This is a genomic window from Komagataeibacter saccharivorans (assembly GCF_004348195.1).
GTDB lineage: Bacteria > Pseudomonadota > Alphaproteobacteria > Acetobacterales > Acetobacteraceae > Komagataeibacter > Komagataeibacter saccharivorans.
On the sequence record NZ_CP036404.1, the window covers coordinates 2,095,575 to 2,152,648 of the forward strand.

Below are 57,074 nucleotides of genomic sequence, written 5' to 3' on the forward strand. Positions count from 1 at the left end.
GGGCTGGATCATGTCCAGCTTTCCTTTCAGGACATTGATACGGCCAATGCCGAACATGTCGGCGGCATGAAGGGCGCGCAGGCCCGCAAGCTGGAAGCCGCCCGGCTGATCGCGGCCGATGGCATGCCCCTGACGCTGAATTTCGTCATTTACCGCGAAAATGCCGCGCGCGTGCCGCAGATGCTCGATGCCGCCGTGGAGATGGGCGCGCGCCGTGTCGAGATCGCCCATACCCAGTATTATGGCTGGGGCCTGGCCAATCGGGACGCCCTCATGCCCACGCCTGCCCAGCTTGAACTGACAACGCAGGCGGTGGAAGCCGCGCGGGTAAAATATGCGGGCCGCCTGACGATTGATTACGTCACGCCGGATTATTATGCCGACCGGCCCAAACCGTGCATGGGGGGATGGGGGCGGCGTTTCATCAACATCTCGCCTTCTGGTCGCGTGCTGCCGTGTCATGCGGCGGAAACGATCCCCAATGTCACCTTCCCTGATGTGCGGCACGATACGCTGGCATGGATCTGGCGTGAATCCCCGCTGTTTACCATGTTCCGTGGCACGGACTGGATGCCGCAGCCCTGTCGTAGCTGTGACCAGCGCGAAAAGGACTGGGGTGGCTGCCGCTGTCAGGCGCTGGCGCTGGCGGGGGATGCGGCCGCGACCGACCCGGTCTGCAGCCGTGCGCCGGATCACGACCGGATCGTGAAGGTGCTGGAAACCCTGCCCGCCGAACCGCCGCCATTCCGGTACCGGCGCTATACCCGCGCTACGGATGAGGTCGGCTGATCTCGGCTTTCGTCTCCACACGTGGCAGGCAGATTACGAAACGTGCCCCCAGCACGTGCCCTTCGGCGTCCATGCGGTTTTCGGCGCTGATGGTGCCACGCAGGGCTTCGATGATCTGCCTGCTGATCGACAGGCCCAGTCCCGAATGCTGGCCGAAATTCTCGCTGCTGGGCCGTTCGGAATAAAAACGGTCGAAAATGCTGTCCAGCTTGGCCTGCGGGATGCCCGGCCCGTCATCACTGACCGCGATTTCAATCATGCCGCCTGACGGGACGGCGCTGAGCAGGATCTTGCCATCGGGCGGCGAGAAGGAAATGGCGTTGCCGATCAGGTTGCGCAGCACCTGTACCAGCCGGTCTTCCACCGCCAGAACGGTCAGTCTCTGGCCCACGCTGTCACCGCTGCTGGCCACTGCCATATAGGGCTGTCCGGGCTGGCGTGTCGCCTGGTGTATTTCCGCAAGGACGGACAGAAGCGGCACGATCGCCACGGGTTCGGCGCGGGCGCGGGACAGTTCGGCATCCACGCGGCTGGCATCCGAAATATCGGTAATCAGCCGGTCAAGGCGGCGCACGTCGTCATTGATGATCGACATGAGGCGGCGCTGGCGTTCGGGGTCCTCGATCCGCAGCAGGCTTTCGATGGCCGACCGGATGGAGGAAAGGGGATTCTTGATCTCATGGCTGACATCGGCGGCAAAACGCTCGATCGCGTCCATCCGCGCCCATAGCGCGCTGGCGCTGTCCTGCAGGGCGCGGGCGACCTCCCCGATCTCGTCACGGCGGGCAAGCAGCCGGTCGGGCACCATGTCGGTCCGGTTGGCGGATTCACGCATGGTATGGGCCGATGCCGCCAGCCGCAGCAGCGGACGTGCGATGGTCAGCGACAGATACCATGACAGCAGGATGGTCAGCGCCAGCGCCATGAGGAACAGCGACAGGATGGAAGAGCGCACCGCGAACAGGGAGCGGTCCACGTCCCGCGCCTCACGCGTAAGCTGGATGATGCCGACGGTGGTGCGTCCGTCATGCATCACCGGCTCGGCAACCGTGACCATAAGCTGGTGGTTGGCGTTGCGGCGGATATAGGGCGGGATTTCCATGATCCGCGTGCCATCGGGCTGCGTGACAGGCTGGATGGAAGGATCGGAATCGGGGGTGTCCAGCGTCATGATCCGCTCACCCGACAGGGTGGGCAACTGCGCCAGAAGCCAGTTGTAAAGCCGTTCGCCCATGTTGAGCGATGGGGGGTGGAAGGGGGGGTGTTCATCCTCCTCCACGCCGGGTGGCGGGGGCCTGCCATTTTCGGCATGGCGGTCGGCCTGTTCTACCCTGCTGTCGGCCACCACGTGCCCGTCGGGCGCGAACAGGCGGGCATGGGCGCTCGGGCTGGGTTCGGTCAGGCGCACCAGCAGCGGGCGGGCCAGCGCGGGTTCCAGCGTTACATCGCGGTGCGAGACGATGATGGCGCTCTGCCCCAGTGCCCCGGCATAGATGCGCGCCTGTTCACGCAGCGCCGAGACCTCCGCTTCCAGCAGGCTGTTCTGGAACTGCGTCAGGTACAGCAGGGTCAGCGCCAGCAGGCCCAGCGGCAGGGTGTTGACCAGCAGGATGCGCCGCATGAGCGGTGACACCAGCCGGGTGCGGTATTCCATGAACTCCGCAACCGCATTGCCGCCTTTCGTGCCCCGGCGGCGCGGGATCAGGCGGCGCAGGCGCGCGGGCAACGGCAGGGAGGATAGGACAGGATGCGGCATCCGGCTGGATCATTCTTCCTTGTAGCGGTAGCCAATGCCGTACAGCGTCTCGATCTGGTTGAACTCCTCGTCCACCTGCCGGAATTTCTTGCGCACGCGCTTGATGTGGCTGTCGATGGTCCGGTCATCGACATAAATGTTCTCGCCATACGCGGCGTCAATGAGCTGGTCGCGCGACTTGACCAGGCCGGGGCGCGCCGCAAGGGCCTTGACCAGCAGGAATTCCGTAACCGTAAGCTGGATGTCACGGCCATGCCACAGGCACTGGTGGCGGGTTTCATCCAGTGACAGCGCACCGCGCACCATGGTGCCGGTGGGGCTTATGCCGGCGGCCTCGCTGCGGCTGACTTCATTGCGGCGCAGCAGCGCGCGGATGCGTTCAAGCAGCAGGCGCTGGGAAAATGGCTTGGTGATGTAGTCATCCGCCCCCAGCCGCAGGCCCATGAGCTGGTCCACCTCCTCATCCTTCGATGACAGGAAGATCACCGGTAGCTGCGAGCGCGTGCGCAGGCGCTGGAGCAGTTCCATCCCGTCCATGCGGGGCATCTTGATATCCAGCACCGCAAGGTCCGCCGGTCGGGACAACAGCCCATGCAGCGCGCTTTCGCCATCGGTGTAGGTCTGGACGATGAAGCCTTCCGCCTCCAGCGTCATCTGTACGGAAGTCAGGATGTTCCTGTCATCGTCAACCAGCACGATTGTCTGTTTCGTTGGCTCCATGGGGGCTCTCTTTTTGCTTGGCTGCCTGTCCGGGCATGGCCGTGGGCATCTTGCCCGACAGGCGCGGGCAGCATAGCGTTATATGTATCCGCATGTCATGAGGGGATGCGGGTATCCTGTTTCACTGGAATGTCACCCACATTCCGGCTGCCCGCCCGGGGCAGGGACGTTACGCAAAAACGGCATGTCTGCCGCCGTGTAACGCCTTGTCCATCGGCCAGTCGTTACCTACTTGTAAGAGCATGAGCGAGAACACAGATCCCAACCCCTTTGCCGATGCCGCACCCGGCGACGGCACCCACGCCCCCGCACCGGATGAACAGGCTGCGCACGCCGAGACATCCGCGCAGCCCGAGGGTGCATCCAACCCGCGCATAGCGGAACTGGAGGCCGAGGTCTCCGCAATGCGTGACAAGTGGATGCGCGCGGAAGCGGAGATGCAGAACGTGCGCACCCGCGCCAAGCGCGAAGTGGAAGACGCCCGGCAGTACGCCGTGCAGAAATTCGCCAAGGACGTGGTCGAGGCGGCCGAGAACCTGAAGCGCGCGGTGGCCAGCCTGCCCCAGCCCACCGAAGGCGAGGACAGCATCCTGACCAGCATGCGTGAAGGTATCGAAAGCACCGAACGGTCGTTTATCGGCATTCTGGAACGCAATGGCATCAAGGCGGAAGACGCGAAGGGCAAGCCCTTTGACGCCAACCTGCATCAGGCCATGGCGGAACAGCACAGCGACGAACACCCGCAGGGCACGGTGATGGAAGCCTGGACACCGGCATGGACGCTGCATGGGCGTCTGCTCCGGCCCGCCATGGTTGTCGTGTCGAAGGGACCGGCGCAGGCGGGGTGAAATCCCTGTCCGCGCGTGCTTCCTTCCCCTTGAAAGCCGCGCGCGGGATGCCTACATCGGATTGTAACACCGGTGAACGGGCGGATGTGGAAAAGACAGTCCCCTGTTGTGCCGGACGATATGAAAGAAAGGGTCTGTCCCGATGCTTCGGGTCCGGACAGGCCGCTGAAAAGGAGAGTATCTGAATGAGCAAGGTTATCGGTATCGACCTTGGTACGACCAATTCCTGCGTTGCCGTACGCGAAGGCGACGAAACGCGGGTGATCGAGAACAGCGAAGGCGCACGCACGACCCCGTCGATGGTCGCCTTCACCGACAGCGGTGAAATGCTGGTCGGTCAGGCCGCGAAGCGTCAGGCCGTCACCAACCCGTCCAACACGCTGTATGCGGTCAAGCGCCTGATCGGGCGCCGTTATGATGACCCGACCGTGGCCAAGGACAAGGGGCTGGTTCCCTACGAAATCGTCAAGGGCGACAATGGCGATGCGTGGGTCGAGGCACAGGGCAAGAAATACGCCCCCGCCCAGATTTCCGCTTTCATCCTTGGCAAGATGAAGGAAACCGCCGAATCGTATCTTGGTGAGGCCGTCAAGCAGGCCGTCATCACGGTTCCGGCCTACTTCAATGACGCCCAGCGTCAGGCCACGAAGGACGCGGGCCGTATCGCCGGTCTGGAAGTGCTGCGTATCATCAACGAGCCGACCGCTGCCGCGCTGGCCTATGGCCTGCAGAAGAAGAACAGCGGCACCATCGCGGTCTATGACCTTGGTGGCGGCACGTTCGACGTTTCCGTCCTCGAGATTTCCGATGGCGTGATCGAGGTGAAATCCACCAACGGTGACACCTTCCTCGGCGGTGAAGACTTTGACGCCCGCATCATCAGCTACCTCGCCGATGAGTTCAAGCGCGATCAGGGCATCGACCTGCGTCAGGACAAGCTGGCCCTGCAGCGCCTGAAGGAGGCGGCAGAAAAGGCGAAGATCGAACTTTCCTCCTCCAAGGAAACCGAGATCAACCTGCCGTTCATCACCGCTGACGCGTCCGGCCCGAAGCACCTTGTGCTGAAGCTGACCCGCGCCAAGCTGGAAAGCCTGGTTGACGACCTGATCCAGCGCACGCTGGAACCCTGCCGTGCGGCCATGAAGGACGCAGCCGTGTCCGCGGCCGAAATCGATGAGGTCATCCTCGTCGGCGGCATGACCCGTATGCCCAAGGTGATCGAGGCCGTTAAGCAGTTCTTCGGCAAGGACCCCGCCCGCAACGTGAACCCCGATGAAGTCGTCGCCATTGGCGCGGCCGTTCAGGGCGCGGTGCTGCAGGGTGACGTGAAGGACGTGCTGCTTCTGGACGTGACGCCGCTGTCGCTGGGTATCGAGACGCTGGGTGGCGTGTTCACCCGCCTGATCGACCGCAACACGACCATCCCGACCAAGAAGAGCCAGACCTTCTCGACCGCGGAAGACAACCAGAACGCCGTGACCATCAAGGTCTATCAGGGCGAACGTGAAATGGCGGCTGACAACAAGCTGCTGGGCAACTTCGACCTGACCGGCATCGCCCCCGCCCCGCGTGGCGTGCCGCAGATCGAGGTGACGTTCGACATCGACGCCAACGGTATCGTGTCCGTCTCGGCCAAGGACAAGGCGACCAACAAGGAACAGCAGATCAAGATCCAGGCTTCCGGTGGTCTGTCCGAGTCCGAAATTGACAAGATGGTGAAGGATGCCGAGGCCAACGCCACGGCGGACAAGGCCAAGAAGGAACAGGTCGAGGCCCGTAACCAGGCTGAAGGTCTGACCCATCAGGTCGAGAAGTCGCTGAGCGAAGCTGGCGACAAGGTTCCGGCGGCTGACAGGACCGAAGCGGAAGAGGCGATTGCCGAAGTCCGCAAGGCGCTTGAAGGCACGGACAGCGAAGCCCTGAAGAAGGCGACCGATCGCCTGACGCAGGCCGCCATGAAGGTTGGCGAAGCTGTCTACAAGGCTGGCGAGGGCGAGCCTGCACCGGGTGCTGCACCCGGCGGCGCGCCGAAGGACGAAAAAGTAGTCGACGCCGACTTCGAAGACGTGGACGACTCCAAGAAGTCCTGATTGACGCTGGGCGTCATACAGGCTCCGAAATGGCGGGGCGGACCTTCGGGTCCGTCCCACCCTTTCACCAGATGGCGCCCGTGCTTCTGTGAAGACGGGCGCTTTTCATATTCCGCATAACGACATGATCCGGAACGCGAGGATGACGCCGCGATAAGTCGGGCGGCCGCGTTTGCTAGAGGACCCCCATGGCCACCAAGATAGATTATTACGCAGTCCTTGAAATTTCGCGCGATGCCAGTGGTGACGAGATCAAGCGCGCGTATCGCAAGCTGGCCATGCAGTATCACCCCGACCGCAATCAGGGCGACGCGGAAGCGGAAAACAAGTTCAAGGAAATCAACGAAGCCTATGATGTCCTGAAGGACGATCAGAAGCGCGCCGCCTATGACCGCTTCGGCCACGCCGCCTTCGAGGGTGGCGGGCCGGGACATGGTCCCGGTGGCTTCGATTTCGGCGGTGGCGGACTGGGTGACATCTTCGAACAGATGTTCGGGGACATGATGGGCAACCGTCGTGACAGCCGCCGTTCGGGCGCCGACCTTCAGGTGCAGGTCACGATCACCTTTGCCGAGGCGTTTACCGGCGTCAAAAAGAAGATCACCGTCCCCACCCGCGTCATCTGCGAAAGCTGTGATGGTTCCGGCTCCGCCGACAAGGACCAGCAGCCCGAAACCTGCCCCTCCTGTCACGGGGCGGGCAAGGTGCGTGCGCAGCAGGGCTTCTTCTTCGTCGAACGCCCCTGCCCCACCTGCCATGGTTCGGGCCGCCTGATCCGCAATCCGTGCAAGGAATGTCATGGTTCCGGCACGGTGGAAAAGAACCGCAGCATCGAAGTCGCCATTCCCGCGGGCGTGGAAGACGGCACGCGCATCCGTATTTCCGGCGCGGGCGAAGCGGGCGGCAAGGGTGTTCCGGCGGGCGATCTGTATGTGCATGTCGCGGTGGAATCCCACCCGATCTTCCAGCGCGATGGCGCCAATATCTACTGCCGCGTGCCCGTGCGCATGGGACAGGCCGCCCTTGGGACCGAGATCGAGGTGCCGGTGGTTGATGGATCGCGCACCAAGGTCAAGATCCCGGCGGGTACGCAGACGGGCGAACAGTTCCGCCTGCGTGGCAAGGGCTTCTCGGTCCTGCGGTCTTCCGCGCGTGGTGACATGTATATTCAGGTCGTGGTGGAAACGCCCCGGCACCTGAGCAAACGCCAACGTGAACTGCTGGAGGAATTCGAGGACGACGCCGCAGGCCACGCCAAGGGCAGTCCCGAAAGCACCGGCTTTTTCAGCAAGGTGAAGGACTTTTTTGAAGGCAAGCTCTGACCCGGTCCGTCAGCCTTTGGCTGACATGACAGGGCGACAGTTGAAATTGCTGATTATTCAGGTGTAGGGTCGGACCACTATTCATGGTGAATCCCCCCAACTCGCACCATGAGTAGAGTCAGGCGGCGCGATCCCCCGGTCGCGCCGCCATTTTCATGTCGGCACTGGTGGAGAGAAACAGCATGAACGCGCAGCCATTGCGTATCGGGATCGCGGGCCTGAACGGGCGTGTCGGGCGTCTTCTGGCGGAAGAAGTGCCTGCGGGTGGCGCGGTTCTGGCGGGTGGCACAACGCGTGACGGCACGCCGGTCGCCGGTCTGGACTGCCCTGTTCATGCCCATATTGCCGATCTGGCGCGTGAGTGCGATGTGGTGATCGATTTCACCCATGCCAGCACGGTTGCTGCGCATGCCACGGCTCTGGCTGAAACGGGTACTGCATGGGTGCTGGGCACTACCGGCCTGTCGCCCGCGCAGCAGCAGGCTGTTGATGCGGCGGCACGTCAGATTGGCGTGGTGCAGGCGGCCAATTTCTCGCCCGGTGTAACACTCGTCACCCGTCTTGCGCGCCAGATGGGGGCAGCACTGCCGGGCAGCGATTACGACGCTGAAATACTGGAAATGCATCATCGCCAGAAGGTTGACGCCCCGTCCGGCACGGCGCTGGCCATGGGGCGCGCCGTAGCCGATGGGCGCGGTATCCGGCTGGAAGATCATATCGAAAGCGGTCGTGACGGCCATACCGGCCCGCGCGCCGATGACGCGATCGGTTTTGCCGCCCTGCGCGGCGGCCAGATTGTGGGTGAGCATTCGGTCATCTTCACCTCCGGCCATGAACAGATCGTCCTGACCCACCGTTCCTTCGACCGCAGGGTCTATGCAACGGGTGCGGTGTGGGCGGCAAAATGGCTCCGGGGGCGTCCTGCCGGTCTTTATGATATGGAAGATGTGCTGGACCTGAACGCAGGGTCCTGAAGGCGTGGCCGACTGGGGGCGGGATGGTGGTATTCAGGGAAATGGCTTGACGCTCGTTTCCGTTTACGCCAAACGCATGCGATCATTCGCCGGTTGATCCATAAGGCGTTATTCCTACTCCACATAAGGCAGACAGGACCATCATGCGTAATAAAGGCGATTTTCTGTTTACATCGGAATCGGTATCCGAAGGGCATCCCGACAAAGTCGCCGACCGGATCAGCGACACTGTTCTTGACGCGTTTCTGACAGCAGACGGTGAATCGCGGGTTGCGTGTGAGACACTGGTCACAACCAACCGCATCGTTCTGGCGGGTGAGGTTCGTGGTCCGTCTTCGGTCACGGCTGACCAGCTTATTCAGGGCGCGCGCGACGCGGTGAAGGATATCGGCTACGATCAGGCCGGTTTCTCATGGCGCAACGCCGAGGTCGAATACTACCTGCACGCACAGTCCGCCGACATCGCCGTGGGCGTCGACAGCGCCGGTGACAAGGACGAAGGCGCAGGCGATCAGGGCATCATGTTCGGTTTCGCCACGCGTGAGACCGAAAGCCTCATGCCCGCGCCGCTGTTCTATGCGCATGACATCCTGCACCGCGTGCGTGACCTGCGTAAGGCGGGCGACCCGCGTGCGGCGGCCCTGCAGCCCGATGCCAAGAGCCAGGTCACCCTGCGCTATGTCGACGGCAAGCCCGTGGGCGCCACCTCCGTCGTGATTTCGACCCAGCACGTTGAAGGGGCCAGCCAGGCCACCATCCGTGAGGAACTGGGCAGCATCGTGCGTGATGTCCTGCCGGAAGGCTGGATGCCGCCGGAAAGCGAATTCTACGTCAACCCGACCGGCATTTTCGTCATCGGTGGTCCCGATGGTGACTGCGGCCTGACGGGACGCAAGATCATTGTCGACACCTACGGTGGCGCGGCCCCGCATGGCGGCGGCGCATTCTCCGGCAAGGACCCGACGAAGGTTGACCGTTCGGCTGCCTATGCCTGCCGCTATCTGGCAAAGAACGTCGTGGCTGCCGGTCTGGCCGACCGCTGCACGCTGCAGCTTTCCTACGCCATCGGCGTGTCGCACCCGCTGTCCGTCTATGTCGATCTTGATGGCACCGGCAAGGACGTGGATGAGGAAAAGCTGGGCAACGTGCTGCGTGAAGTCATGGACCTGACGCCGCGCGGCATCCGCAAGCACCTGCGCCTGAACCGCCCGATCTACACGCAGACCTCGGCCTATGGCCATTTCGGTCGCACGCCCGACGCGGCGAAGGACGATTTCACGTGGGAGCAGACCGATCTGGTCGACGCCCTGCGCGGCGCGTTCAACCGCTAAGGTCGCATTCGGGGCGGGGCATCACGCCCTGCCCGCTTCGGTTGCATTATGCGACCGGGGCCTATCGGGGGCCTGCCATGACTGCTTTTACAAGCGGGTCGCGGCGGCCCCTGTTGCGTTTCATCACCGCCCCGTGGGGGTAATCATGTCGTGCGGTCCGTCCGTTACGGCAGCAGGAGCAGGATTTTCGGACCTATGACCGCCTCCGTGGATGTAAAGGCATCTCCAGACCGGCTTTACGGGCGCCATCGCGGCCATCCGCTGCGCGCGCGCCAGCAGCGGCTTGTGGACCAGACCCTGCCACGGCTGCGTTTTGCGGAATCCGCCATTGCGGACCCGGCAACGGGCTTCGGGCGCGGGCCGGAACAGATATGGCTGGAAGTCGGCTTTGGTGGTGGCGAACATTCGCTGGCCCAGCATGCAGCCAATCCCGATGTAGGTTACATCGCCTGCGAGGTGTTCGAGAACGGACTGTGTTCCCTGCTCTCCCGCGTGGTGCCCGAAGGGGGGGAGGAAACCGCCCCCGTGCCGGACACGCTGCGCATATGGGATGAGGACGCCCGTATCCTGCTGCAACGCCTGCCCGATGCGTCGATTGACCGCATGTTCCTGATGTTTCCAGATCCATGGCCCAAATCCCGCCATGCCAAGCGGCGTTTCATCCACCCCGAGACCGTGAAGATGGCCGCGCGCATCCTGCGTCCCGGTGCGGTCTGGCGGGTGGCGAGCGATGATCCCACCTATCAAGCATGGGTGGAGGAAGTCATGGGCGCGCAGGACCTGTTCGAGACCGCGCCACCCGTAAAGCAGCGCCCCGAGGGCTGGCCGCCCACGCGATATGAAGCCAAGGCGCTGCAGGCGGGTCGCCAGCCGTTCTACTGGACGTTCGTGCGCCGCTGATTACGACAGCGCGGTACCTGTCAGCCGTTCCGCCACCGCCCATAGCCGCCGTGCGATGGCAAGGTCGCGGGCGGCAGGCGGGATGATCGCTTCGGCTACATGGCCACGGCGTTCGCCCCAGCCATCAGGGCCATAATAGCCGCCATCGCGGGCTTCGGCGGCCATGGCGGCGAATTCAATGGGCAGCGCGCCGTCGGCAGCGGACTGTCCCATCAGCCGGAAGGCCCAGATCGCGCCAAGGCGCGTCAGGCGTTCCTGTAATCCCTGCTTCGTACCCAGCCGGCTTGCGGCGATATCGGTCATGGACCAGCCCGGATGGGCGGCGATGGAATGCAGCGGCCAGTTATGTGTCCGGGCCTGACGGTCCAGTTCCAGCGCGAATATCAGGTCGGCCAGCTTGCTCTGGTTATACGCGCGGAACGGGGCGTAGCGACGGCGGGCCTGCAGGTCATCAAATACGATCCTGCCCGACAGGGCGGCAAGGCTGGCGACGGTCACAATCCGCCCGCCCTGCGGGGCCGCACAGAGCAGCGTACGCAGCCGCGCTGTCAGCGCGAAGGGGCCAAGAAAATTGGTGCCGAACTGGAGTTCGAAGCCATCGGCGGTTTCCAGCCGGCGCGGGGTGCCCATCACCCCGGCATTGTTGACCAGTATGTCCAGCCTGTCCGTTTCCTGCGCCAGATCGTGGGCGAAGCTGGCGATGGAGTCCAGGCTGGCCATGTCCACAAGCCGGAAGGACGCATCCGCCCCCGGCAGTTCAGTCTGCATCCGCGCAAGGGCGGCGAACCCCTTTTCGGGGTTGCGCCCCGCCAGCATGACCCGTGCCCCACGCGATGCAAGACCAAGGGCGGTCTGGTAGCCAAGGCCGCCGGTCGCCCCCGTGACAAGGGCAAGATGCCCGTCCAGGCGTGGCGCCTGTTTGACGGTCCAGTGTCTGGTCATTTTTCAGTCTGCTCCCCGGATTGGTTCATTTCCCGTTCCGCAGCCGCTTCGGCCTCGGCCGCAAGGCGGGCTTCATGGCGGCGCAGGAAGATGACGGAACATAACAGCATGATCCCCCCACCGATTGCGACCGCTATTCCCACCGGCCCGGAAATGCGTGAAATGCTATGGCCAAGGTAATAGGCGGCATAGGCATACCCCCCGGCCCAGAATATGCCACCGATCGCATTGAACAGCAGGAAACTGGGCCACGGCATTTCATTGGCGCCCGCCAGCAGGGCCACGAACATGCGCAGGAAGGCGATGAAGCGCCCGAAAGCCACGATAACCCCGCCATACCGCTTGAACAGGAAACGCCCGGTCTGCAGGCGGCGCGGGGTCAGGCCGATGCGGGTACCCTTGCGTTCCAGCAGCGGATGGCCCAGCCACCTGCCGATCAGGTAGCCGAAATTGTCGCCCATGATCGCGCCGATGATACCCGCCACCGCCACCCATGCGATGTCGAGCCGGTGCGTCGCCGCACAGTAGATCCCGGCGGAAATAAGCAGGGTTTCCGCCGGAAGGGGTGCCCCCATGCTTTCCAGCATGACGATGACGCCAATCACGCCATATCCGTAATGCTGGAAAAGATGTTCAAGATGCTGAAGCAGCGGACTACCTGTCAGAAAGAAAAAGATTATGTAGGTTACGGACCCAGCCCGTGGAAGCACGGTTTGCGCAATCCCGATCCCATTGTCACGCACAAATGGCAGGAGCAGAAACATGACCCAGTCCAGCACCAGCGGCAAGGCAGGCCCTGAAACCCGTCCGTATGGCACGTGGCCTTCCCCCGTCAGTGCGGCCCTTGTGGCGGGGAAGACGGTCTCCCTGTCCGATGTGCGGGTCGATGGCCGGGACATCTACTGGATCGAAGGTCGCCCGGCGGAAGGGGGCCGCAGGGTGCTGGTGCGTGCCCGGGCGGGACAGGTGGCGGATGTCACGCCGCCACCCTTCGATGTTGGCAGCCGCGTGCATGAATATGGCGGCGGCGCCTATACGGTACGGCGCGGGCGCATTGCCTTCAGCAACCGCCGCGATGGCAGCCTGTGGCTGATGGAGGCGGACACGCCACGCTGCCTGTCGCGCGGTGAGGGGCTGCGTTATGCCGACCTGACGTTCAGTCCCGATGGCCGTTTCCTGTTCTGCGTGCGTGAAGATCACCGCGTGACGGAAGGCGAACCCGCCGCCGCCCTTGTGGTACTGGACTGTAACGCGGCAGGTGATCCCGCGTTCAATGGCGGGACGCCGCTGGTGATGGGGCCGGATTTCGTGTCCTCTCCCCGTCCTTCCCCCGATGGCCGGTATCTTGCATGGATCGAGTGGGATCATCCCGCCATGCCATGGGATGCCACGCGCCTGCGTGTCGCCAGCCTGTTGCAGGAAGGTGATGATCCGCCACGCCTTGCCGCGCCGTGGACCCTGGCCGGGGGTGATGGAACGGCGGAATCCGTTATCGAACCCTGCTGGGATGCGGCGGGGCGGCTGCTGGCGCTGTCTGACCGTACCGGATGGTGGAACCTGTATGGTTTCGACACCACGTCCGGGGTGGCGACGGCACTGGCCCCGATGGAAGCGGAAATCGGCCAGCCGCACTGGATTTTTGGCCTGCGCAGCTATGTGCCCCTGACCGATGGCTGCATTCTGGCGATGGTTGTCAGCGGGGGTGAGGCACGGATCGTGTCCATTCATGATGGCAATGTGACACCGCTGGATCTTGGTGCGCCTTCCGGCTGTCCCGCCCCGCTGGAAGGGGGCGGGTTTGCATGGCTCGATGCGCCATCTGACCGGGCGGCGGCGGTGGTCTGTGGCCAGCCCGACCAGCCCCCCCGGATATTGCGGCGGGCCGCCGACCTGCCGCTGGACACAGCCGATATCGCCCTGCCCCGCACCATCCGCTTTCCCCTGCCCGATGGCGACGGGCCTGGACATGCGTTTTTCTATGCCCCCGCCAATGCCCGTCATGACGGGCCAGTGGGGGAAAAACCGCCGCTGGTGGTCCTTGCCCATGGTGGGCCGACGGGGCGGGCCAGCACGGCGTTTTCGTTCAAGGTACAGTGGTGGACCAGCCGTGGCTTCGCCGTGGTTGATGTCAATTATGGTGGTTCGACCGGTTTCGGGCGCGCCTATCGGCAGCGGCTGGAACGCCAGTGGGGCGTGGTCGATGTGGATGACTGTATCGCCGCATGCGAATATCTGGCCCAGAACGGGCAGGTCGATCCGGCGCGTATCGTCATACGCGGCAGCAGCGCGGGTGGTCTGACGGTATTGCTGGCGCTGGCGCGATCGGACCTGTTTGCTGCGGGCACCAGCCTGTATGGCGTGACCGACCTGCGTGCGCTGGCGCAGGATACCCACAAGTTTGAATCACGTTATCTGGATACGCTGGTTGGCCCCTTCCCTGCGGATGAAGCGACCTATCTTGCCCGGTCGCCCCTTACGCAGGTCGCGCGCATTCATGCGCCGGTCCTGTTCCTACAGGGACTGGAAGACAGGGTGGTGCCGCCCGCGCAGGCGCGGTCCATGGTCGCGGCCTTGCGTGGCGATGGCGTGCCCTGTGCGCTGTATGAATTTGAAGGCGAAGGCCATGGCTTCCGTCAGGAAGCGACCATCTGCAGGGCGTGGGAACTGGAACTGGCGTTCTACCAGCAGGTGCTGAGATTACCGGTAGCCCCTGCCCTTGCGGTCGATCTGGTGCCGCCCTTGCAGGGCGGGTGATCCCCTGCGGCACGTATCCCGGTGGCGGGCCGGTCGTCTGTTCCCATAAGGAACGGGTGGTCCCCATGATACGGGGGCGGTGCATCCATGACCGGATATGCCGCCCGCCGCATGGTGGTCAGTCGTCGTCGGTTTCTTCCGCGATGGCGGTGTTGCCCCGCGTCGGGCGGAAGCGACCCTGACGCAGTGCTTCCTCGATATCTTCCAGCGATGCACCACGCGTTTCGGGCACCATGAAGAAGACAAACAGCACCGAAAGCAGGTTGACCCCGGCATAGAACCACATGGTGCCACCCAGCGTGATCTTGGTAACCAGCGTCAGCGCCGTGCTGGTCACCAGCAGGTCACTGCCCCACAGCATGGCGGCATGCAGGCTGGTGGCGTTGCCGCGCATGGACAGCGGGAACATCTCGGCCCCCAGCAGCCAGCCGACAACCTGTATGCCGCCCGCGTTGAACACCATGAACAGCAGCATGAAGGCAATGATCAGCCAGCTACCCATGCTGCCCGGCTGCGGGTGCATGAGGAACATGATGCCAAGGCCGATCAGGCTCAGCACGCTGCCCGGCCCCATGACCAGCACAAGGCGGCGGCGGCCGATCCGGTCAACGATGTTGGAACCCAGTATGGTCATGACCAGATAGATGATGGAAATGCCGATGCTGGCCATAAGGGCGGATGAACTGCCAAACCCCGCATCCGACAGGAAGGTCGGGGCATAATAGATCATCATTTCCAGGCCGCCCGCCTGCGTGAAGAACGCCACGCCAAGGGCCGCGACCAGCGCGGGGCGCACCCATGGCTGCATGATGCCGCGCCAGCCAATGTCACGGGGGTCGGTTTCCTCGTTCGCATTGGCGTGGATGTGGCGGATTTCACGGCGGATCTCGCGCTTGGTGGTGCGGATGCGCTGCAACTGCTCCAGTGCGGAATCAAGGCTTTCATGTTCGGCCGCCCAGCGCGGGCTTTTGGGCAGGAAGAACATGGAGATGAACACGATGGCGGCGGGAATGGCCGCAATGGCCACCATGGGCCGCCAGCCCCACGCGTCACGCGCGGTAAAACCAATGATATTGGCGGCGAAAATGCCGATACCGATCGCGATGTTGAACATCGTCACCATGTGGCCGCGCTGGTGCGCGGGTGCCAGTTCCGAGATGTACATGGGCACCACCTGCGTGGACCCGCCCACCGCAAGCCCCAGGAACACACGCGCGGCGATAAGCATGTAGACATCCGGCGCGAAGGCGCAGGCCATGGCCCCCAGCACGAACACCGCCGTCACGATCATGACGGACATGCGGCGGCCGAAGCGTTCGGACAGCCAGCCCGTCATGAGCGAACCGATCACCGCGCCCGCCAGAATGGCGGAGGCCACCATCTCCTGATAGAAACTGCTCAGGTGGAATTCGCGGGTGATGAGCAGCAGCGCGCCCGATACGATGCCGGTGTCGTAACCATAGAGGCCGCCGCAGATGGCGGCCACGATGGCTGCGAGCCATAAAGTCTTGCGGGCATTGGGCGAGATTTCGATCTGCGACAGATCGGGTAACGGTTCGGTGGTCTGCTGTTCAAGTGGGGCTGGCGGGGCTTGGTCATTCATACGGGTGCCTTCTCCTTCCTGTTGTAAATGCTTCGGTTCCGATCTGGTTCCCTGCATGGGGTCGCCCCGCCCTAGCGGGGCGGGGTGTGCAGGGCGGCTTTCGTGCTGGCGATCCGGTCCAGGGTCGCATGCAGGCGGGACCAGTCATCCATGGCGGCGATGGGCTGCCAGATGGCTTCCACCGTTTCAACGGCCATCATGGCCGGCGCCGCATTGCCAAAATATGAATGCGACAGGTCGATGCCCGCCGCGGGCTCATGCTGCATGATCCGGTCATGCACCGGCCGGAAACTGTCCTGTGCATAAAAGTCTCCACGCGGCCCTTCTGTCGCGCGTTTCTGGCTTTCGGGGCCACCATACCAGTCAAAAAACGGAAGTTCAAATCCAATCTGGCTTTCATCCATGAAAGAGAACAGATATTCCCGCAGTTCCATGGAGGATTTTCTTGAACTCTCTTTCAGTCCCAATCTTTTAAGGACTGTAATATCAAGGAATCTTTCATACCGTTCCCAGAACTTGTCAAAAATACTTTGTATCTTCTCAAGCGTGGAAAAAGGCAGCAGGCACTCCCCCAGCCGCGCCACGTTCCACGTCATCGCCTCTGGCTGTCGGCCATATGAATACAGGCCGGAATGATCGAAATAGGCGGCGGTAAAACGGGGATCAAAACTGGGCAGGAACCGCCAGGGACCGTAATCGAAGCTTTCCCCGGTAATATTGATGTTATCGGTATTGAGCACGCCATGGACAAAGCCCGCCGCCATCCACTGGGCCGTCATTTCCGCCATGCGCAGGGTTGCAGCATCATACAGGGCCGCAGCAGGGTCGGCAGCGCCGGTCAGTTGGGGGTAATAGGTCTCGATCACATAGGCCACCAGCCGTTCCATGCTGGCCCGGTCATCCTGCGCCATCAGGCGCTGGAAGGTGCCGATGCGGATATGGGAATGGCTGAGCCGGGCCAGCACGCATGACCGCGTGGGCGAAGGTTCATCGCCACGATGAAGCTGTTCGCCGGTTTCAATCACGCTGAGCGTGCGGGAAGTCCGCACCCCCAGCGCATCCAGATGCTCACTGGCCAGGATTTCCCGCATGCCGCCTTTCAGCGTCAGGCGGCCATCGCCGCCGCGTGACCAGGGCGTGGTGCCGCTGCCCTTGGTGCCGATATCGAGCAGGCGGCCATCCACCGCATCCATAAGCTGCGCGAACAGGAAGCCGCGCCCGTCCCCCAGATCGGGATTGTAGGAACGGAACTGGTGCCCGTGATAGCGCAGCGCCAGCGGGTGCGGCAGCGAACCGGGCAGCGGGTCGAAATATCCGAAATGGCGCGTCCACTCCGTATCATCGAGCGTATCGAGACCGATGCGCGGTGATACGTCGTCATTGCGGTAGCGCAGGATATGGGCCGGGAAGTCGGCGGCCTTCACCACATCGTAGAATTCATCGCCCAGCCGGCTGTGATGGGTGGCGGGTGCGTATCTGTCTGAAAACGGCATTTCTATATACTTTATGTGTGATAATAAATTATTACGTAACCGCATCACAAAGCGGCAGGTCGAGCGAAACGGGCGCCCTGCCCTGCATGCAGTCGGTCACTTCGCGGGTGGATACGGCGGCGGGATTGTCGGGTGTCCAGCGTGGGGCATTGTCCTTGTCAATCAGGCGCGCACGCACGCCTTCGGCAAAGTCGGGACGGCGCAGGAGGTGGTAGATCAGGTGGAATTCCTGCTCCAGCACGCTGTCCAGATCGGGCAGCCTGCGTGCGGCATGATACGCCGCAAAGGTGACATACAGCGAAAAGGGACTGGCGCGGTTCAGCGCCATCAGGTCCGCCTGCGCCCACTCCGCCGGGTGCGCGTGCAGCCTGCGCATGATTTGTGGCACGTCCGGCGCATCATAGACCGCTGCGATATCCGCAATATCCGGCCCGGATGGTAGGGCCGGACAGGGGGGCAGACTGTCCACTACCCTGCCCGCGGGCTGGTGGATGAGCGCGTCAGCCAGCGTATCGAGCATGCTAGAATGGGCCTGACGGTCCGCAAACCCGGCATCAAGGGCGGCGGTGGCGTTCATGTATCCGCCCGTCAGCGCAAGGCGCAACCCGCTCAGGCCCGGCGCGCGCGACAGCAGGTATGATCCGCCCGCATCAGGTGTCAGCGCAATGCCGGTTTCAGGCATGGCGAGGCACGACCGTTCGGTCACGATCCGGTAGCGGGCATGACCGCCCAGCCCGATCCCGCCACCCATGGCGATACCGTCCATGAAGGATACGACCGGCTTCGGATACCCCGCCAGAAGGGATGCCAGCCGGTAGGTACGGCGGAATGGCTCGGCTGCCGCCATGGGACCATCGGTTTCAAGGCGGCGGAGGATGGCGCGGATATCCCCGCCCGCGCAGAAGGCCCTGGGGCTGGTGCTGTCCAGCAGTACGGTTGTGATGGCGGGATCATGCCGCCACGCCTGCAGGCGGGCGGTGATGTGGGTGAGCATGTCGATGTTGAGGGCATTGAGTGCGCCCGGCCGGTTGAGCGTGATGCGCCCCAGTCCGCCCGTGTGGCGTATGTGGATCAGTTCAGGGTCCATACCATGGCTCCTTATGCGGTTTGCGGTATTCAACCGGCCCAGAATGCGCTACCCCGGCTACCGTCCGGCGTCACGGCTGCGTGCGGACCGACAGGCATGCAACAGCGACTGAGGCAGAGTATCATGGGAGTTGACGCCCTTACCTTCCGTAACGCCATGGCGCGGCTGGGCGCGGCGGTAAATGTTGTCACTACCGGAACACTGGATGATCCGGCGGGTTTTACGGCTTCCGCCGTCTGTTCGGTAACGGATACGCCACCGACAGTACTGGCCTGCCTGAACCGCAATTCGCGCGTGCGGGATCGCTTCCGCGTGGATGCGGCCATGTGCATCAACGTGCTCGCGGCCGAACAGATGGACATATCGGGCGTATTCGCCAGCCCGCTTGAGCAGGCCGAACGTTTCCGTTCCGGTCACTGGACCACGCTTACGACCGGTGCGCCCGTGCTGGAGGAAGCGATCCTGTCGCTCGACTGCCGGATTGAACGCATTGTGGAGGTTGGCACCCACAGCGTCATGTTCGGTGCAGTGGAAAGCGTGCGCACCAGCGGCCCGCGTGGCGGACTGGTCTATTTCAACCGTACCTACCACATGCTGCCCCACGCGACGGAAGAATAGCCACCGCGCCGCGCGTTAAGGAAAAATCCAGTCTTTTGCCCCATGAAAGGTCCGATGGACCGAAACGGGAGCACGGACACGATGGACAGGACGCCAGACAGGACAACCATGCGCGCGGGGCGGGTTCCTGTCTTGACGCTGCGCAGGCTGATCTGGATACATGCTGGGCTTGCCCTTTTCGTGGTACTGATCGCCATGTGGGTGGATTACCTGCCGGACTGATTCCCGCTCCTGTACAGGCGTGCGGGCGGATATGCCGGCAACCGGACACAGGAGCATCGGCAGTGGCCCGCACGAAACAGATGGCCCGGACTGCGTCCCCGGCGGGGATGGAAGCACTGCTCGATCAGGCGGCTTCCCTGTGTCAGGCGCGCTCCGTACGGCTGACGGACATACGCAGGCTGGCGCTGGGGCTGGTGCTGGCGTCCGACCGACCGCTGGGGGCCTATGAACTGCTGGAACAGATCCGTATCAGCCGGGGCAGGCCGGTCGCCCCGCCCACGGTGTACCGGGCGCTGGATTTCCTGCTGGAACAGGGGCTGATCCACAAGATCGAACGTCTTTCCGCCTTTGTCGGCTGCCGGCATATGCTTGAATCCGGCCATGCCTGTCACGGGCATGTGCATGCGGCGCAGTTCCTGATCTGCAGCCAGTGCGGGCGTGTTACGGAACTGGATGATCCCCATATCGTCAGGGCGCTGCTTGAAGTGACGCGCGCGCGCGGTTTTTCGGTCCGGCAGACCACGATCGAGGCCGAAGGGATATGCGCCGCCTGCGCCTGAACGGGCGGCGGCGGTTTACCGGCATGGATGGGGCAGGGGCATGGCGCAACGGCGAAAAGGCGGGATGGCTGAACTGCCGTTTGCGCCCATGCCGCGCAAACGCCGGCAGCGCAGGCCCCCTCCGTCCCTTCCGGCTTCCCCAACCATAGGTCCGTCCATACCCCAGTCCGACCTGTTCACCGGTGCCCGTACCGCCACACGGCACGTGCTGACCTATCTTGATACGGTCAGCCTCGGGCTGGGGATCGTGAACATGCGCAGCCTGCGTGGCGATGACGGGCCGGATGGCTATCTGTACCATGTGACGACCCGGACGGAGCTGGCAACGATACAGGCCCGGGGCACGGTCCTGTTCTCGGCCCGCGCGCCGCTGGTGCTGACGGAACGCAATGGCGTGCCCGCATGGCTTGCGGACATGATGGACATCACGGAACCCGATGGCGGGCAGGGGGATGTGCCGGTCATTTTTCGCGTGAAACGCTTTGCCATCGATGGCCTGGTGGAAAATGATCCTGACCGGACACGGCGCTATGGTGTATCGTTCTATCTCCTGACCGGCGTGGCCGGGCAGGACTGAACATAATTTCCGGCAACAATAAAAATCATTACAGGACCGGCCCCCATGGGAAATCCATCCGAGACAACTGGATCTGATTCCACGCGACTGCGTACCCTTATTATCGGCTGCCTCGCCGCGCTGGCGGGGCTTATGGCGGGACTGGATATCGGCGTCATATCTGGTGCGCTGGACCTGCTGGCGCGGACTTTCCACGCCTCTACCCTGCAGCAGGAATGGATTGTCAGTTCCATGATGGCAGGCGCCGCCATAGGCTCGCTGTGCGGCGGGTGGATGTCGCACCAGATCGGGCGCAAGCATGCGCTGCTGGTCGGTGCGCTGGTATTCGTGGCGGGATCGCTGGCCTGCGCGCTGGCATGGTCGATTCCGTCCATGATCGTGGGGCGGCTGGTCATGGGGCTGGCCATCGGGGTGGCGGCCTTTACCGCGCCCCTCTACCTGTCCGAGATCGCAAGCGAGCAGGCGCGTGGCGCCATGATCTCGACCTACCAGCTCATGATCACCGCTGGCATTTTCATAGCCTTTCTCAGCAACACCATGTTCAGCTATTCCGGCAACTGGCGCGGCATGTTCGCGGTTGCCGCCGTGCCCGGCGTGCTGTTCCTGATCGGTGTGCTGTTCCTGCCCTACAGCCCGCGCTGGCTCATGATGCGGGGCCGCCGCAGCGAAGCGCTACAGGTGCTTGAGGACCTGCGTGACGACCATAGCGTCGCCATGCAGGAAATACAGAATATCAGCCGCCAGCTTCAGATGAAGCAGCGTGGCTGGAGCCTGCTGCGCCATAACGGCAATTTCCGCCGCTCCATCTTTCTGGGCATGGCGTTGCAGGTCATGCAGCAGCTCGCCGGGGTGAACGTGGTCATGTACTACGCGCCCAAGATCTTCGCGCTGGCAGGTTATGTAGGGCCTGCGCAGCTATGGTGTACGGCCATGGTGGGGCTGGTGAACATGCTGGCCACGTTCATCGCCATTGGCCTGGTCGATCGCTGGGGGCGCAAGCCGATCCTGTATACCGGCTTCATTATCATGGCGATCGGGATGGGTTTCCTCGGGCTCATGCTGAACCGTCCCGTTCTGGGGCAGACGGAACAGATCATCTCGGTCTTCATGCTGCTGATCTACATTTCCGGCTTCGCCATGTCCGCCGGGCCGTTGATGTGGGTCCTGTGTTCGGAGGTGCAGCCACTGCAGGGACGTGACCTTGGCATTTCCATTTCCACCCTGACGAACTGGGTCGCCAACATGATCGTGGGGGCCAGCTTCCTGTCGCTGCTGCAATGGATGGGCAATGGCCCGACCTTCTGGCTGTTTGCCGGGCTCAACCTGTTTTTCGTGCTGGTGACATGGCGCTTCGTTCCCGAAACACGCGACATGTCGCTTGAAAAGATCGAACAGCGCCTGATGGCGGGTCTGCCGCTGCGTGAAATCGGGCAGGGCGATCCGCTGCCCGACTCCCGGTAATATCTGTCCGGCAGCCTGCATCGCAGGCTGCCGGGGTGCCTGTCAGCCTGCCTGCCAGCCATCCTGCTGCAGGGCGACACCCGCCAGATACAGGCTGCCGCATATGATGACGCGCGCGGGTGGTGCGTCCGGCGGTGCGGTACGGGTCAGGCTGGCCAGTGCTTCGCGCAATGTGGGGCCTGCCGTCGCCTTGCCGTTCGATGCCGCGATGATGTCGGCCACAGGCTGCGCCAGATGCTGGTCTTTTTCCGCCACGGCCTGCACGCTGGCCGCGCGGGTCAGGAGCGGAGCAAGAAAGCCGGTCGCATCCTTGGTCTGTTTCATGCCAATGACCAGATGGGTGGGCCGGTCAGGCCACGCATCCATCACCTGTGCCAGCACTTCGCCCGCGCCGGGGTTATGCCCACCATCCAGCCACAGTTCCCAGCCTGTCGGCAGCATGGCGGCAAGCTGGCCGTCCAGTCGCTGCATGCGCGCAGGCCAGCGCGCATGCGCAATGCCGCCCCATGCCTGCTGCGGCAGGGGCAGGTCACTGGCGCGCAGGGTCGCCAGCGCCAGTCCTGCATTGTCGATCTGGTGGGCGCCACGCAGGCCGGGCAGGGGCAGGTCCAGCGTGCCGTGCGCATCGCGGTAGAGCAGGCCGGACCCATCCGCAGTGGCTTCCACGGACCATTCATGGTCGCGCCGCCAGAGCGGGGCTGCGTTTTCACGGGCCGTGCTGATCAGGACATCCATGACTTCGGAGGGCTGGCGGCCCGTGGCGACAGGCACGCCGGGTTTGATGATTCCCGCCTTTTCGCCCGCGATGGCGGCGAGCGTGTCGCCCAGAAACGCCTCATGATCCATGGAGATGGCGGTAATCGCGCATGCTGCGGGCTGCCGCAGCACGTTGGTGGCGTCACAACGCCCGCCCAGTCCCACTTCCACAATGGTCAGGTCCGCCGGGTGGCGCGCGCACAGCACGAAGCCTGCTGCCGTCAGGACCTCGAACACCGTAATCGGCGCACCGTCATTGACCCGTTCTATCTCTTCCAGAACCGCGGTCAGTTCGCTTTCGCCTACGATTTCACCCGCGATGCGGAAGCGTTCGGTCACATGGACCAGATGGGGCGATGTCAGGACATGGACCCGCCATCCGCCCGCTTCGGCAATGGCGCGCATGAGGGCGCAGGTGCTGCCCTTGCCATTGGTGCCGGCCACATGGACCACCGGCGGCAGGTGCCGCTCCGGATGGCCGAGGCGCGCCAGCAGCGTTTCCAGCCGTGTCAGGGACAGGTCGATCAGGGCCGGATACAGGCGGTTCAGCCGTTCGAGTATCTGCCCCGCCCGACCGACGAATTCGGGCCCGAGGGTCCGTGCGCTCATGCTGGTATCCTGCCCGGGTTCAGGCGGCGGGACGGGCGATATGGCGGAAGTTGAGCTGCCCGATCAACTGCGCCAGAACGGTCCGCAGGTCGGCGCGCTTCACCACCATGTCGAGCATGCCGTGATCAAGCAGGTATTCCGCGCGCTGGAAGCCTTCGGGCAGCTTTTCGCGCACGGTATCCTCGATCACGCGCTGGCCCGCGAAGCCGATCAGCGCATTGGGTTCGGCAATCTGGACATCGCCCAGCATGGCGAAGGATGCGGAAACGCCGCCCGTGGTCGGGTTGGTCAGCACCACCAGATAGGGCAGGCCCGCTTCCTTGAGCATTTCCACCGCGACCGTGGTACGCGGCATCTGCATGAGGCTGATCATGCCTTCCTGCATGCGTGCGCCGCCCGATGCAGTAAAGACGATCAGGGGGGACTGCTGGAGGATGGCCAGACGGGCTGCGGCAAGAAAGGCCTCTCCCAATGCTGCACCCATCGTCCCGGCGATGAACTCGAACGCCATCACGGCCACGACCGCGTTCTGGCCGCCGATCAGGCCATGAGCGACCACCATGGATTCATCAAGGTGGGATTTGGCGCGCTCATCCTTCAGGCGGTCCGTATAACGCTTGCGATCACGGAAGGAGAGGGGGTCCACAGGCACCTTGGGCAGTTCGATACGGGTATATTCGCCGTTATCGAATGTCCATTCCAGCCGTTCGGCCACGCTGGCGCGCATGTGGTGGCCACAGTGCGGGCACACGTTCAGCGCCTTGTGCAGGTCCTTGGTCAGGATCATCTGCTCGCACGATTCGCAGTTGGTCCACAGGTTGTCCGGCACTTCCCGCTTGAGCAGGCCACGGATCTTGGGACGGACGTATTCGGTCAGCCAGCTCATATTGCCTCTCCCTCAGATAGTCTGGGCGCCTGTTCAATACAGGCAGATGAACGATTGGGCCAGATTGTCATTTATTTCCGCACGTCATGCACCGCATCCGCCAGCGCGCGCAACTGTTCCAGTACCGCGGGCACGGTGCGGCTGGTGGCCTGTCCTGCCGCGTCCAGCGTGCCTTCAAGCGTGTTGAGCAGGGCGGAGGCCACAACGGCGGCATCCGCCACGCGCACGGCGTTTGCCGCAAGTTCGGGTGTGCGGATGCCAAAGCCGATGGCGATGGGCAGGTCGGTCGCCCGGCGCAGGCGGGGCAGGGCCTGCGCCAGTTCATCGGTGCTGGCGGTGCGCGTGCCGGTCACGCCGGTAATGCTGACGTAATAGACGAAGCCGGATGCGCCGCTGAACACGACGGGCAGGCGCTCATCGGGCGTGGTGGGGGCGACCAGCCGGATGATGTCCAGCCCGGCCTGTGCCGCGGGCGCGCCGAGCAGGTCGGCTTCTTCCGGCGGCAGGTCAACCACGATCAGCCCGTCCACGCCCGCCTTCTTCGCATCCACGCAAAAGCGTTCCGGCCCGTAAGCCTCGATCGGGTTGGCATAGCCCATCAGGATGATCGGGGTTTCGTCATCATCCGCGCGGAAGGCCGCGATCATTTCCAGCACGCGCTTCATGGTGGAGCCACCCTTCAGCCCGCGCAGGGCGGCCTTCTGGATGGTCGGGCCATCGGCAGACGGATCGGAGAAGGGAACGCCAACCTCGATCAGGTCGGCGCCCGCCGCGGGCATGCCGCGCAGGATGGCCAGCGCGGTATCGTAATCCGGATCACAGGCTTCCACATACGGGATCAGGGCGCCACGGCCCTGCTGGCGCAGGGTGGCGAAGCGGCGGGCGATGCGGCTCACAGTTTCACTCCCAGATGTTCGGCAACGGTGAAGATGTCCTTGTCCCCCCGCCCGGAAATGTTGACCACGAGGATTTTGTCCTTCGCCATATCTGGCGCGATCTTGGCGGCGTAGGCGATGGCATGTGCACTTTCCAGTGCCGGGATGATGCCCTCGGTACGGGTACAGAGCTGGAAGGCGTCCAGCGCCTCCTGATCGGTGGCGCCCACGTAATCCGCGCGTCCGATGTCATTGAGCCATGAATGTTCGGGGCCGACACCGGGGTAATCCAGTCCGGCGCTGATGGAATGGGCTTCCGTGATCTGGCCGTCCCCATCCTGCAGCAGATAGGTGCGGTTGCCATGCAGCACGCCCGGCTTGCCCCGTTCGATGGATGCGGCAGTACGCCCGCTGTCCAGGCCGCAGCCCGCGGCTTCCACGCCGATCAGCCTGACGTCGGGATCATCAAGGAAGGGATGGAAAATCCCCATGGCGTTGGAACCGCCCCCGATGGCCGCAACGATTGCATCGGGCAGGCGGCCTTCGGCGGCCATGATCTGTTCTTTGGTTTCCACGCCGATGATGGACTGGAAATCACGCACCATCTGCGGATAGGGGTGCGGCCCCGCGACCGTGCCGACAAGGAAATAGGTATCATGCACGTTGGTCACCCAGTCGCGCATGGCCTCGTTCATCGCATCCTTCAGCGTGCCCGCACCGGCAGTGACGGGCACGACCTCGGCCCCCAGCAGGCGCATGCGGAAGACATTGGGCTTCTGCCGCTCGACATCGGTGGCGCCCATGTAGATCGCGCATTTCATGCCGAACAGTGCGCATACGGTGGCGGTGGCCACACCATGCTGGCCTGCGCCGGTTTCGGCTACGATGCGGGTGCGGCCCATGCGGCGGGCCAGCAGGATCTGCCCCATGACGTTGTTGAGCTTGTGGGAACCGGTGTGGTTCAGTTCCTCGCGCTTCATGTAGATTTTCGCGCCGCCCAGTGCGTCGGTCATGCGGCGGGCGAACCACAGCGGGCTGGGACGGCCTACGTAATCTTTCAGGTAGTAATCCAGTTCGCGCCGGAATTCGGGGTCCGCCTGCGCGGCCGTGTAGGCGGCGTCCAGTTCCAGCAGCAGCGGCATCAGGGTTTCGGCGACGAAACGACCGCCAAAAATTCCAAAACGCCCGCGGCCGTCGGGACCGCTGCGCAGGCTGTTGGCGCCTGCCTGTGTATCTGTTGCGCTCAACTTCGCTACTCCGCAGGAAATTAGGTGCGTGGCTCTGTAGTCTTGAATGCAGCCGTCCCGGGCCGCGTATCTGGCGGTTCTGGACCGGATGGCGACAAAATACCAGCCCCCACGGCGTGCGTGCGACATGTCATGATTTGACATGTTTGCTGCCGCATGATGGATGGACACCGTCGGAACCTAAGAAAGACAGCCCATGTTTCTAGCGCATCGCCCCGGCAGCCCGGCCCAGACCGTGACCACGCCAGCCGACGGGACGGGAGCCGCGTGGCTGGACCTGCTCAATCCCACCGAGGAGGAGGAAGCCCTTGCCGCCCAGGTGACCGGCCTGCGCATTCCCACCCGCGCCCAGCTTGACGAGATCGAGAGTTCATCGCGCCTGTTCATGGAAGGGGACGCCGTCTATCTGTCGACCCCGCTGGTGCGCAAGACGCCCGATGACTTTTTTGTTTCCCCCGTGGGTTTCGTGCTCATGAAGGACCGGCTGCTGACCATCCGCTATACCGGGTTCAGCGCGTTTGACGTGGTGGCCCGGCAGGTGGCGAACCAGAGCACGGCGCTGGGCGCAAACGAGGCGGGCATACTGCTGCTGGAAGCGATCGTTGACCGGCTGGCGGATATTCTGGAGCATCTGGGCCAGGCGCTCGATGGCATGTCGCGCGATGTGTTCCAGTCCGAGGAACCGGGGCAGGCGCAGGCGGGCACCCTGCTGCGCAACATGCTGCGCCGGGTGGGCCGGTCGGGGGATCTGGGATCGTCCGTGCGTGACAGCCTGCTGGGGCTGGAGCGTATTTCGATCTTTCTGGGCGAGAACAAGCGCCATGACCTGTCCGACCGGTTGCAGGCGCGGCTGGGCACGGTGGAACGCGATATCCGTTCCCTGAATGATTTCGTGTCACAGACCGCCAACAAGGTGCAGTTCCTGCTGGATGCGACGCTGGGTTTCATCAGCATCGAGCAGAATAACGGCATGAAGATACTGACCGTGGTCAGCTTCATCGGTGTCGCCCCGACACTGGTGGCTGGTATTTACGGCATGAATTTTCATGACATACCGGAACTGAACTGGAAATACGGTTACTGGTATTCGCTGGGACTGATGGCGGCGACCGTCATACTGCCCCTGTTGTGGTTCTGGCGGCGTGGCTGGCTGGGGAAACAGTAATATCAAGTAATGGTGGCAACGCGGATGCCGGAATGTGTGCCGATTCGGCTGTTCCGGTAGTATAAACCCGGCATCTGCCATTCCGCTACTGGTGGCAGGGTCTTCCATGTCCCGCCACGTCGGGTTGCCATGGTGCCTGAAATTGCATCAGGTCATTGAAAAGTAACGTTTTGTCAGGGGATGGTAGCCGGATGCCATTTCCCTTTCGTCACGGGCTGCCCCCGCGGGGCCATTCGTGCCGTATGCAGGCTGGACTTGACGGGAAGGGAACCATGGGCTTATGATCGGGTTGTTCCACACGGCATATCCTGCCTGTCCGGAATCCCCGCCTTAATCAGTCAAGCAGCATCAACCGTTTCGTCAGAATATGGTCAAGGCTCAGCGCCCGGCGCGTCCCTTGTCAACTGATCGCTGGCTTCTGTTTTCCCTTCGTGAACTGCCCACTTATAGGCATATCCTGCATGCAACTCGCCGAACTCAAGGCCAAATCCCCAGCAGACCTTCTGGCTTATGCTGAAAGTCTGAACATTGAAAACGCATCATCTCTTCGCAAGCAGGAGCTGATGTTCACGATCCTCAAGACGCTGGCCGACAACGATCAGGCCATCTATGGGGACGGCACGCTTGAAATCCTGTCTGACGGATTTGGTTTCCTCCGCTCGCCAGAGGCCAATTACCTGCCCGGACCGGATGATATCTACATTTCCCCCAGCCAGGTCCGGCGTTTCGGCCTGCGCACCGGTGATACGGTTGAAGGCCAGATCCGCGCGCCGCGTGATGGGGAGCGGTATTTCGCCCTGCTCAAGGTCAATGCGATCAATTTCGAACCGCCCGAGGCGGTGCGCCAGCGGATCAATTTCGATAACCTGACGCCACTTTATCCCGAACGCCGCCTGCAGATGGAAGTCGAGAACTCGACTGTAGGCGGTGCGGCTGAGCCCCCCGTCAATGGCAAGGGGAAGGGCAAGACCCCGAACCGCGATTTCACGTCCCGCGTGATCGATCTGGTCTCCCCCATCGGCATGGGTCAGCGCGCGCTGATCGTCGCCCCGCCGCGTACCGGTAAAACCGTGATGCTGCAGAGCATCGCGTCCTCCATCGCCGCGAACCATCCCGAAGTCTTCCTGATCGTGCTGCTGATTGACGAGCGGCCGGAAGAAGTGACGGACATGGCGCGTTCCGTGCGGGGCGAAGTCGTTTCCTCCACCTTTGACGAACCTGCGACCCGGCATGTGCAGGTGACGGAAATGGTGCTGGAAAAGGCCAAGCGTCTGGTCGAGCACAAGCGCGATGTCGTGATCCTGCTGGATTCGATCACGCGTCTGGCCCGCGCGTACAACACCGTTGTGCCTTCATCGGGCAAGGTGCTGACGGGTGGTGTGGATGCCAATGCGCTCCAGCGTCCCAAGCGCTTCTTTGGTGCGGCCCGTAACATTGAGGAAGGGGGATCGCTGACCATTATCGCAACTGCCCTGATCGATACCGGCAGCCGTATGGATGAAGTCATCTTTGAAGAGTTCAAGGGCACCGGTAACTCGGAACTGATCCTTGACCGCAAGCTGGCTGACAAGCGCACATTCCCCGCCATCGACATCACCAAGAGCGGTACCCGTAAGGAAGAACTGCTGGTGGATCGTGCCGATCTGGCCAAGATGTGGGTGCTGCGTCGTATCCTTGCCCCGATGGGTACGATGGATGCGATGGACTTCCTGCTGGACAAGCTGAAATACAGCAAGAGCAATCACGATTTCTTCGATGCGATGAATACCTGATCATCGCGCGATTGCGAAAAATGCAGAAAACCCCGGCTGAAAGGCCGGGGTTTTTTTATTGTCCTATCCTGTTTTCAAACAACCTGTCAGGGGATCAGGATTGTGCTGCCGGTGGTTTTGCGGGATTCCAGCGCAATATGCGCCTGTGCGGCATCGCGCAGGGGGAAACGCTGTCCGATATGGGGTTTGATTACGCCTTTTTTCACCAGTGAAAACATCTCCCTCGCCGCATGGAGCAGGGCAGGACGCCGCGCGATATAGGTCATGAGCAGGGGCCGGGTCAGGTACAGGCTGCCATGGGCTGCCAGCGTACCCACGTCTACGCCGGTGACAGCGCCCGACGCGTTGCCATAACTGACCATCAACCCGCGCGGTGCCAGACAGGACAGGCTGGTTTCAAACGTGGCCTTGCCGATGCTGTCATAAACCACGGGCAGCATGCGGCCCGCAGTCAGGTCGCTGACCCGTTCCTTAAGCCGGTCCGTGCCGATAATGACATCCGTTGCACCATTGGCCTGCGCCAGTTGCGCCTTCTCCTCCGTGGAGACGACACCGATGACGCGCGCGCCCAGATGCCGTGCCCACTGGCACATGAGCAGCCCCACGCCCCCTGCGGCGGCGTAGACCAGTATGTCATCGCCGGGCTGCACGCGATAAACCTCACGCAGTAGCATGTGCACGCTCAGTCCGCGCAGCATGATGGCAGCCGCCGTGCTGGTTGCGATGTCATCGGGCAGGGTAACAACCTTATCCGCTGCGATCGTGCGGAACGTGGCATAGGCGCCCGGTGTGGCGGGGTAGGCGACGCGCATACCCGGCGAGAGATCTTCCACCCCGGGGCCAACCGCTGTTACGGTGCCAGCACCTTCCATGCCCGGGATGCCGGGTAGGGAGGGGAATTTGTATAGTCCGCTGCGGAAATAGGTATCGATGAAATTGACACCGACGGCTTCCTGCCGCAGTACGATTTCACCAGCGGCTGGGGTGGGAACGGGCTGTGTTTCCACTGCCAGCACGTCCGGGCCTCCGTATTCGTGGACGCGGATAACGGTATTCATGGCGGACCTTCCGTTATTATTGCACGGTCATTCTTTATCTTGATGAGGCAGGAAGTGTTTCAAGGTCCTGCAGGAACTGCCGGTCGCGTGCGCCTTCATCGCCGGGATAGGTTTCAGGGTCGTAGTCCGCACAATCCGTGAAATCGATGCGATGGCAGGGGATCAGGATGGGAATGGGATTTTCAGTGCAGGCGCTCAGGATGCTTTCGGGTGTTACTCCGGCCTGACGTGCCGCTTCCTGCCAGTGAACCTGCTGGCCTGCGGGAATGGTGCGGATGAACTTCCATGCGGCAAGCTGTTCGTCCGTGCCATAAGGGGCCAGTGGCAGATCGCATAGCGAAAGTTCGCCGTCGAAATACGCATCCAGCCAGGCGCGGGCGGCCAGCAGGACCGGTGTTTCCTCCTGATCGCGACCCCAGCCCCAGTCCAGGGCGACAATCTGCTCGTCTTCCGCCGAGACGGTCAGGGGGGCCAGTGGCGAGTGCATTGAAAGTTGTGGCATGAGTCACCTTGATCAGGACAAAGAGGTGAACGATAACGCCGTTCCCGGGACGGACAAAATGATGATGCGATGACGGAGATGTTTATGCAGGAACGTGATGGACATCCGCCGGTCATTTTTGCGCTGGCCAGCGGGCTGTCCCGTGCCGCCATTGCGGTGATGCGCCTGAGCGGGGCGGGAACGGGCAGGATTGTCGAAAGCCTGACCGGACGGTTGCCTGCGCCGCGCCGGGCTTCGTTGCGGGGGCTGTGGCGGCGCGATGGGGCGGAACCTGTCCTGCTGGACCGGGCGCTGGTGCTCTGGTTTCCCGGACCCGACAGCTATACGGGTGAAGACAGTGCCGAACTGCACCTGCATGCGGGGCCTGCGGTTATCAATGCCGTTGCCGATACGCTGGTGGCCCTCGGCGCCCGCCCGGCGGAACCGGGGGAATTCACCCGCCGGGCCTTTGCCCATGGGCGGATGGATCTTATGCAGGCGGAAGGCATAGCCGACCTGATCGATGCCGAAACCGAAGCCCAGCGCCAGCAGGCGCTGGCGCAGGTTGATGGGGCGCAGAGCCAGTTGTACCAGAAATGGGCAGACAGACTGCGTACGTTCCTAGCGCATCAGGAAGCACTGATCGACTTCCCCGATGAAGAACTGCCACCTGAAGTTGAACAGGGGTTGCTGGACGGAATGCGTGTATTGCATGACACCATGCAGACCTATCTGGCCGAAGGGGCGGGGGCCGAGCGGCTACGGCGCGGACTGCTCTTTGCGATTGTGGGGGAACCCAATGTTGGCAAATCCAGCCTGCTGAATGCGCTGGCGGGGCGGGATGCCGCGATCGTTTCCTCCCGTGCGGGGACCACCCGCGACGCGATCGAGGTGCGTATGGTGCTGGGTGATGTGCCGGTAACGCTGGTCGATACCGCCGGACTGCGTGAAACGGATGATGAGATCGAGGCTGAAGGGGTCCGGCGTTCACTGTTTCACGTGAAACAGGCTGACTGTGTGGTGCAGGTTTTTACCGGTGATGTGGTACCCGAACCGGTGGAAGGAAATAGCCTGCTGGTATGTAACAAGACAGACCTGTATCATGCGCCTGAAGGCACGATTGGCATCAGTGTACTCACCCATTCCGGCATGGATGTGTTAAGGACCGTTCTGGCCGACAGGGCGCGCGCGCTGACATCGGGCCGGGCTGCTGCACCTTTTACCCGCGCGCGGCATCGTGCGGCGCTGGAGGAAACGGTGCATCATATCGGGCGGGCGCTTGATATGAACTGGCCGGAAATGCGTGGGGAAGAAATGCGGCTGGCCATGCGGGCGCTGGGCCGCCTGACGGGGGCCGTGGATGTGGAAGCCCTTCTGGATACGGTGTTTGGCCAGTTCTGTATTGGCAAGTAGGAGCAAGACTGGATGAATCGCGCATATGATGTGATCGTCGTCGGTGGGGGGCATGCGGGATGTGAAGCCGCCGCTGCCGCTGCACGTACGGGCGCACGCACCATGCTGCTGACGCATCGGCGCGAGACCATTGGCATCATGTCCTGCAATCCGGCCATAGGCGGGATCGGCAAGGGACATCTGGTGCGCGAGATCGATGCGCTGGATGGGCTGATGGGCATTGCCGCCGATCGGGCCGGGATTCATTTCAAACTTCTCAACCGGTCCAAGGGGGCGGCCGTGCATGGCCCCCGTGCGCAGGCAGACCGGACACTGTACCGGCAGGCCATACAGGATCTGCTGGCCGCGACCGATGGACTTGATATTGTCGAAGGGGCAGCGGCTGACCTGCTGACGGATGCGCAGGGACAGGTTGAAGGTATCATCTGCGAGGACGGGCGCAGCTTTTCATCCGGTGCCGTTGTGCTGGCGACCGGCACGTTCCTGCGGGGCACCATCCATGTCGGGCATGACAGCCAGCCTGCGGGGCGGGTAGGGGATCGTCCCGCCAATGCGCTGGGCACGCGGCTGGAGGCGCTTGGGCTGCGGATGGGGCGGCTCAAGACGGGAACGCCTGCGCGTATCGCGCGTGACAGCATCGACTGGGACAGTCTGCCTGAAGACCGTGGGGATGCGGTGCCCGAACCATTCAGCCGCATGACGGATGGTATCGCCAATCCCATGGTGTCCTGTCGGATCACGGCCACTACGCCGCGCACGCATGAGATCATACGCGAAAACCTTCAGCTTTCGGCCCTGTATGGCGGGGCGATATCGGGGCGTGGGCCACGCTACTGCCCCTCGATCGAAGATAAGGTTGTACGCTTTGCCCAGCGCGAATCCCACCAGATCTTTCTGGAGCCGGAAGGGCTGCCAGGCAATCCGGAGGGAAATCTGGTCTATCCCAACGGCATTTCCACCAGCCTGCCCGAACATGTACAGCTTGAAATGCTGCGCAGCATTCCGGGGCTGGAAAACTGCCGCATCGTCCGGCCGGGCTACGCAGTGGAATATGATTATGTGGACCCGCGCGAACTGGCCCCCACACTGGAACTGAAAAACATGCCCGGCCTGTTTCTGGCGGGTCAGATCAATGGCACTACCGGTTATGAGGAAGCTGGTGCGCAGGGCCTGATCGCAGGTGTGAACGCCGCCCGGCATGCGGCGGGGCAGGCGGGTGTTACCCTCGATCGTGGCGATGCCTATATCGGTGTGATGATTGACGACCTGACAACGCAGGGCGTGTCCGAACCCTACCGCATGTTCACATCCCGCGCGGAATATCGCCTGACCCTGCGCGCGGATAATGCGGACCTGCGCCTGACGCCGCGCGGGTTGGAATGGGGATGCGTCGGGACGGCGCGTGCTGTCCGTTTTCAGTCCGATTGCACCGCGATTGATGTGGCGACCACCCGGGCCCGCAATGAAACTTACGGCACCGATGTCCTGCGCAAGGCAGGTGTGAATGTCTCGGCAGATGGGCGGGCACGTTCGCTTCTGGATGTGCTGGCGACGGATGCGTCACCTGAAACGATTGTGGGGATTGCACCGTGGTTTGCCGAATTATCCCCCCGCGTAGCCCAGCATCTGACGACGGAAGCCCGCTATAGCGGTTACATCTCCCGTCAGGACCGCGAGATCCGCCAGTTGGCTACCGAAGGAAAAATCACCCTGCCGACTGATCTCGATTATGGTCGGGTTGGTGGCCTGAGTACGGAAATGCAGGAACGGCTTGCACGGGTGCGGCCCGTAACATTTGGGGCGGCGCAGCGTATTCCGGGAATCACGCCTTCCGCCCTTGTCGCGTTGCTTGCACATATCCGCCAGAAGCAGGTGACGGCATGAGCGGCCCGGCTACCCTTGCGCCCGATATGGCCGATGTTTCACGTGAAACACGCGACCGGCTGGAAAAATATGCGGATATCCTGCTGCGCTGGAACCAGCGTATCAATCTGGTTTCCCCGCATGACCTACCGCATTTGTGGTCGCGGCATATAGCCGATAGTCTGCAGCTTGCCGGACAGATACCGCCCGGCGGTACAAGGCTTGTGGATATGGGATCGGGTGGCGGTTTTCCGGGGCTGGTGATCGCATGTGCTACGGATGCGCAGGTTACCCTTATTGAGTCGGACCAGCGCAAGGCCGCCTTCCTGCGCGAAGCCGCGCGGGTGGTGGGCGTGCAGGTGAGTGTCTGCGCCCGGCGTCTGGAGGTGGCGGATGTGCCCCCCGCGCAGGTGGTGACAGCCCGCGCCCTTGCCCCGCTGTCGCGCCTGCTGGAATGGGGCGTGCGCTTCCTTCAGCCCGATGGGTTCTGCCTGTTTTTGAAAGGACGGAATGCCGAAGCGGAATTGACGACAGCCCGTGCCGGTTGGCACATGGCGACAACCCGGATTCCAAGCCGTACAGATACGGATGGTGTGATTCTAAAATTGAGCGATATCAGGCGTGTCAGAGACCATAACAATGAATGAGACGGGAAGTCAGACAGCATCTTCCCCCCGCATTATCGCGCTGGCCAACCAGAAGGGCGGCGTTGGCAAGACAACGACAGCCATCAACCTGGCTGCGGCCCTGGCAACTTCCGGGCTGAAGGTTCTGCTGGTTGACATGGACCCGCAGGGCAATGCCTCCACCGGCCTTGGGGTGGGGTATGATGCCCGGCGCAGCGGCACCTATGCCATGCTGGAAGATGGCGCGCGCGCCACGGCTGTGGTGCAGGCCAGCGAACTGCCCGGCCTGTCCCTCATCGCGGCGGATACGGAACTGGCTGCGGCCGAACTGGAACTGGTCATGGCCGACCGGCGCGAATATCGCCTGCGCGATGCACTGGCCCAGATCGGCGCGGATTATGATGCCATCCTGATTGATTGCCCGCCCAGCCTTGGACTGCTTACACTGAATGCCCTTGTGGCGGCGCAGTCCGTGATCGTGCCGCTGCAATGCGAATTCTTTGCGCTGGAAGGGATCAGCCAGTTGGTACGCACCGTCAACAGCGTGCGGCAGTCGCTCAACCCGGCGCTGAAGCTCGATGGTATCGTGCTGACCATGTATGACCGGCGCAACAACCTGTCCGAACTGGTGGCCGATGATGCGCGCAGCTTCTTCGGTGATAAGGTGATGGACACGCTGATCCCCCGCAATATCCGCATATCCGAGGCACAGAGCCACGGCCAGCCGGTCATGAATTATGACAGCCGTTCGTCGGGTAGTCAGGCCTATCAGGCTCTGGCGGCCGAAGTATCGGACCGTCTGGCCCTGCGCGGGACACGAAAAGGGAAAGCACGCTGATGAAAACCAGGAAGGATGCGGCCCGTCCCCGTCTTGGGCGGGGGCTGGCGGCGCTGCTGGGCGAACAGGCCAACATGCTTCCTGCCGCCCCTGCGGTCGAAGGGCGCAGGAGCGGTGGTGAGATCATTTCCAGCCTGCCGGTGGACGTGCTGGAACCCAGCCCCTTCCAGCCGCGTCAGCAGATGGAACCCGGCGCACTGGATGAACTGGCCAGTTCCATCCGCGTGCGTGGTGTGCTGCAACCCATTCTGGTACGCCCCCATCCGCAGCGTAATGGTGTCTACCAGATCATCGCGGGTGAACGCCGCTGGCGTGCCTCCCAGATTGCGGGACTGCATGACGTGCCGGTTCATATCCGCGCATTGGACGATGGCGATGCGATGGCCGCGGCGCTGGTGGAAAATCTCCAGCGCGCGGACCTCAATGCCATCGAGGAAGCGGAGGGCCTTCAGCGGCTGCTGGATGATTACGAGCTGACGCAGGATGAACTGGCCAGCGCCATTGGCAAGTCGCGTCCGCATGTGGCGAATATGGTGCGCCTGCTCCAGTTGCCGCCGCCCGTGCGCGACGCGGTGCGGCATCGGGGGCTGTCGGCGGGGCATGCCCGTGCCCTTCTGGCGCATGCCGATCCGGTTGCCGCCCTGAAGGTTGTGCTGGGGCAGGGGTTGAATGTCCGCCAGACGGAAGCTCTGGCCAAACAGCATGAACGCAAGGCAGCCGCCACGCGGGAGAAGGCAGAAAAAAGCGCCCGTAATCCCGAAATCACGTCGCTGGAGCGCGAGCTTACGGCCCGGCTTGGGGTAAAGGTCCAGATCACGTTCGATGGCAAGGGGGGCAGCATAAAAATCGATTACCGTTCGCTGGAACAGTTCGATGGCCTGCTGCGTCTCCTGCAACAGTAGAAAATTCAAAAAAATTCAAAAACCCCCTTGTCAGGCAGTAAGATAGGCTGCTAGAAGCCCTCTCACCCAAGCGGTAACCCTGTGGGCGCATAGCTCAGTTGGTAGAGCAGCTGACTCTTAATCAGCGGGTCCAAGGTTCGAGCCCTTGTGCGCCCACCATAGGGTTTAATAAGGTTACAGAAGTCCCCATCAAGGCTCCGCCGATGGGGATTTTTTGTGTCATGTCCGCGCGGTCGTCCGCTTTGCGGCACAGTTCTGGTCAGGCGGCAGGGGAAGGGCAGCATGGCATACCCATTCCCTTCGGCCCCATATTCATCTAGGCAGACGGGATGAACGCCCACCGTCCCCTGATTGGTGTCACACTGGACAGCGAACAGCCATCCGCTGATGGACAGCCCGGCTATTCGCGCTTTCCATGGTACGCCATCCGCCAGAATTATATGGATATGATCGCCGAATGCGGCGGACTGCCGGTTGCCCTCGCTCATGATCCTGATCTGGCGACGGCACTGGTCGCACGGCTGGACGGGCTGGTCGTAACCGGTGGCGCCTTTGACGTGCCCCCCGATCTGTACGGGGCGACGGACCAGCATGCTACGGTCCAGACAAAGCCACGGCGTACCCTGGCGGAAACGGCGCTGGTCCATGCCGCACTGGCGCGTGGCATACCGGTGCTGGGCATATGTGGTGGCATGCAGTTGCTTGGCGTGCTGCTGGGCGGCACGCTGGTGCAGCATATTCCCGATACCTACCCTGCTGCACTGCCGCATGAGCAGCCTAATCCCCGCAATCAGCCGGGGCATGATGTCGCCATCGTGGCAGACACACGGCTGGCCCGGCTGGTCGGTCAGGACAGGCTGCCGGTCAATTCCGCGCATCATCAGGCCGTGGCGGATGCGGGGCGGGGGGTTATTTGTGCTACGGCCCCCGATGGAGTGGTGGAGGCGATTGAACTGCCCGACCATCCATTCTGTATCGGGGTGCAGTGGCATCCTGAATTTGGCATATCGACAGGGGACCGTCTCCTGTTCGAAGGGTTGATCGACGCTGCGAGGCAGACAGGAACATGACACAGGATAATTCCACGCCATCCGCAACCGCACGCGGCGACCGTATCGCCAAATGGCTGGCCCGTTCCGGCGTGGCCAGCCGGCGTGATGCGGAACGCATGATTGCCGAGGGCAGGGTGCGCCTGAACGGTGCGGTCGTGACCCACCCCGCCACCTTTGTCGATGCCGCCGATATCGTGCAGGTGGACCAGAACGTGGTCAGCGCTCCCGACCGTACGCGGCTGTGGCGCTATCATAAGCCTGACGGGCTGGTCACCACGCATCGCGACCCGGAAGACCGTCCCACCGTGTTCGATTCCCTGCCGCCGGGTCTGCCGCGCGTCATCAGTGTCGGGCGTCTCGACCTGAACAGCGAGGGACTGCTGCTGCTGACCAATGACGGTGAACTGGCCCGCAGGCTGGAACTGCCCAGCAATGGCTGGATACGCCATTACCGTGTGCGTGTTTTTGGCGTGGTGGACGAACGCATGCTGGCCTCCCTTGCAAAGGGGAGTGAGTTCGAGGGCGTGCGCTACGGTCCGATCGAAGCGCATCTGGATTCCAGCAGGGGTGACAATGCGTGGCTGACCGTCTCCCTGCGTGAAGGCAAGAACCGCGAAATCCGTAAGGTCATGCGTGGGCTGAACCTGCATGTCAGCCGCCTGATCCGTACCTCTTACGGGCCTTTCCAGCTTGGCACGCTGTCGCGTGGCGAACTGGAGGAAGTGACCGGCAAGGTAATCCGTGAACAGGTTCCCGGCCTTGTGGGCGGCAAGACGTCGCGCCGGGCGTAATGCGGATCATCGCGGGAGAATGCCGGGGCCGCAGCCTGCATGCGCCGCCGGGACAGACAACACGCCCCACGGCTGATCGGGTCAGGCAGGCCCTGTTCGACAGTCTGTCCCACGCGCCGTGGGCGGGAGCGGATATGATCCGGGGTGCGCGCGTGCTGGACGGATTCGCCGGAACGGGCGCGCTGGGGCTGGAAGCTCTGTCACGCGGGGCCGGTGCCGCGATTTTTGTGGAACAGGACCGGGCTGCGCTTCGCGCGCTGCGCGAGAACGTCACGGCATGTGGTATGTCCGGGCGGGCCGTGATCCGCGCGATGGACATGCTGCGCCTGCCGCCCTGCGATCCGGTAGGACCTGTGGATCTGGTTTTCCTTGATCCCCCTTATAACCGTGACCTGCCCGCACGCGCGCTGGCCGTGCTGGAGCGCGGCGGATGGCTGCGGCCCTCGACGCTTATTGTCGTGGAGACTGCGGCGACCGAGTCCCTTCCGGTTGCGGCCGAGCGGCTGTTGCTTGAACGGCGGCACGGGGCTGCGCGGCTGTCCGTCTGGCGGCATGAATCAGGTGCTGCCGCGTAATTCATTGCCGTATTTTATGTAAAGCGGCCTTCTGTCCACGGGGCGGACAGGGTTATAGTTACACCGTTTAGCGGAAATGATGGCATGATGCGCGACGGTCATTTCTCCAGTGCCTCTGGTTCCCGGCGTCCATGTGCGCGGGACTATCTGATCAGGATATGGATTTTTGGCGATCTTCAGCCGTTTTATCCCTGAATCGTTCTCTTCGGACTCGATGCGTTCGCGCGTGCGCGAACGTTTGGCCGAAGCCGGGGGGCTGGGGTTGTGGAGTCTGGCCCTGTGTCTTGCCATTGCGTTATGGAGCTATGATCCGCGCGATCCATCCGCCAATACCTCCAGCTCGCAGCCACCCGCCAATCTGCTGGGCCGTCCCGGTGCGTATATGGCCGATATCATGCTGCAGGATTTCGGCATCGTGGGGGTGCTGGCCATTCTGTGTCTGCTGGCATGGGGCTGGCGCCTGATCCGCCATCGTGGGCTGGCTGCTGTCATACTGCGTATCGTCGCCCTGCTGTGCAGCCTGCCTGTGGTGGCCGCCGATATCGCGGCCGTGCCGCTGCTGGTACCGGGTTTCCCCGCTGCCCTGTGGCCGACCGGTGCGGGGCTGGGCGGTGCGGTTGGCCTGTCCATCGCCCATATGTCCATTCAGGCGGCGACCGTGTTTGTGGGACGCGGTGGCCCCGCCCTTGTCTGGGTGCTGGGCCTGACGCTGGGGCTGCTGCTGCTGCTGCTTGCCTTCGCGCTCTCCTTTGCTGAATGGAAAGGGATCGGGCGCGGTATCAGGTTCCTGCTGCGTCAGCCCGTAGTGCTGACCCGCTGGCTGCGTCGTGTAACCCATCATGCCGCCGAAGCCCGGAAGGCGAGGGAGGAGGAGGAGACGCACCAGCCCGCGCCCGGCCGCGCTGCCGCCTACGTCCCGCCTTCATCCGTAATGGGGGAAGCGGGGCTGGAGGCGTCACCTTTCCTCAAGACCGCGCATGGTATGGAACCTAGTCTTGAGGACATGCCCACGCACCGCATGGCGGCAGGTACGGCCATCATGCCCGTGGCGGACCCGGCGGCGGCAAAGGCCGTGCCTTTCCCCGCGGCGAAGACCGTATCCGCGCCTGTCCGGGCGGCGGAAGACCAACCCCGCCCGGCTGTTGCCGCACGTAAGGCGGACGGGCCTCGCGCGCCACAGGTATCCCTTCAGACAAGCTGGATGCATCCGCCCGGCATGGATGAGGAAATCACCCAGCCCCTGCTGATGGGTGCTCCATCATCCGATCGCCTGCCCTGGCATGAGGACCCCGCGTCCGAGGAAACGGGTGCGGTCCTTACCCCTGCGCATGATGAACTGCCGCCCGGTATTGCGGAACCCGCCCGGCCGACGCTCCTGTCGCGCTTCTTCTCCGGTGGCGGCAGGACGGCGGCGGAAGAACCCGCTTCCATGCCGGATGCCTATGATCCGTCCCCCATGGCTGGCGCGGAGGAGACGACCTACACCACCCCGCCGCAGCCGGAATGGCAGTTTCCATCCCTGTCGCTTCTCAAGCCCCCGGCATCGGACGAGACGACAAAACCCACCGAGGAACTGCTTCAGGCCAACGCGGCCCATCTTGTCACGGTCCTGTCGGAATATGGCGTGCAGGGTGAAATCGTGGCCTATCACGCAGGGCCGGTTGTCACGCTGTACGAACTTCAGCCCGCACCCGGCATCCGGGCCGCGCGTGTCATAGGGCTGGCTGACGATGTCGCACGCTCCCTGTCGGTGCTGAGCGTGCGGATCGCCACGGTGCCCGGACGTAACGTGATCGGGATCGAGGTACCCAATACGCGGCGTGAGACCGTCTATTTTTCCGAACTGCTCATGGACCCGCAGTGGTCGCATTCCCGCGCACGCCTCAATCTGGCGCTGGGCAAGGATATTGCGGGCGAATCCGTATACAGCGATCTTGGCTCCATGCCGCATCTGCTGATCGCGGGCACCACCGGATCGGGCAAGTCCGTTGGCGTGAACGCCATGATCCTGTCACTGCTCTATCGTCTTTCGCCCGAGCAGTGCCGCCTGATCCTGATTGACCCCAAGATTCTGGAACTCTCGATTTACGAGGGTATTCCCCATCTCATGACCCCGGTGGTGACGGAACCGGCCAAGGCGGTCGCCGCCCTGAAATGGGCGGTGCGCGAAATGGACCGCCGCTATCGCGCCATGGCGCATCTGCAGGTGCGTAATATCGCCAGCTACAATGAACGCGTGGCCGAAGCGCGTGAACGCGGCGAGATCGTGACCCGCCGCGTGCAGACCGGTTATGACCCTGAAACCGGCAAGCCCACGTTCGAGGAGCAGCAGCTTGCCCTCGACTCCCTCCCTTATCTCGTCATTGTTGTGGACGAGATGGCCGATCTCATGATCGTGGCGGGCAAGGAAATCGAAGCCCTGCTGCAACGTCTGGCACAGAAGGCGCGCGCGGCGGGCATTCACCTGATCCTTGCCACCCAGCGTCCGTCGGTCGATGTGATTACCGGCACCATCAAGGCCAATTTCCCGACCCGTATTTCCTTTCAGGTCATCAGCAAGTTCGACAGCCGTACCATTCTGGGCGAGCAGGGGGCGGAGCAGCTTCTGGGCCGTGGCGACATGCTGTTCATGCAGGCCGGTGGCCGGATCACGCGTGTGCATGGTCCTTTCGTGGATGATAACGAGGTCGAGGCGGTCGTGGCCTTCCTGCGTACGCAGGGCGAACCGATCTATGACGACGATGTCATTTCCCCGCAGGAAGAAGAAAGCACGAACAAGCCTTTCTCCGCCCCGGCAGGCGGTAGCGAGGATGACGGCCTGTTCGCGCAGGCGGTCGAGGTCGTCGCGCGGGAAGGCAAGGCGTCCACGTCGTTTATCCAGCGGCATCTGTCGATTGGCTATAACCGTGCGGCCAAGATCATCGAACAGATGGAAAAGGAAGGGCTGGTCAGTGAGGCCAATCACGTGGGCCGGCGTGAAGTCCTGATGCGTCGCCCATCGGATGACGAATGAGGGGCAGGACCATTCCGCCCCCGCCTGCGCACCCTTCATCTCCGCTACCTTTTACGGTCCTGTACCGCGATAACCGTTTTGTGATTCTGGACAAGCCACCCGGTCTGCCCGTCCATCCCGGCCGGGATGGCGGCCCGAGTGTGGAGGACTGGTTCCCCCTGCTGTCGCGCCACCGTAATGGCCCATGGCTGGCCCACAGGCTGGATCAGGACACGGCAGGCTGTCTTGTCGTGGCGTTGCGCAAGCAGGCCCTTGTTGCGGCGCAGGCGTGTTTTGCGGCGGGACAGGCGCGCAAGGTCTACTGGGCCATGGTGCAGGGAACACCGGCTGCGTCATCAGGCGTGGTGAATGCGGCGCTGGCGCGGGTGGAGCACGGGCGGCAGTGGCATATGCAGGTCGTAAAAGAAGGGGGCCAGTCGGCCCGTACGCGCTGGCGCGTGCTGGGGCAGGGGCGCGATGCGCAGGGTGCGCCGGTAAGCTGGCTGGAACTGGTACTCGATACCGGGCGAACTCATCAGGCGCGGGCGCATTGTGCTGCCATCGGATGCCCCATACTGGGTGACGGGCGATATGGCGCAGCAGGGACGGGGGCGTTATACCTCATGAGCCGGAGCATTTCCCTCCCGCTGGACGTTCCCGTGCATGCCACGGCCATGCCCCCGGAGCATATGCGCCTGCTTATGGCCCAGGCAGGCTGGACCCTGCCGTCCGACAACGTGGAATAAGGAAGCAGCACGGTGTTCGCCCACACATTGACGCAGGAACTGATGCGCGTTCTGGAACGGCCAGACCTGCGCGTGATTGCGGGGGAACGGCGGATCGCGCTGGACCCCGCGCTGGACCTTCCATTCCGTATCCAGCCCGATGGGGGCGTCGTACTGGGACTGCCGGTGCAGGGACAGCAGGAGGTCACGGCCTTTTACCTGCGTCATGCGCTGGAACTGGCCGTCCTGCGGGAAACCGCGCCGGAGCGGCCCATGTGCGCGGCTTTCTGCGCGGCACGTACGGCGGCGCTGTTCTGGTATCTTGATACCGGTCGGCAGGATGCTGACGCACCTGCCGCATGGGTGCCGATCATGGCGGGGGATGACCTGCCGGGTGTTTCCGTCCTGCAGGAAATCTGGCCCGCGCTGGCTCCTCTGCAACCCGCCCTTTCCCAACGGGGCGGGCGATGTTCCTTTCCACAACTGCATGACAGGCTGCAGGCCCTGTGGCCGCTGCTGGGGCCGACCGAAAGCCTTATGGCTACGGGGGGCGATGCGCGGCTGGCGGTCGATCCGGCAACCGGGCTGAATCACTATGGCTGTTCGCACCGGCCGCGTCCGTGGGCCATTACCTTTGCTTCCTCCACCGCGTCTTCCCTGTCCGAACGGGGTTTTGCAGGGGCCGAGACGGCGCGGTTGTCCCTGCTGGCAGGCGCACTGCATGGCAGGACGGACGCGGCTGCGTGCAGTCTCGATGCCGGCATACAGGCCCAGATCGCCGCCCATTTCGGCCTGACGGCGGAAGAAGGGGTTGTACTGGCTCCCTCTGGCACCGATTGCGAACTGTATGCGCTGGCCCTTGCCGCGCGGGCGCCCGGCGGGCGTCCCGTCGGCAATATCCTGATTGCGCCGGAAGAAACCGGCAGCGGCGTGCCGCTTGCCGCCATGGGGTGTCACTTCGCCAATGATACGGCACGTGGCCTTGCGGTCACGCGCGGCGCGCGGATCGACGGGTTTCGCGCCGATACGCTGGTGATGAATGTTCCCATGCGGGATGCGGATGGACATGTCCGCGCCCCGGCGGATGTGGATGCGGAGACGTGTCGCCTGACGCATGAACTGCGCCATGCGGGTCGCCATGTGCTGCTGCATCGCCTCGACCTGTCCAAGACCGGCCTGCTGGCACCGGGACTGGACGCACTGGAACAGGCATGCGCTCCTGATGGGCATGATGGTGAGTGTCCCGATGTGGTGGTGGATGCCTGTCAGGCCCGGCTCGACCCGCTCAGGGTACGTGCCTATCTGGACCGGGGCTGGATGGTCATGGTCACTGGCTCCAAATTCTTTACGGGGCCGCCTTTCTGCGGGGCGCTGCTGTTACCGGCTGGGGTGCGGCGCAGGCTGGATGGGGGTGATCCCCTTCCTGCGGGTCTGGGGGCGTATAGCCATCGCCATGCCTGGCCCGCGGGCCAGGCGGTGGATGTGCTGCCGGTGGGGCATAATATCGGCCTGATCCTGCGCTGGCGGGCCGCGCTGTCGGAAATGGCGGCACTCAGCGCCATCCCCCGCGCGGTGGTCCATGACCGGCTGAAGCATTTCCTTGCCGCGGTGGAGGCACGGATCACGCGCGACCCCCATCTGGAACTGCTGCCCCCGGTACCGCCGCAGCGGGCTGATCTGGATAACGCATGGGACTGCCTGCCAACGATCATGAGCTTTTTTGTCCGTGCGCCGGACAGTAAGGCCGGAACCTTCCGTCCGCTGGCGCTGCCACAGGCGCGTCAGCTTTATGCGTGGCTCAATACCGACCTGTCGGACCTTGTTCCGGCCAATGATCCGGATGCGGCTATTGCATCCGTCCTGTGCCATATCGGCCAGCCCGTGCCGCTGGTCCATCCCGACCTGCCCGGCGTTCTTGCGGGTGCGCTGCGGATTTCGGCCGGGGCGCGACTGGTTTCGGGCGAACCTTCCCATGAAGGGATGGACCCCACTGGCCGCCTCCAGCGCGAGGCACGCAATGTGAGCCGGGTTCTCGACAAGGTCGGACTGATCGTGCGGCACTGGTCGCGGCTCAGCGCCGCCAATCCGGCGCAGACCTACCTGCCACATGGCTGGCAGGTCAGGGCAATCCTGCCCGCCTGAATTTTCCTGATTTTCCTTCCCGACGGATTTTGAGTGTGACGACGCAGAACAATCACGGCAATTTTCTCGATACACCCCAGCTTCAGAAGGGTGTCACCCGTTTCTGGCTCATCCGCCACGCACTGGTCGAACAGAATGCCCGCATGCGGTTGTATGGCGCGATGGACGTGCCGCTCTGCCCCGACAGTCTGGTGGCCCAGCGGCGCATGTACGAATCACTGGCCCACCGGCTGCCGCGTGGCGCCCTGTGGTTCACATCCCCCCTGTCACGTACGCAGCAGACGGCCCGCGCCATTCAGCAGGCCGGTTATGGCGAGCATGCGTGGCAGGTGGAACCTGACTTTACCGAACAGTCCATGGGCGACTGGCACGGCATTACGCACGATACGCTGCCCAACAGGCTGAGCCAACCCGCCCATCCTTTCTGGTCCGTCAGTGCGACCGAACTGCCACCGCAGGGCGAAAGCATGGTGCAGGTCTGTTCGCGCGTCGGGGCCTGCCTGGACCGGCTGGCTGACCAGAACGCGGGTCAGGACATGGTGGTGGTCAGCCATGGGGGTGCCATCCGGGCCGCGCTGGCGCATGCGCTGCGCGTGCATGCCGAAACCGCATTGCATTTTTCCATCCAGAATCTGGCGCTCAGCGTGATTGAACGCCTGACGGAAGGGTGGCGTATCGTGACCGTCAACGAACTGCCCATGCCCTGACCGTGTCGGATTGCCCCGTATCCTGCCCTATTGCGGACCGGAATAGAGCAGGCAGGTAAGGGCGCAGGTCTGGCCCGTCCTTACGGGGCGGTAGCGGGTGGTGTCATCCGCCGTGGCCATTCCCGCTACGATGGCGGCGGTGGCAAGAACCAGTGTCAGTGTATGCATGACCTTACCCCCCAATAAATGGGCCGGTTATGATCCGGACGGTGACGCGGCCCGGAAAAGACCGGCCTGCCCCTGCGCACGTAACGATACTGTCAGGTCCGGGTTGCCTGAATCCAGTCCAGAACGTGCGACCGCCGGGGCGCCGATCGATGGCGGCGCAGGGCCCGGCCTTGCCGGGGCGTGCGGGCTTGCTATCGTGGTGGCATGATACGCTCACGCCCGTTACCGGCCCATTTCATGGATATCGCGATGGAGGAGGCGCAGGCCGCCGCCCTGCGCGGGGAAGTGCCGGTGGGCGCTGCCCTGTCCGGACCGGACGGGCAGTTGCTGGCCCGCGCGGGCAACCGGGTGGAAGAATGGCATGATCCCTCCGCCCATGCGGAAATGCAGGTGATGCGTGCGGCAACCGCGCAGCGCAGCGGACGTCGGCTTGCGGACTGCGTGCTGTACGTCACACTGGAGCCTTGCCCCATGTGTGCGGCGGCGGCCACGCATTTCCGGGTGGGGCGGATCGTATTCGGCGCCTATGACCCCAAGGGCGGCGGCGTGGAGCATGGTCCGCGCGTGTTTTCCCATCCCGGCTGCCTGCATCGCCCCGAAATCGTGGGGGGCGTGCGCGAGCGCGAAACGGGACGGATGCTACAGGATTTTTTCCGCCACCTGCGTGCCTAACCTATTTGTCATGCAACGGTATAGGAGGGGTCGGCTCCCTTGTGGCACAGTGCAGGGAATGGGATTGTAGGCATCGGCGATCAGTCCCGTCCGTTGTTTCGAGTTTGCAGCAGGACCATCATGTTCAGGGGTATCATGTCAGACGTATTACGGTCGAACACCATTTCCTTGCGCCGGTTTCGTGGCTCGCTGCTGGCTTCTCTGGTGGCCAGCACGGTAGTCGGGGGCGGTCTGCTCGCCGCTCCTCCGGCCCGGGCCGATGACAGCGGGGTTATCCGCCCTGATACGCAGATTCAGCAGCTGCCGAATTTCGTCCATCTCGTCAAACAGGTCAAACCCGCGGTCGTATCCATCACCGCGCGCATCAAGGACCCGGACATGAGCGAGGAGCAGGGCGCGGGTGGCATGCCCGGCGGCGGCTTCCCGTTCCCCTTTCCGTTCCAGATGATGCCGCAGCAGTCCCACCAGACGGTGGAGGCGCGCGGATCGGGCTTCATCATCTCGCCCGACGGGTATGTGGTGACCAACAACCATGTGGTGAAGGGTGCGACCAAGGTTACGGTCACGCTGGATGATGGCACGGCGCTGCCCGCCAAGATCGTGGGACGCGATTCCAAGACCGATATCGCCCTGCTGAAGGTCTCGCCCACAAGCAAGCTGCGCTTTATCGAACTGGGCGATTCCGATCGGGTCGAACCGGGTGAATGGGTGGTTGCCGTGGGCAATCCTTATGGTCTGGGCGGGACGGTCACGGCCGGTATCGTATCGGCCCGGGGCCGCGACATTGGCGATGGCCCGTATGATTCCTTCATTCAGGTGGATGCCCCCATCAACCGGGGCAATTCCGGCGGTCCGCTTTTCACGCAGGATGGCAAGGTGGTGGGCGTGAATACCGCCATCCTGTCGCCATCGGGTGGTTCGATCGGGATCGGCTTCGCCATTCCTTCCGATACCGTCAAGAATGTTGTCGACCAGCTTGAAAAGACCGGCCACGTCACACGCGGTTACCTCGGGGTGACAGCGCAGGTCATCACGCCATCCATGGCCAGCGCGCTTGGCCTGAAGCCTTCGGCATCCGGTGCGCCCGCCACCGGCGCGCTGGTTGCCAGCGTAAGCTCCGGCAGCCCCGCCGAAAAGGCCGGACTGAAGGCCGGTGATGTCGTAACCGAACTCAATGGCCGCGCCGTCGATACGCCGCACACCCTGGCGGTGGAGGTGGCATCCATCACCCCCGGCACGAAGGCTTCCATTTCCTACCTGCGCAACAACAGGCCGCAGACGGCAAGCGTTACGATCGCCAGCCTTGGCAAGGGTGGGACAGCCGACAGCACGGTGGGTGATACCTCGCACGATGCGGAGAAGGGACCCCGCCTTGGCGTGACCCTCGCCCCGCTTACGCCTGACATGCGACAGCAGCTCGGGCTGGAAGAAGGGGTGCGCGGTGTGGTCGTAAGTGACGTGCAGCCCGGTTCGCCTGCGGAACAGGCCGGTATCCATGCCGGTGACGTCATTCAGGCCGTGGGCGAGGTGCCGGTTGAAAACCCCCGCGCGACGGTTTCCGCCATAAGGCAGGCCCTGCAGGCCAACCATTCCGTGCTGTTGCGGGTGGTGCGTAACGGGCAGAGCGTTTTCGTGGCGGTCAGCCCCAATGCGGATGACAACGATGCCCCGACGGGTGAGGACGACGACCAGTAAGTCATCCCCGATCAGTCGGTTCGCGTGGTGGCCGGGGCGGCGACGTCCCGGCCATTTTTTATGTGCGGTGACGGTACAGGGAAATTTTTTTTAACGTTTGCGCCAGAAAACCCGCAGGCAATGATTGTCGCCCGGTAGCTTCTTGCCTTATCTGCTCGCATTGCCATGTTTCTTTCCGGAGGGATGATGACCGGCCCAGCAGTATCCGATGCGCAGGAACCATCTGGCGCGCGCCTGATTGATGGAAAGGGATTTGCCGCCCGCCTGACGCAGGATATCGCCACCGAAGTCCGCGCCTTCTATGACCGTCACCATGTCACACCCGGTCTTGCGGTCGTGCTGGTGGGAAATGATCCGGCCAGTGAGGTCTATGTGCGCAACAAGGCGCTGCAGACCCATCGGGCAGGCATGCGTTCGTTCATGCATATGCTGCCCGCGACCACATCACAGGAAGAACTGCTGGGCCTGATTGCCCGACTGAATGCCGATCCGGAAATCCATGGTATTCTGGTGCAGTTGCCGCTGCCAGCCGGGCTGGACCCGGTTGCGGTGACCAACGCCATCCTGCCCGAAAAGGATGTGGACGGGCTGGGTGTGGTCAATGCGGGACGGCTTGCGCTGGGCCTGCCCGGTATCGTGCCCTGCACGCCGCTGGGCTGCCTGCTGCTGCTGCGTCATTACGTGGGGGACATGCGTGGCAAGGACGCGCTGGTGATCGGTGCGTCCAATCTTGTGGGTCGTCCCATGGCGGAACTGCTGCTGCATGAAGGCTGCACCGTAACCGTTGCCCATATCGATACCCGCGATACGGCGGCCCTTGCACGGCAGGCGGACATCCTTGTCGTGGCGACGGGGGTGCGTGAACTGGTGCGCGGTGACTGGATCAAGCCCGGTGCCACCGTGATTGACGTGGGCATATCGCGTGTCACCCTGCCGTCAGGCAAGACACGGCTGGTGGGCGACGTGAAATTTGACGAAGCCGTGCAGCATGCGGGCCTCATTACGCCTGTGCCCGGTGGGGTCGGCCCCATGACGATTGCCTGCCTGCTGCGCAACACGCTTGATGCGGCACGGGTGATTGTTGAAAAGCGGACGGCGTGAAATGACCCTGACGTCTGTTGAACTGATCCCGCGCGATTCCGAAACGCTGCTGCGTGACGCCCATGAGGTCCGTCAGTGTTTTCCCGATGCGCAGATGATCAATATCCCCGATCTGCTGCGCTTTCCGCTGCGAAGCTGGGAAGCCGCGACCCTGATCCGGCCGGTCTTTCCCCGCGTGATCCCGCATATACGCGCAATCGACATTGCCCCCAATGCGCCGCTGCCCGGCGCGGATGATGAGGGCCTGACCGAAGTGCTGGTGGTGCAGGGCGATCCGCCATCGGACCTGAAGCACCGTACCTATCCCAATACCAGCGAAAGCGTGATCGCCCGTTATCGCCGTGAGGCACCGCACCTGACGGTCTATGCCGCCTTCGATCCTTACCGCCGTGCGCCGTATCAGGAAATGGAAGCCGTTGCGCGCAAGAAGGATGCCGGGGCGGCGGGATTATTTACCCAGCCCGTATTCGACATGCGCATGCTGGATCTGTGTATGAACTGGCTGCATGGGGAAAACGTGTTCTGGGGCATTTCCCCGGTAGTCGGCCCAAAATCGCGTTCGTACTGGGAAACGACGAACCACGTCATTTTCCCCCCGGACTTTGAACCGACGATGGAGGCGAACATTGCCTTCGCCCGCCAGATGATGGCGGCAGTCGCGCAGGCGGGCGGCAACACCTATCTTATGCCGCTGCGCGTCAATCTGGAGCGCTATCTCGCGCCCTTGTGCAGGTAGCATCCCGTCGCGCGGCTAGATCCAGCCGCGCGCCCGGATCAGCCCGAATGCGGCGATTGTGACCATGCAGGTAATGCGTCCGTCCGTAATCATCGCCTCCATTTCCGGCAGGGTTACGGTGTGGCAGGTAATGTCGGCTTCCGTTTCCTCGCGCTGGTGCGGACCCTGCCGCAGGCCGGTGGCAAGGTAAACACGGCCCTTCTGGGTGGTGATGCCCGCACCCTGGTAAAGCAGGCCGGCATCGCGCATCGTATCAGCGACAAGGCCGGTTTCCTCGCGCAGTTCGCCGCGTGCGACCTCATCGGGGGCGGCATCGGGGCGGTGTTCCCACATGCCCATGGGCAGTTCCCACATCCGTTTCTGCACAGGATAGCGGTACTGGCGGATAAGGGTCACGCGCGGGCCGTCGGCATCGTTCCATAACGGCAGGATCACGACAAAATCGCCCCGTTCCACCACGCCGTACAGGCCCTGCCTGCCATCGGGGCGGATGATGATGTCCTCCCTCACGCGCGTCCATGGGTTTTCATAGGCCACGCGGCTGGAGACGGTGATGTATCCACCCGCATCGGGTGTTGGGGATTGCGTCATGTGGCGTGCATCCTGTGTCATCATGCCCCGTGCCGCCCGTTTGCGTCCCGCACAGGAGATTGTGTAGGGCTAAAGGTGATCGCCCGGGTTTTTAAGATTTTTCCTTAATCCGTATTGTGCTTTCGTTACAAAGCCATTTTCTCAGGCAGGTCAGGATTGCCGTCACGCGCGCGCCGGCCGGGGCGCCTGTTTCTCAGTTCGTGGAGTGTATGCGTATCATGTCCGGCTCGCAGGCATCATCGGTGTCCCATACACGGCGGATACTGGCCGTCGTGCTGTTCAACCTCCTGTGCTATATCGATATCGGCCTGCCGATGGCGGTCATTCCGGTTTTTGTAAATCAGGTGCTGGGCTACAATACCGTTCTGGCGGGGCTGGCCGTATCCGTGCAGTATCTGGCGACATTCGCCTCGCGCGCCAGTGCGGGGCGGCAGACGGACCGGCTGGGGGCCAAGCCCACCGTTGTCCGGGGGCTGGCCATCTGCACGCTGTCGGGGGTCATGCTGCTTCTGTCCGGTGCCCTCATGCATTTTGCCGCGCTGTCCATGGGATTGCTGATCCTGAGCCGCATCCTGCTCGGGATCGGGGAAAGCTGGACCGCCACGGGCGCCATCATGTGGAATATCGGTCGCGTAGGCGCGGCGCGGACCGCGCAGGTCATCTCCTGGAACGGGGTTACATCCTATGGCGGGATCGCGCTGGGCGCGCCCATTGGTCAGGTCCTGTCCGGCCTGCCCCTGCCATTTGGCGGCCTGACCATGGTGGGGCTGTTATCTGCCGCCCTTACCCTGTTCGGGTTCGTGCTGGCCCGCCGGTATGAACCGGTGCCCCCGGTACCCGGCAAGGGGCCGCCCATGCCATTCAAGGCCGTGTTCATGCGCGTCCTGCCGCATGGAATCGTGCTGGCCTGCGGTTCGGTGGGGTTTGGCACGATTTCCGCCTGTCTGGCCCTGTTCTATGCCCATAATCACTGGCAGGGGGCTGCCGTGGCGCTGACCGGGTTCGGGGTCATGTTCAGCCTCATGCGCTTCCTGTTCGCCCGCCAGATCGACCGGCGCGGCGGGCTGGTGGTCGCCCTTGTATCGCTTGTGGTGGAAACGCTGGGACTGGTCGTTCTGTGGCAGTGTGACAGCGTGCCGGGGGCAGCACTGGGGGCCGCGCTGACGGGGGCCGGTTTCTCACTGGTCTTTCCTGCGATGGGGGTGCTGGCGGTGGCTCGTGTCGGGCCGGAAAACAGGGGTTCGGCGCTGGGTGCGTTTTCCGTTTTCCTTGATATCGCCGTGGGCCTGTCGGGGCCGCTGCTGGGTCTGGTGATCCAGACAATGGGATATGGCGCGCTGTTTCTTGTCTCCGCCCTGTTTACGTTCGCCGGTGTGGGTGCGACCATTGCGCTGAAATTCCTGCCCCGCTGAAGGGTGGTGCGGGCAAAGTGACATAGCTGCGGGAGCTGAGCTGGATAAATGCAGATTTCATCTGTTGCCGTTTTTTGTGGATCGCGTTTCGGGGCGCGTGCGGAATACGCGGCGCAAGCCCGCGAACTGGGCACGGCACTGGGGCAGGCCGGTTTGCGGCTGGTTTATGGTGGGGGCCATGTCGGGCTTATGGGCACCGTGGCGGATGCAACGCTGGCGGCTGGCGGGGCCGTTACCGGGGTTATCCCTTCCTTCCTGCACACGCGCGAGATCATGCATGAAGGGGTGACGGACCTGACCGTGACGGAAAGCATGCATGAGCGCAAGGCGCTGATGTTCGAGGCATCCGATGCCTTTGTGGTGATGCCCGGTGGCCTTGGCACGTTTGACGAGACGATCGAGATCATGACCTGGCGGCAGCTTCGCCAGCATGACAAGCCCATCTACATCGTCAATATCTCCGGCTGGGCGGACCCGCTGCTGGCGCTGGTCGATGCCAGCATCGCTGATGGTTTCGCAGCCCCTACGGCCCGCGCGCTGTTCGAAGTGGTGCCCGATGTGGCGGCACTTATGGCGACGCTGGCCGAACTGCCGGCCCGTAGTGACGCGCGTGACAGGGTCACGACATTATAAATCTTTTCATCTTCCCCTTGCGTAAAGGGGCATGGGCTTGTATAGCCGCCTGCAACGGAGTGTAGCTCAGCCTGGTAGAGCACTGTGTTCGGGACGCAGGGGCCGGAGGTTCGAATCCTCTCACTCCGACCAGTTTTGCAGGCCGGTTACCGTAAGGTAACCGGCCTGTTTCTGTTTGTACCGGTGGCCCTGCTCATGTTGCGGCAAGGGGGGAAATGTTTTACCTTCCCACGCCGAGTGATAAGGGGGCGCGTCGCCATTGCAGCGTGCCTGTATCCGTATGTTAATCCCCGGGACATCGCTGAATTATGCAAGTTTCTCCTGAACCCGTGCCGCAGTCAGCGCATGAAGTGAAAACAGCCCGCCCGGGGCCAGCCCTCAGCATCATCATTCCCTGCTATAATGAACGGGGCAATATAGAACCCCTGTTCAATGGCGTTGCGCGTGCGGTGACCCGTTATGACTGGGAACTGATCTTTGTCGATGACAGTTCCCCTGATGGCACCATAGACGAGGTATGGCGTCTGGCGCAGATGGACAGCCGGGTACGCGGCATCCTGCGGGTTGGGCGGCGCGGGCTTTCATCAGCCGTGATTGAGGGGATACTGTCATCCTCTGCCCCCGTGGTGGCGGTGATGGACGGGGACCTGCAGCATGACGAAACCCTGCTGGAACAGATGGCTGATGCCATAACCCGCAATGGATATGACGTGGCCATCGGCAGCCGTCATGTCGAAGGTGGTGATAACAGCGGCCTTGCCAATAGCTGGCGGCTGTTCCTGTCCAATGCTGGAATCCGGCTTGCGCAGTTCTGCCTGCCGGTGCGCGTCAAGGACCCGATGAGCGGCTTTTTCGCAGCCCGCCGCGATCTGTTTGTCCAGTCCGTCAGCGACCTGTCGGGCACCGGGTTCAAGATCCTGCTGGATATGCTGATGGTCCAGAAAACCTCCCCCAAGGTCATCGAACTGCCATTTGTCTTCCGTACCCGTAACGTGGGGGAAAGCAAGATGGACCGGAAAGTCCTGTTCCAGTTCGCGCATATGATTGTGCACCACATGCTCAGGAAAAACAGCCGCGTCTCACGCCAGCCGTCATCGTGACGATAAGACCCGGCAGGGGTGTTTTTTCATATACCGCATAAGATTTCCTGTTCCACCTGGGAACTGGCCTCCTTCCGTATGCAACAGAGTAGTGACCGGAAGGGGGTGTTTTACGGACCGCCAGCCTGTAGGCGACCCAGAAGAACCGGGACAGAGCAATCCGTCAGTTCAGGAACGTTCCCGGACCCGATGAGAAGGGACCATATTTTTTCTACGGACCGGCTCAATTCATAATGAAAAATGAATGTGGGATATGAAAAAGAATAACGGGATAAATGTATCCTTCATAATATTCATATTTGTTATTTCTTTTTTGTATCGGTTTTCGATACCGTATTTCTATCCTGCCGCCCTGCGGGCTGATGAAGTCTTCCAGACCCTTGAACCTGCCCATCGTTTACTGACCGGTCATGGTGTGACGACATGGGAATGGCAGGCCGGTATCCGGAACTGGCTCTTTCCGGATATGATCGCCGGGGTGTGGCGTGTAACCGACGCGCTCGGGCTCGGTCATTCCCCTTTGTGGATACAGGGTATCCTGTGTGTCCTGTCGCTGGGGCTTGTTGCGGTCTTCATGGCGCTGGGGGCAATTGTGGCGGGGCGGACAGGGCTGGTGGCCTGCGGCCTTGTCGGTGCCCTGTGGCCGGATCTTGTGCTGGGTGCTTCGCGTACGACGACGGAGGTGCTGGGCGGAAATCTGCTGGCGCTGGGCACGCTTCTGGGGGTGGTGGCCCACGCATTGCCGTCCGCCGGTGCGTTTACGGGTTCATGGCGTCGATCCTATGATGTCGCCCTGTATGGGGCGGCTGCGTTCTTTATCGGCTGTGGCGCGGGACTGCGGTTCCAGCTTATGCCCGCTGGCCTTCTCGCGCTGGCGTGGATGGCCTGGTGGCTCCGGCGTCGCCCCGCTGTCGTGGCGCTTATGGCTGCCGCTTCTGCCTTGCCTGTAGCCGGTTACGGTCTGGTGGACCTGCATACGTCCGGTACGTTCTTTGGGTCTGTTTTCCGTAATGTACATGCCAATATCGGGCAGAACATCGCCGCCACTTATGGAACGGCCCCATTCTATTTCTATATTGTCGATCTGTTGGGCCGATGGCAGGTCGGTTTTGCCATTGTCGCGTTCTTTTTCCTGCGCGGATGCCGTCAGTTCCCCATGCCTTCCGCAGTGGCGGGGATAATCATCCTTTCCCATTCAGTGATCGGGCATAAGGAACCCTCGTTCATTTATGGCGCCATTCCGCTTCTGCTTGCGGTGGCGGCCATGCGGTTTGGTGAGTGGATGGATCATGTTCCCGTCCTGCGTCCGGGGCATTGGGCCATGATGGGGCTGGCCATCGTGTCCCTGTCCGGCTTTGTTCAGCAAAATTACCTTGTCCGTATCCGCAACAGTAATGCCCTGATCCATTTGCAGCAGGTGGCGGCACGGCAGAAGGACCTCTGTGGACTGGCGTTTCCCGTGCGGGGCGAATGGGCCCATACGGGGGGGTATTCCTATTTCAGCCGCCGGGATGTCCCGATCTACTTCGCCGATGACGGGCCATCCCTTGCCGCCCTGTCGGGCAGTTATAACTACATCATAACTTATGGCCGGGCCTGGTCATCCCCACCCGAGGATTCTGCCATTGCCTGTCGACGGGAATTCTGCCTTTTCCGCGTCGCGCCTGCCTGTACTGTGCCGCCTGATTATGACCAGTTCAGTCAGGGCATGACCATTTATGAAAGCAGGATACATCAGGGGATCGGGAAGCTGTGAGATACGTAGCTGCTGCGGGGATCAGGAACCGGGTGCGCCGCGGTATTGTTGTGGGTATCGGGGATGCAAAGCGCCTTATGGGCCTGGGTGTTTATTATGGCGGTAAAGTGTTGTCCCTTTGCGCCCCGGTGGCTGGGTTCTGCCAATCGGGAGGCACATGATCGGCGATGCATTTCAGGCCGGGCATAAAACCGGATTCTTCCGTGCCCCCTTCACGGGCGGCGTAGGCAATCTCTGTGCCTTTCATCAGGTGTCAGTTATCTGAAGCGGGTCTGCAGGGCAGTAATCGGAACCTATATGAAAACCAGAATCTGGGCTTACCTTCTTCTTGTGCATGTTGTGGTGCTTGCCTGCGTTGCGGTATTGGCCCTGCCTTCTGGCGGGGTTGTCGCGGCATCGTGCCAGTGGGACTGTTTCGACGCCTACATGCGTATTGCCCGGCAGGGATACGAACATGCTCCCTCCCTCGCTGCGCGTTGGCTGGGGGAGGCGAACTGGGCGTTCTTTCCTGCTTTTCCCCTTTCCATCCGGGGGATGGCGCATCTGACTGGCGTGTCGGTGGAAGCCGCGGGCATGATCCTGAACGCCATGCTGCTGCCTGTTGTGGCCTGTCTGTGCTACCTGTACCAGAACAGGAAATGGGGGCCGGTTGATTACCGCTTCTACTTCGTGTTCTTCTTTACCTTCCCGGCCACACTGTGGTTCAGGATACAGTATAGCGAATGCATGTTCGGGCTGTTCCTTATGGGAATGGCATGGTCGGTCCTGAATAACCGCTTTTTCGTGGCGTCGCTCTGTGCCCTGCTTCTGTGCCTGACCCGGCCGACTGGCATATTATGCGTGCTGACATTTGCCGTATTCTACCTGTTCAACGCATGGCGGCAGACATCGGGGAACAGGGGCGGGCAGCGTCTGGCCTTACTTGCAGCGCCTGTCACGAATGCGGCCCTGCTGGTCACGGCTGGTGGGACGGGCATCTCACTGTTCATGATCTACCTCTATTATTTTATGGGTGACAGCCTGGCGTTTTCGCATGTGCAGATTGCGTGGCACCGGGTCTTTCATTTTCCCGGCTACTGGGCATGGTACAATATTACCCATAAAACCCACCTCAATCTGGTGATTGCGGCGCTGGTGGACGTGCTGGTGATTTACGAAGGGTTCCGGAAGGAACTCTATCTGGAGGCAACGGTGCTGCTGGTCACGTTTCTGGTGGCCTCTTCATCCGGCCTTGTGTCCATCCATCGCATCGTTATGGCGAACCCCTTCTTTTTCATGATCGTATATGCGTGGCTGATGGACAGGCGTCCTGCGACCCGCAGGACGGTAGTGGCGTTTTTCTGTGTTACGCTGCTGGTGTTTACGGTCATCTGGTTTCATCACACCCATCTGCTTTACTAGGACAAGATGCGCCCTTTTTCACAGTCAGCCCGATGGTACCTGCTGCGTATCGTGCCGATCATCCTGCTGGGCGGGATCAATATCTTTGCCTTCAATCTGCGCTGGCACCCACATGTCAGCGAGAATTATCGCAATTTCTATATCCGGCATTCGATCGACCTAGGGGAGTATGAGGCCAATGAGATCCGTGGCGTCTACACCAGCCATGAGGATCGCTGGAGCCGGTAGCTGAGCGTATGCCGGTGCCGTCCATGCCGGATTGAAAAAAGGGGGAGACCATGGTCTCC

Annotated in this window: 51 protein-coding genes, 2 tRNA genes and 1 pseudogene (1 of these 54 only partly in view); 39 read left to right on the top strand and 15 right to left on the bottom strand. The window is 62.7% G+C overall.

Features of this window, described 5'->3' with window-relative positions; genetic code table 11:
• Positions 1-789, top strand: partial view of a pyrroloquinoline quinone biosynthesis protein PqqE gene (gene pqqE, locus KSAC_RS09630; RefSeq protein ID WP_110546822.1) — the 3' portion only. The gene continues 318 nt to the left of window position 1, outside the view; only the last 789 of its 1,107 coding nucleotides appear in the window; the start codon falls outside the window, past its left edge; its stop codon occupies positions 787-789.
• Here the strand turns inward: pqqE and KSAC_RS09635 are convergent.
• Together KSAC_RS09635 and KSAC_RS09640 are read right to left on the bottom strand one after the other, a co-directional pair.
• On the bottom strand, positions 770-2,545 hold the full coding sequence (locus tag KSAC_RS09635) for a stimulus-sensing domain-containing protein (protein ID WP_132305221.1): 1,776 nt from the start codon (positions 2,543-2,545) through the stop codon (positions 770-772). The genes pqqE and KSAC_RS09635 overlap by 20 nt on opposite strands.
• 9 nt (positions 2,546-2,554) lie before the next feature.
• Positions 2,555-3,265 carry a response regulator transcription factor gene (locus KSAC_RS09640; RefSeq protein ID WP_102324969.1) on the bottom strand — a complete coding sequence of 237 codons (711 nt, stop codon included), beginning with the start codon at positions 3,263-3,265 and terminating at the stop codon, positions 2,555-2,557.
• Between the two features lie 242 nt (positions 3,266-3,507).
• Here KSAC_RS09640 and KSAC_RS09645 point away from each other — a divergent pair, with 242 nt between their 5' ends.
• The 6 genes from KSAC_RS09645 (at position 3,508) to trmB (ending at position 10,730) form a co-directional block, all read left to right on the top strand.
• Positions 3,508-4,113: a nucleotide exchange factor GrpE gene (locus KSAC_RS09645; protein WP_102324970.1), complete on the top strand. Its 606-nt coding sequence runs from the start codon at positions 3,508-3,510 to the stop codon at positions 4,111-4,113.
• A 185-nt stretch (positions 4,114-4,298) separates the two neighbouring features.
• Positions 4,299-6,203, top strand: coding sequence for a molecular chaperone DnaK (gene dnaK / locus KSAC_RS09650; protein ID WP_102324971.1), 1,905 nt, complete (start codon positions 4,299-4,301; stop codon positions 6,201-6,203).
• 188 nt (positions 6,204-6,391) lie between these two features.
• Positions 6,392-7,525 carry a molecular chaperone DnaJ gene (gene dnaJ / locus KSAC_RS09655; RefSeq protein ID WP_102324972.1) on the top strand — a complete coding sequence of 378 codons (1,134 nt, stop codon included), beginning with the start codon at positions 6,392-6,394 and terminating at the stop codon, positions 7,523-7,525.
• Between the two features lie 182 nt (positions 7,526-7,707).
• The gene (gene dapB / locus KSAC_RS09660; protein WP_132305223.1) at positions 7,708-8,499 is read left to right on the top strand and encodes a 4-hydroxy-tetrahydrodipicolinate reductase; all 792 of its coding nucleotides are present in this window, start codon (positions 7,708-7,710) and stop codon (positions 8,497-8,499) included.
• A 143-nt stretch (positions 8,500-8,642) separates the two neighbouring features.
• On the top strand, positions 8,643-9,830 hold the full coding sequence (metK, locus tag KSAC_RS09665) for a methionine adenosyltransferase (protein ID WP_102324973.1): 1,188 nt from the start codon (positions 8,643-8,645) through the stop codon (positions 9,828-9,830).
• 195 nt (positions 9,831-10,025) lie between these two features.
• The gene (gene trmB / locus KSAC_RS09670) at positions 10,026-10,730 is read left to right on the top strand and encodes a tRNA (guanine(46)-N(7))-methyltransferase TrmB (protein ID WP_132305225.1); all 705 of its coding nucleotides are present in this window, start codon (positions 10,026-10,028) and stop codon (positions 10,728-10,730) included.
• On the opposite strand, the gene KSAC_RS09675 is transcribed toward trmB, so the two are convergent.
• Together KSAC_RS09675 and KSAC_RS09680 are read right to left on the bottom strand one after the other, a co-directional pair.
• Positions 10,731-11,672, bottom strand: a complete 942-nt coding sequence (locus KSAC_RS09675) for an oxidoreductase (protein WP_132305227.1) — start codon at positions 11,670-11,672, stop codon at positions 10,731-10,733.
• Entirely contained in the window at positions 11,669-12,436 is a 768-nt protein-coding gene (locus KSAC_RS09680; RefSeq protein ID WP_102324976.1) for a DedA family protein, read from the bottom strand. Before KSAC_RS09680 ends, KSAC_RS09675 begins: the two co-directional genes overlap by 4 nt.
• Between KSAC_RS09680 and KSAC_RS09685 the strand changes: the two genes are divergently transcribed.
• Positions 12,435-14,426, top strand: a complete 1,992-nt coding sequence (locus KSAC_RS09685) for a S9 family peptidase (RefSeq protein ID WP_132305229.1) — start codon at positions 12,435-12,437, stop codon at positions 14,424-14,426. The two genes, KSAC_RS09680 and KSAC_RS09685, sit on opposite strands and share 2 nt — an antisense overlap.
• Before the next feature lie 118 nt (positions 14,427-14,544).
• Here the strand turns inward: KSAC_RS09685 and KSAC_RS09690 are convergent, their stop codons facing one another.
• From KSAC_RS09690 to KSAC_RS09700, 3 genes are all read right to left on the bottom strand, one after another.
• Complete coding sequence (locus tag KSAC_RS09690) at positions 14,545-16,029, bottom strand: sugar porter family MFS transporter (RefSeq protein WP_102324978.1); 1,485 nt, start codon at positions 16,027-16,029, stop codon at positions 14,545-14,547.
• Between the two features lie 71 nt (positions 16,030-16,100).
• Positions 16,101-17,522, bottom strand: a complete 1,422-nt coding sequence (locus tag KSAC_RS09695) for a protein adenylyltransferase SelO (protein ID WP_132305231.1) — start codon at positions 17,520-17,522, stop codon at positions 16,101-16,103.
• A 31-nt stretch (positions 17,523-17,553) separates the two neighbouring features.
• Complete coding sequence (locus tag KSAC_RS09700; RefSeq protein WP_132305233.1) at positions 17,554-18,609, bottom strand: enoyl-CoA hydratase/isomerase family protein; 1,056 nt, start codon at positions 18,607-18,609, stop codon at positions 17,554-17,556.
• Between the two features lie 123 nt (positions 18,610-18,732).
• Between KSAC_RS09700 and KSAC_RS09705 the strand changes: the two genes are divergently transcribed.
• The 5 genes from KSAC_RS09705 (at position 18,733) to KSAC_RS09725 (ending at position 22,047) form a co-directional block, all read left to right on the top strand.
• Positions 18,733-19,227 carry a flavin reductase gene (locus KSAC_RS09705; RefSeq protein ID WP_102324981.1) on the top strand — a complete coding sequence of 165 codons (495 nt, stop codon included), beginning with the start codon at positions 18,733-18,735 and terminating at the stop codon, positions 19,225-19,227.
• An 81-nt stretch (positions 19,228-19,308) separates the two neighbouring features.
• Positions 19,309-19,449 (top strand): hypothetical protein, encoded by a 141-nt coding sequence (locus tag KSAC_RS09710; RefSeq protein WP_243705181.1) that lies wholly within the window; start codon positions 19,309-19,311, stop codon positions 19,447-19,449.
• Between the two features lie 62 nt (positions 19,450-19,511).
• Complete coding sequence (locus tag KSAC_RS09715; RefSeq protein WP_243705182.1) at positions 19,512-20,009, top strand: Fur family transcriptional regulator; 498 nt, start codon at positions 19,512-19,514, stop codon at positions 20,007-20,009.
• A gap of 64 nt (positions 20,010-20,073) precedes the next feature.
• A complete protein-coding gene (locus KSAC_RS09720; RefSeq protein WP_243705183.1) occupies positions 20,074-20,586 on the top strand; it encodes a hypothetical protein in 513 nt (170 codons plus the stop codon).
• A gap of 45 nt (positions 20,587-20,631) precedes the next feature.
• Positions 20,632-22,047: a sugar porter family MFS transporter gene (locus KSAC_RS09725; protein WP_110546815.1), complete on the top strand. Its 1,416-nt coding sequence runs from the start codon at positions 20,632-20,634 to the stop codon at positions 22,045-22,047.
• A 42-nt stretch (positions 22,048-22,089) separates the two neighbouring features.
• Here the strand turns inward: KSAC_RS09725 and KSAC_RS09730 are convergent, their stop codons facing one another.
• From KSAC_RS09730 to trpB, 4 genes are all read right to left on the bottom strand, one after another.
• On the bottom strand, positions 22,090-23,412 hold the full coding sequence (locus tag KSAC_RS09730) for a bifunctional folylpolyglutamate synthase/dihydrofolate synthase (protein WP_118962652.1): 1,323 nt from the start codon (positions 23,410-23,412) through the stop codon (positions 22,090-22,092).
• A gap of 19 nt (positions 23,413-23,431) precedes the next feature.
• A complete protein-coding gene (gene accD, locus KSAC_RS09735) occupies positions 23,432-24,298 on the bottom strand; it encodes an acetyl-CoA carboxylase, carboxyltransferase subunit beta (protein WP_102324986.1) in 867 nt (288 codons plus the stop codon).
• 71 nt (positions 24,299-24,369) lie between these two features.
• A complete protein-coding gene (trpA, locus tag KSAC_RS09740; RefSeq protein ID WP_110546813.1) occupies positions 24,370-25,194 on the bottom strand; it encodes a tryptophan synthase subunit alpha in 825 nt (274 codons plus the stop codon).
• Positions 25,191-26,420: a tryptophan synthase subunit beta gene (gene trpB / locus KSAC_RS09745; protein ID WP_102324988.1), complete on the bottom strand. Its 1,230-nt coding sequence runs from the start codon at positions 26,418-26,420 to the stop codon at positions 25,191-25,193. The genes trpA and trpB overlap by 4 nt, the downstream gene beginning before the upstream one ends.
• 196 nt (positions 26,421-26,616) lie before the next feature.
• On the opposite strand from trpB, the gene KSAC_RS09750 reads away from it, so the two are divergent.
• Positions 26,617-27,585, top strand: a complete 969-nt coding sequence (locus KSAC_RS09750; RefSeq protein WP_102324989.1) for a magnesium transporter CorA family protein — start codon at positions 26,617-26,619, stop codon at positions 27,583-27,585.
• A gap of 461 nt (positions 27,586-28,046) precedes the next feature.
• Complete coding sequence (gene rho / locus KSAC_RS09755) at positions 28,047-29,357, top strand: transcription termination factor Rho (protein ID WP_102324990.1); 1,311 nt, start codon at positions 28,047-28,049, stop codon at positions 29,355-29,357.
• An 86-nt stretch (positions 29,358-29,443) separates the two neighbouring features.
• On the opposite strand, the gene KSAC_RS09760 is transcribed toward rho, so the two are convergent.
• Both KSAC_RS09760 and KSAC_RS09765 read right to left on the bottom strand, forming a co-directional pair.
• Positions 29,444-30,415 (bottom strand): quinone oxidoreductase family protein, encoded by a 972-nt coding sequence (locus tag KSAC_RS09760; RefSeq protein WP_132305237.1) that lies wholly within the window; start codon positions 30,413-30,415, stop codon positions 29,444-29,446.
• A 34-nt stretch (positions 30,416-30,449) separates the two neighbouring features.
• On the bottom strand, positions 30,450-30,902 hold the full coding sequence (locus KSAC_RS09765) for a methylated-DNA--[protein]-cysteine S-methyltransferase (protein ID WP_102324992.1): 453 nt from the start codon (positions 30,900-30,902) through the stop codon (positions 30,450-30,452).
• 99 nt (positions 30,903-31,001) lie between these two features.
• Between KSAC_RS09765 and mnmE the strand changes: the two genes are divergently transcribed.
• The 13 genes and pseudogenes from mnmE (at position 31,002) to KSAC_RS09830 (ending at position 45,522) form a co-directional block, all read left to right on the top strand.
• Positions 31,002-32,309 (top strand): tRNA uridine-5-carboxymethylaminomethyl(34) synthesis GTPase MnmE, encoded by a 1,308-nt coding sequence (gene mnmE, locus KSAC_RS09770; RefSeq protein ID WP_132306220.1) that lies wholly within the window; start codon positions 31,002-31,004, stop codon positions 32,307-32,309.
• A gap of 12 nt (positions 32,310-32,321) precedes the next feature.
• Positions 32,322-34,193, top strand: a complete 1,872-nt coding sequence (gene mnmG, locus KSAC_RS09775) for a tRNA uridine-5-carboxymethylaminomethyl(34) synthesis enzyme MnmG (RefSeq protein ID WP_132305239.1) — start codon at positions 32,322-32,324, stop codon at positions 34,191-34,193.
• Positions 34,194-34,219: 26 nt separating this feature from the next.
• Positions 34,220-34,819 (top strand): 16S rRNA (guanine(527)-N(7))-methyltransferase RsmG, encoded by a 600-nt coding sequence (gene rsmG / locus KSAC_RS09780; RefSeq protein WP_132306222.1) that lies wholly within the window; start codon positions 34,220-34,222, stop codon positions 34,817-34,819.
• A complete protein-coding gene (locus tag KSAC_RS09785) occupies positions 34,812-35,636 on the top strand; it encodes a ParA family protein (RefSeq protein WP_110546808.1) in 825 nt (274 codons plus the stop codon). Before rsmG ends, KSAC_RS09785 begins: the two co-directional genes overlap by 8 nt.
• Positions 35,636-36,538 (top strand): ParB/RepB/Spo0J family partition protein, encoded by a 903-nt coding sequence (locus KSAC_RS09790; protein ID WP_132305241.1) that lies wholly within the window; start codon positions 35,636-35,638, stop codon positions 36,536-36,538. The genes KSAC_RS09785 and KSAC_RS09790 overlap by 1 nt, the downstream gene beginning before the upstream one ends.
• A gap of 83 nt (positions 36,539-36,621) precedes the next feature.
• Positions 36,622-36,697 (top strand) — tRNA-Lys (locus KSAC_RS09795).
• A 170-nt stretch (positions 36,698-36,867) separates the two neighbouring features.
• Positions 36,868-37,608, top strand: coding sequence for a gamma-glutamyl-gamma-aminobutyrate hydrolase family protein (locus tag KSAC_RS09800; RefSeq protein WP_132305243.1), 741 nt, complete (start codon positions 36,868-36,870; stop codon positions 37,606-37,608).
• The gene (locus KSAC_RS09805; protein ID WP_102324998.1) at positions 37,605-38,381 is read left to right on the top strand and encodes a pseudouridine synthase; all 777 of its coding nucleotides are present in this window, start codon (positions 37,605-37,607) and stop codon (positions 38,379-38,381) included. Before KSAC_RS09800 ends, KSAC_RS09805 begins: the two co-directional genes overlap by 4 nt.
• A complete protein-coding gene (gene rsmD / locus KSAC_RS09810; protein ID WP_132305245.1) occupies positions 38,381-38,956 on the top strand; it encodes a 16S rRNA (guanine(966)-N(2))-methyltransferase RsmD in 576 nt (191 codons plus the stop codon). Before KSAC_RS09805 ends, rsmD begins: the two co-directional genes overlap by 1 nt.
• A gap of 166 nt (positions 38,957-39,122) precedes the next feature.
• Complete coding sequence (locus KSAC_RS09815; RefSeq protein WP_132305247.1) at positions 39,123-41,969, top strand: DNA translocase FtsK; 2,847 nt, start codon at positions 39,123-39,125, stop codon at positions 41,967-41,969.
• Positions 41,966-42,725 (top strand): annotated as a pseudogene (locus KSAC_RS09820) (RluA family pseudouridine synthase). The gene KSAC_RS09815 and the pseudogene KSAC_RS09820 overlap by 4 nt, the downstream one beginning before the upstream one ends.
• Positions 42,707-44,815: a hypothetical protein gene (locus KSAC_RS09825; RefSeq protein ID WP_132305251.1), complete on the top strand. Its 2,109-nt coding sequence runs from the start codon at positions 42,707-42,709 to the stop codon at positions 44,813-44,815. Before KSAC_RS09820 ends, KSAC_RS09825 begins: the two are co-directional and overlap by 19 nt.
• A gap of 35 nt (positions 44,816-44,850) precedes the next feature.
• Positions 44,851-45,522: a histidine phosphatase family protein gene (locus KSAC_RS09830; RefSeq protein WP_110546802.1), complete on the top strand. Its 672-nt coding sequence runs from the start codon at positions 44,851-44,853 to the stop codon at positions 45,520-45,522.
• Between the two features lie 27 nt (positions 45,523-45,549).
• On the opposite strand, the gene KSAC_RS17295 is transcribed toward KSAC_RS09830, so the two are convergent.
• Positions 45,550-45,690 (bottom strand): hypothetical protein, encoded by a 141-nt coding sequence (locus KSAC_RS17295; RefSeq protein ID WP_162900411.1) that lies wholly within the window; start codon positions 45,688-45,690, stop codon positions 45,550-45,552.
• A 204-nt stretch (positions 45,691-45,894) separates the two neighbouring features.
• Between KSAC_RS17295 and KSAC_RS09835 the strand changes: the two genes are divergently transcribed.
• The 4 genes from KSAC_RS09835 (at position 45,895) to KSAC_RS09850 (ending at position 49,894) form a co-directional block, all read left to right on the top strand.
• Entirely contained in the window at positions 45,895-46,362 is a 468-nt protein-coding gene (locus KSAC_RS09835; protein ID WP_102325004.1) for a nucleoside deaminase, read from the top strand.
• A gap of 120 nt (positions 46,363-46,482) precedes the next feature.
• Positions 46,483-48,057 carry a Do family serine endopeptidase gene (locus tag KSAC_RS09840; RefSeq protein ID WP_102325005.1) on the top strand — a complete coding sequence of 525 codons (1,575 nt, stop codon included), beginning with the start codon at positions 46,483-46,485 and terminating at the stop codon, positions 48,055-48,057.
• A 186-nt stretch (positions 48,058-48,243) separates the two neighbouring features.
• Entirely contained in the window at positions 48,244-49,158 is a 915-nt protein-coding gene (folD, locus tag KSAC_RS09845; RefSeq protein ID WP_102325279.1) for a bifunctional methylenetetrahydrofolate dehydrogenase/methenyltetrahydrofolate cyclohydrolase FolD, read from the top strand.
• Between the two features lies 1 nt (position 49,159).
• Positions 49,160-49,894 carry a methylenetetrahydrofolate reductase gene (locus tag KSAC_RS09850; RefSeq protein WP_132305253.1) on the top strand — a complete coding sequence of 245 codons (735 nt, stop codon included), beginning with the start codon at positions 49,160-49,162 and terminating at the stop codon, positions 49,892-49,894.
• Between the two features lie 15 nt (positions 49,895-49,909).
• Here the strand turns inward: KSAC_RS09850 and KSAC_RS09855 are convergent, their stop codons facing one another.
• Positions 49,910-50,485, bottom strand: a complete 576-nt coding sequence (locus KSAC_RS09855) for an NUDIX domain-containing protein (RefSeq protein ID WP_102325007.1) — start codon at positions 50,483-50,485, stop codon at positions 49,910-49,912.
• Positions 50,486-50,694: 209 nt separating this feature from the next.
• Here KSAC_RS09855 and KSAC_RS09860 point away from each other — a divergent pair, with 209 nt between their 5' ends.
• From KSAC_RS09860 to KSAC_RS09890, 7 genes are all read left to right on the top strand, one after another.
• Positions 50,695-51,897 (top strand): MFS transporter, encoded by a 1,203-nt coding sequence (locus KSAC_RS09860; RefSeq protein ID WP_102325008.1) that lies wholly within the window; start codon positions 50,695-50,697, stop codon positions 51,895-51,897.
• Positions 51,898-51,945: 48 nt separating this feature from the next.
• Entirely contained in the window at positions 51,946-52,530 is a 585-nt protein-coding gene (locus KSAC_RS09865) for an LOG family protein (protein ID WP_102325009.1), read from the top strand.
• A 55-nt stretch (positions 52,531-52,585) separates the two neighbouring features.
• Positions 52,586-52,662 (top strand) — tRNA-Pro (locus tag KSAC_RS09870).
• 176 nt (positions 52,663-52,838) lie between these two features.
• Entirely contained in the window at positions 52,839-53,630 is a 792-nt protein-coding gene (locus tag KSAC_RS09875; RefSeq protein ID WP_118962639.1) for a polyprenol monophosphomannose synthase, read from the top strand.
• A 313-nt stretch (positions 53,631-53,943) separates the two neighbouring features.
• Positions 53,944-55,386 carry a glycosyltransferase family protein gene (locus tag KSAC_RS09880; RefSeq protein WP_243705184.1) on the top strand — a complete coding sequence of 481 codons (1,443 nt, stop codon included), beginning with the start codon at positions 53,944-53,946 and terminating at the stop codon, positions 55,384-55,386.
• Between the two features lie 297 nt (positions 55,387-55,683).
• Positions 55,684-56,787, top strand: a complete 1,104-nt coding sequence (locus tag KSAC_RS09885; protein ID WP_132305257.1) for a hypothetical protein — start codon at positions 55,684-55,686, stop codon at positions 56,785-56,787.
• Between the two features lie 6 nt (positions 56,788-56,793).
• Positions 56,794-57,015 carry a hypothetical protein gene (locus tag KSAC_RS09890; protein ID WP_132305259.1) on the top strand — a complete coding sequence of 74 codons (222 nt, stop codon included), beginning with the start codon at positions 56,794-56,796 and terminating at the stop codon, positions 57,013-57,015.
• The last annotated feature ends 59 nt before the right edge of the window (positions 57,016-57,074 follow it).

What these genes read in the sequence shown, in the direction of transcription:
- KSAC_RS09805 (WP_102324998.1), top strand. Translation starts at nt 37,605, where the DNA reads ATGACACAGGATAATTCCACGCCATCCGCAACCGCACGCGGCGACCGT.
- KSAC_RS09685 (WP_132305229.1), top strand. Translation starts at nt 12,435, where the DNA reads ATGACCCAGTCCAGCACCAGCGGCAAGGCAGGCCCTGAAACCCGTCCG.
- folD (WP_102325279.1), top strand. Translation starts at nt 48,244, where the DNA reads ATGACCGGCCCAGCAGTATCCGATGCGCAGGAACCATCTGGCGCGCGC.
- KSAC_RS09725 (WP_110546815.1), top strand. Translation starts at nt 20,632, where the DNA reads ATGGGAAATCCATCCGAGACAACTGGATCTGATTCCACGCGACTGCGT.
- KSAC_RS09695 (WP_132305231.1), bottom strand. Translation starts at nt 17,522, where the DNA reads ATGCCGTTTTCAGACAGATACGCACCCGCCACCCATCACAGCCGGCTG.
- dapB (WP_132305223.1), top strand. Translation starts at nt 7,708, where the DNA reads ATGAACGCGCAGCCATTGCGTATCGGGATCGCGGGCCTGAACGGGCGT.
- KSAC_RS09885 (WP_132305257.1), top strand. Translation starts at nt 55,684, where the DNA reads ATGAAAACCAGAATCTGGGCTTACCTTCTTCTTGTGCATGTTGTGGTG.
- KSAC_RS09835 (WP_102325004.1), top strand. Translation starts at nt 45,895, where the DNA reads ATGATACGCTCACGCCCGTTACCGGCCCATTTCATGGATATCGCGATG.
- KSAC_RS09760 (WP_132305237.1), bottom strand. Translation starts at nt 30,415, where the DNA reads ATGAATACCGTTATCCGCGTCCACGAATACGGAGGCCCGGACGTGCTG.
- KSAC_RS09720 (WP_243705183.1), top strand. Translation starts at nt 20,074, where the DNA reads ATGGCTGAACTGCCGTTTGCGCCCATGCCGCGCAAACGCCGGCAGCGC.
- KSAC_RS09640 (WP_102324969.1), bottom strand. Translation starts at nt 3,265, where the DNA reads ATGGAGCCAACGAAACAGACAATCGTGCTGGTTGACGATGACAGGAAC.
- KSAC_RS09875 (WP_118962639.1), top strand. Translation starts at nt 52,839, where the DNA reads ATGCAAGTTTCTCCTGAACCCGTGCCGCAGTCAGCGCATGAAGTGAAA.
- KSAC_RS09800 (WP_132305243.1), top strand. Translation starts at nt 36,868, where the DNA reads ATGAACGCCCACCGTCCCCTGATTGGTGTCACACTGGACAGCGAACAG.
- KSAC_RS09750 (WP_102324989.1), top strand. Translation starts at nt 26,617, where the DNA reads ATGTTTCTAGCGCATCGCCCCGGCAGCCCGGCCCAGACCGTGACCACG.
- mnmE (WP_132306220.1), top strand. Translation starts at nt 31,002, where the DNA reads ATGCAGGAACGTGATGGACATCCGCCGGTCATTTTTGCGCTGGCCAGC.
- KSAC_RS09730 (WP_118962652.1), bottom strand. Translation starts at nt 23,412, where the DNA reads ATGAGCGCACGGACCCTCGGGCCCGAATTCGTCGGTCGGGCGGGGCAG.
- rsmG (WP_132306222.1), top strand. Translation starts at nt 34,220, where the DNA reads ATGGCCGATGTTTCACGTGAAACACGCGACCGGCTGGAAAAATATGCG.
- rsmD (WP_132305245.1), top strand. Translation starts at nt 38,381, where the DNA reads ATGCGGATCATCGCGGGAGAATGCCGGGGCCGCAGCCTGCATGCGCCG.
- KSAC_RS09635 (WP_132305221.1), bottom strand. Translation starts at nt 2,545, where the DNA reads ATGCCGCATCCTGTCCTATCCTCCCTGCCGTTGCCCGCGCGCCTGCGC.
- KSAC_RS09675 (WP_132305227.1), bottom strand. Translation starts at nt 11,672, where the DNA reads ATGACCAGACACTGGACCGTCAAACAGGCGCCACGCCTGGACGGGCAT.
- KSAC_RS09700 (WP_132305233.1), bottom strand. Translation starts at nt 18,609, where the DNA reads ATGGACCCTGAACTGATCCACATACGCCACACGGGCGGACTGGGGCGC.
- KSAC_RS09765 (WP_102324992.1), bottom strand. Translation starts at nt 30,902, where the DNA reads ATGCACTCGCCACTGGCCCCCCTGACCGTCTCGGCGGAAGACGAGCAG.
- KSAC_RS09710 (WP_243705181.1), top strand. Translation starts at nt 19,309, where the DNA reads ATGGACAGGACGCCAGACAGGACAACCATGCGCGCGGGGCGGGTTCCT.
- rho (WP_102324990.1), top strand. Translation starts at nt 28,047, where the DNA reads ATGCAACTCGCCGAACTCAAGGCCAAATCCCCAGCAGACCTTCTGGCT.
- KSAC_RS09645 (WP_102324970.1), top strand. Translation starts at nt 3,508, where the DNA reads ATGAGCGAGAACACAGATCCCAACCCCTTTGCCGATGCCGCACCCGGC.
- KSAC_RS17295 (WP_162900411.1), bottom strand. Translation starts at nt 45,690, where the DNA reads ATGCATACACTGACACTGGTTCTTGCCACCGCCGCCATCGTAGCGGGA.
- KSAC_RS09790 (WP_132305241.1), top strand. Translation starts at nt 35,636, where the DNA reads ATGAAAACCAGGAAGGATGCGGCCCGTCCCCGTCTTGGGCGGGGGCTG.
- metK (WP_102324973.1), top strand. Translation starts at nt 8,643, where the DNA reads ATGCGTAATAAAGGCGATTTTCTGTTTACATCGGAATCGGTATCCGAA.
- mnmG (WP_132305239.1), top strand. Translation starts at nt 32,322, where the DNA reads ATGAATCGCGCATATGATGTGATCGTCGTCGGTGGGGGGCATGCGGGA.
- KSAC_RS09785 (WP_110546808.1), top strand. Translation starts at nt 34,812, where the DNA reads ATGAATGAGACGGGAAGTCAGACAGCATCTTCCCCCCGCATTATCGCG.
- KSAC_RS09890 (WP_132305259.1), top strand. Translation starts at nt 56,794, where the DNA reads ATGCGCCCTTTTTCACAGTCAGCCCGATGGTACCTGCTGCGTATCGTG.
- KSAC_RS09680 (WP_102324976.1), bottom strand. Translation starts at nt 12,436, where the DNA reads ATGTTTCTGCTCCTGCCATTTGTGCGTGACAATGGGATCGGGATTGCG.
- accD (WP_102324986.1), bottom strand. Translation starts at nt 24,298, where the DNA reads ATGAGCTGGCTGACCGAATACGTCCGTCCCAAGATCCGTGGCCTGCTC.
- KSAC_RS09850 (WP_132305253.1), top strand. Translation starts at nt 49,160, where the DNA reads ATGACCCTGACGTCTGTTGAACTGATCCCGCGCGATTCCGAAACGCTG.
- dnaJ (WP_102324972.1), top strand. Translation starts at nt 6,392, where the DNA reads ATGGCCACCAAGATAGATTATTACGCAGTCCTTGAAATTTCGCGCGAT.
- trmB (WP_132305225.1), top strand. Translation starts at nt 10,026, where the DNA reads ATGACCGCCTCCGTGGATGTAAAGGCATCTCCAGACCGGCTTTACGGG.
- KSAC_RS09860 (WP_102325008.1), top strand. Translation starts at nt 50,695, where the DNA reads ATGCGTATCATGTCCGGCTCGCAGGCATCATCGGTGTCCCATACACGG.
- KSAC_RS09840 (WP_102325005.1), top strand. Translation starts at nt 46,483, where the DNA reads ATGTTCAGGGGTATCATGTCAGACGTATTACGGTCGAACACCATTTCC.
- KSAC_RS09690 (WP_102324978.1), bottom strand. Translation starts at nt 16,029, where the DNA reads ATGAATGACCAAGCCCCGCCAGCCCCACTTGAACAGCAGACCACCGAA.
- KSAC_RS09705 (WP_102324981.1), top strand. Translation starts at nt 18,733, where the DNA reads ATGGGAGTTGACGCCCTTACCTTCCGTAACGCCATGGCGCGGCTGGGC.
- dnaK (WP_102324971.1), top strand. Translation starts at nt 4,299, where the DNA reads ATGAGCAAGGTTATCGGTATCGACCTTGGTACGACCAATTCCTGCGTT.
- KSAC_RS09855 (WP_102325007.1), bottom strand. Translation starts at nt 50,485, where the DNA reads ATGACGCAATCCCCAACACCCGATGCGGGTGGATACATCACCGTCTCC.
- KSAC_RS09865 (WP_102325009.1), top strand. Translation starts at nt 51,946, where the DNA reads ATGCAGATTTCATCTGTTGCCGTTTTTTGTGGATCGCGTTTCGGGGCG.